Source organism: Sphingomonas sp. SP6 (assembly GCF_058313435.1).
This window is the reverse complement of record NZ_JBZFLG010000004.1, coordinates 500,022-549,811: the sequence shown is the minus strand read 5'-3', so window position 1 is coordinate 549,811 and position 49,790 is coordinate 500,022. Positions and strand designations below refer to the sequence as shown.

At 70.0% G+C, this 49,790-nt stretch carries 37 protein-coding genes (1 of these 37 only partly in view); 29 read left to right on the top strand and 8 right to left on the bottom strand.

All coding sequences use genetic code 11. The annotated features are described in order from the left end of the window. Window positions 1-307 precede the first annotated feature (307 nt). Window positions 308-2,386 carry a S9 family peptidase gene (locus AC4GYY_RS16065; protein ID WP_491122003.1) on the bottom strand — a complete coding sequence of 693 codons (2,079 nt, stop codon included), beginning with the start codon at window positions 2,384-2,386 and terminating at the stop codon, window positions 308-310. A gap of 65 nt (window positions 2,387-2,451) precedes the next feature. Then, the gene (gene alr, locus AC4GYY_RS16060) at window positions 2,452-3,477 is read right to left on the bottom strand and encodes an alanine racemase (RefSeq protein ID WP_491122002.1); all 1,026 of its coding nucleotides are present in this window, start codon (window positions 3,475-3,477) and stop codon (window positions 2,452-2,454) included. A 113-nt stretch (window positions 3,478-3,590) separates the two neighbouring features. Between alr and AC4GYY_RS16055 the strand changes: the two genes are divergently transcribed. After that, window positions 3,591-4,577 carry an NAD(P)H-dependent flavin oxidoreductase gene (locus tag AC4GYY_RS16055; protein WP_491122037.1) on the top strand — a complete coding sequence of 329 codons (987 nt, stop codon included), beginning with the start codon at window positions 3,591-3,593 and terminating at the stop codon, window positions 4,575-4,577. Between the two features lie 108 nt (window positions 4,578-4,685). Continuing rightward, window positions 4,686-5,354, top strand: coding sequence for a hypothetical protein (locus tag AC4GYY_RS16050; protein WP_491122000.1), 669 nt, complete (start codon window positions 4,686-4,688; stop codon window positions 5,352-5,354). A 3-nt stretch (window positions 5,355-5,357) separates the two neighbouring features. On the opposite strand, the gene AC4GYY_RS16045 is transcribed toward AC4GYY_RS16050, so the two are convergent. Together AC4GYY_RS16045 and AC4GYY_RS16040 are read right to left on the bottom strand one after the other, a co-directional pair. After that, window positions 5,358-7,802 (bottom strand): TonB-dependent receptor, encoded by a 2,445-nt coding sequence (locus AC4GYY_RS16045; RefSeq protein WP_491121998.1) that lies wholly within the window; start codon window positions 7,800-7,802, stop codon window positions 5,358-5,360. Between the two features lie 58 nt (window positions 7,803-7,860). Next, the gene (locus tag AC4GYY_RS16040; RefSeq protein ID WP_491122035.1) at window positions 7,861-8,937 is read right to left on the bottom strand and encodes a Gfo/Idh/MocA family protein; all 1,077 of its coding nucleotides are present in this window, start codon (window positions 8,935-8,937) and stop codon (window positions 7,861-7,863) included. A gap of 36 nt (window positions 8,938-8,973) precedes the next feature. On the opposite strand from AC4GYY_RS16040, the gene AC4GYY_RS16035 reads away from it, so the two are divergent. The 15 genes from AC4GYY_RS16035 to AC4GYY_RS15965 all read left to right on the top strand — a co-directional run bounded on the left by AC4GYY_RS16035 (window position 8,974) and on the right by AC4GYY_RS15965 (window position 27,873). Then, a complete protein-coding gene (locus AC4GYY_RS16035; protein WP_491121997.1) occupies window positions 8,974-9,882 on the top strand; it encodes an aldo/keto reductase in 909 nt (302 codons plus the stop codon). After that, window positions 9,879-10,943 carry an LLM class flavin-dependent oxidoreductase gene (locus AC4GYY_RS16030; RefSeq protein ID WP_491121995.1) on the top strand — a complete coding sequence of 355 codons (1,065 nt, stop codon included), beginning with the start codon at window positions 9,879-9,881 and terminating at the stop codon, window positions 10,941-10,943. Before AC4GYY_RS16035 ends, AC4GYY_RS16030 begins: the two co-directional genes overlap by 4 nt. Before the next feature lie 81 nt (window positions 10,944-11,024). Continuing rightward, complete coding sequence (locus tag AC4GYY_RS16025; protein WP_491121993.1) at window positions 11,025-11,612, top strand: NADPH-dependent FMN reductase; 588 nt, start codon at window positions 11,025-11,027, stop codon at window positions 11,610-11,612. Then, the gene (locus AC4GYY_RS16020) at window positions 11,605-12,990 is read left to right on the top strand and encodes an FAD/NAD(P)-binding protein (protein WP_491121991.1); all 1,386 of its coding nucleotides are present in this window, start codon (window positions 11,605-11,607) and stop codon (window positions 12,988-12,990) included. The genes AC4GYY_RS16025 and AC4GYY_RS16020 overlap by 8 nt, the downstream gene beginning before the upstream one ends. Before the next feature lie 172 nt (window positions 12,991-13,162). Then, a complete protein-coding gene (locus tag AC4GYY_RS16015; RefSeq protein ID WP_491121989.1) occupies window positions 13,163-14,923 on the top strand; it encodes an N-acyl-D-amino-acid deacylase family protein in 1,761 nt (586 codons plus the stop codon). Window positions 14,924-15,004: 81 nt separating this feature from the next. Continuing rightward, entirely contained in the window at window positions 15,005-16,333 is a 1,329-nt protein-coding gene (locus AC4GYY_RS16010) for a glycoside hydrolase family 130 protein (protein WP_491121987.1), read from the top strand. 85 nt (window positions 16,334-16,418) lie between these two features. Beyond that, window positions 16,419-17,531: an Rv3169 family protein gene (locus AC4GYY_RS16005; RefSeq protein ID WP_491121985.1), complete on the top strand. Its 1,113-nt coding sequence runs from the start codon at window positions 16,419-16,421 to the stop codon at window positions 17,529-17,531. After that, entirely contained in the window at window positions 17,528-18,538 is a 1,011-nt protein-coding gene (locus AC4GYY_RS16000; RefSeq protein ID WP_491121983.1) for a phosphotransferase family protein, read from the top strand. The genes AC4GYY_RS16005 and AC4GYY_RS16000 overlap by 4 nt, the downstream gene beginning before the upstream one ends. After that, on the top strand, window positions 18,535-18,921 hold the full coding sequence (locus tag AC4GYY_RS15995; RefSeq protein ID WP_491121982.1) for a hypothetical protein: 387 nt from the start codon (window positions 18,535-18,537) through the stop codon (window positions 18,919-18,921). Before AC4GYY_RS16000 ends, AC4GYY_RS15995 begins: the two co-directional genes overlap by 4 nt. Then, entirely contained in the window at window positions 18,909-21,257 is a 2,349-nt protein-coding gene (locus tag AC4GYY_RS15990; RefSeq protein WP_491121980.1) for a CoA transferase, read from the top strand. The genes AC4GYY_RS15995 and AC4GYY_RS15990 overlap by 13 nt, the downstream gene beginning before the upstream one ends. 11 nt (window positions 21,258-21,268) lie before the next feature. Beyond that, on the top strand, window positions 21,269-22,072 hold the full coding sequence (locus tag AC4GYY_RS15985) for a crotonase/enoyl-CoA hydratase family protein (RefSeq protein WP_491121978.1): 804 nt from the start codon (window positions 21,269-21,271) through the stop codon (window positions 22,070-22,072). Continuing rightward, complete coding sequence (locus AC4GYY_RS15980; protein WP_491121976.1) at window positions 22,072-23,565, top strand: acetyl-CoA acetyltransferase; 1,494 nt, start codon at window positions 22,072-22,074, stop codon at window positions 23,563-23,565. Before AC4GYY_RS15985 ends, AC4GYY_RS15980 begins: the two co-directional genes overlap by 1 nt. 206 nt (window positions 23,566-23,771) lie before the next feature. Beyond that, window positions 23,772-25,814 carry a malate synthase G gene (locus AC4GYY_RS15975; protein ID WP_491121975.1) on the top strand — a complete coding sequence of 681 codons (2,043 nt, stop codon included), beginning with the start codon at window positions 23,772-23,774 and terminating at the stop codon, window positions 25,812-25,814. A gap of 56 nt (window positions 25,815-25,870) precedes the next feature. Continuing rightward, window positions 25,871-27,457: an MFS transporter gene (locus AC4GYY_RS15970; protein WP_491121973.1), complete on the top strand. Its 1,587-nt coding sequence runs from the start codon at window positions 25,871-25,873 to the stop codon at window positions 27,455-27,457. Continuing rightward, window positions 27,457-27,873 (top strand): secondary thiamine-phosphate synthase enzyme YjbQ, encoded by a 417-nt coding sequence (locus AC4GYY_RS15965; RefSeq protein ID WP_491122033.1) that lies wholly within the window; start codon window positions 27,457-27,459, stop codon window positions 27,871-27,873. Before AC4GYY_RS15970 ends, AC4GYY_RS15965 begins: the two co-directional genes overlap by 1 nt. A 1-nt stretch (window position 27,874) precedes the next feature. Here AC4GYY_RS15965 and hpnJ read toward each other — a convergent pair whose 3' ends face one another. After that, window positions 27,875-29,317, bottom strand: a complete 1,443-nt coding sequence (gene hpnJ / locus AC4GYY_RS15960) for a hopanoid biosynthesis associated radical SAM protein HpnJ (protein WP_491121971.1) — start codon at window positions 29,315-29,317, stop codon at window positions 27,875-27,877. Between the two features lie 121 nt (window positions 29,318-29,438). On the opposite strand from hpnJ, the gene hpnI reads away from it, so the two are divergent. From hpnI to AC4GYY_RS15940, 4 genes are all read left to right on the top strand, one after another. Beyond that, a complete protein-coding gene (hpnI, locus tag AC4GYY_RS15955; protein ID WP_491121969.1) occupies window positions 29,439-30,584 on the top strand; it encodes a bacteriohopanetetrol glucosamine biosynthesis glycosyltransferase HpnI in 1,146 nt (381 codons plus the stop codon). Continuing rightward, window positions 30,581-31,387: a hopanoid biosynthesis-associated protein HpnK gene (gene hpnK, locus AC4GYY_RS15950; protein WP_491121967.1), complete on the top strand. Its 807-nt coding sequence runs from the start codon at window positions 30,581-30,583 to the stop codon at window positions 31,385-31,387. Before hpnI ends, hpnK begins: the two co-directional genes overlap by 4 nt. A gap of 106 nt (window positions 31,388-31,493) precedes the next feature. Beyond that, the gene (locus AC4GYY_RS15945; protein WP_491122031.1) at window positions 31,494-32,486 is read left to right on the top strand and encodes a lysylphosphatidylglycerol synthase domain-containing protein; all 993 of its coding nucleotides are present in this window, start codon (window positions 31,494-31,496) and stop codon (window positions 32,484-32,486) included. A 45-nt stretch (window positions 32,487-32,531) separates the two neighbouring features. After that, window positions 32,532-34,808 carry an FdhF/YdeP family oxidoreductase gene (locus AC4GYY_RS15940; protein WP_491121965.1) on the top strand — a complete coding sequence of 759 codons (2,277 nt, stop codon included), beginning with the start codon at window positions 32,532-32,534 and terminating at the stop codon, window positions 34,806-34,808. On the opposite strand, the gene AC4GYY_RS15935 is transcribed toward AC4GYY_RS15940, so the two are convergent. Both AC4GYY_RS15935 and AC4GYY_RS15930 read right to left on the bottom strand, forming a co-directional pair. Continuing rightward, on the bottom strand, window positions 34,805-35,581 hold the full coding sequence (locus AC4GYY_RS15935) for a DeoR/GlpR family DNA-binding transcription regulator (RefSeq protein WP_491121964.1): 777 nt from the start codon (window positions 35,579-35,581) through the stop codon (window positions 34,805-34,807). The genes AC4GYY_RS15940 and AC4GYY_RS15935 overlap by 4 nt on opposite strands. After that, on the bottom strand, window positions 35,578-37,056 hold the full coding sequence (locus AC4GYY_RS15930) for a glycerol-3-phosphate dehydrogenase (protein ID WP_491121962.1): 1,479 nt from the start codon (window positions 37,054-37,056) through the stop codon (window positions 35,578-35,580). The genes AC4GYY_RS15935 and AC4GYY_RS15930 overlap by 4 nt, the downstream gene beginning before the upstream one ends. A gap of 115 nt (window positions 37,057-37,171) precedes the next feature. Here AC4GYY_RS15930 and AC4GYY_RS15925 point away from each other — a divergent pair, with 115 nt between their 5' ends. Then, window positions 37,172-38,080, top strand: a complete 909-nt coding sequence (locus tag AC4GYY_RS15925; RefSeq protein WP_491121960.1) for a 2-dehydro-3-deoxygalactonokinase — start codon at window positions 37,172-37,174, stop codon at window positions 38,078-38,080. Further along, window positions 38,077-38,697 (top strand): 2-dehydro-3-deoxy-6-phosphogalactonate aldolase, encoded by a 621-nt coding sequence (locus AC4GYY_RS15920; protein ID WP_491121959.1) that lies wholly within the window; start codon window positions 38,077-38,079, stop codon window positions 38,695-38,697. The genes AC4GYY_RS15925 and AC4GYY_RS15920 overlap by 4 nt, the downstream gene beginning before the upstream one ends. 61 nt (window positions 38,698-38,758) lie before the next feature. Here AC4GYY_RS15920 and AC4GYY_RS15915 read toward each other — a convergent pair whose 3' ends face one another. Continuing rightward, window positions 38,759-40,300, bottom strand: a complete 1,542-nt coding sequence (locus AC4GYY_RS15915) for an alkaline phosphatase (RefSeq protein ID WP_491121957.1) — start codon at window positions 40,298-40,300, stop codon at window positions 38,759-38,761. 371 nt (window positions 40,301-40,671) lie between these two features. Here AC4GYY_RS15915 and AC4GYY_RS15910 point away from each other — a divergent pair, with 371 nt between their 5' ends. The 6 genes in view from AC4GYY_RS15910 to AC4GYY_RS15885 are tightly spaced (at most 36 nt apart) and all read left to right on the top strand, a layout consistent with a single transcriptional unit that may run on beyond the window. Next, window positions 40,672-42,240, top strand: a complete 1,569-nt coding sequence (locus AC4GYY_RS15910) for a ShlB/FhaC/HecB family hemolysin secretion/activation protein (protein ID WP_491122030.1) — start codon at window positions 40,672-40,674, stop codon at window positions 42,238-42,240. A 17-nt stretch (window positions 42,241-42,257) separates the two neighbouring features. After that, window positions 42,258-44,042 (top strand): DUF2341 domain-containing protein, encoded by a 1,785-nt coding sequence (locus AC4GYY_RS15905; protein ID WP_491121956.1) that lies wholly within the window; start codon window positions 42,258-42,260, stop codon window positions 44,040-44,042. Between the two features lie 12 nt (window positions 44,043-44,054). After that, a complete protein-coding gene (locus tag AC4GYY_RS15900) occupies window positions 44,055-44,462 on the top strand; it encodes an ExbD/TolR family protein (RefSeq protein WP_491121954.1) in 408 nt (135 codons plus the stop codon). A 9-nt stretch (window positions 44,463-44,471) separates the two neighbouring features. Next, window positions 44,472-45,194 carry a hypothetical protein gene (locus AC4GYY_RS15895; RefSeq protein WP_491121952.1) on the top strand — a complete coding sequence of 241 codons (723 nt, stop codon included), beginning with the start codon at window positions 44,472-44,474 and terminating at the stop codon, window positions 45,192-45,194. Between the two features lie 36 nt (window positions 45,195-45,230). Continuing rightward, the gene (locus tag AC4GYY_RS15890) at window positions 45,231-47,033 is read left to right on the top strand and encodes a putative porin (protein WP_491121950.1); all 1,803 of its coding nucleotides are present in this window, start codon (window positions 45,231-45,233) and stop codon (window positions 47,031-47,033) included. Window positions 47,034-47,067: 34 nt separating this feature from the next. Continuing rightward, on the top strand, window positions 47,068-49,790 hold the 5' portion of the coding sequence (locus AC4GYY_RS15885; RefSeq protein WP_491121949.1) for a filamentous hemagglutinin family protein. The gene runs 10,573 nt beyond the window's last position; the window shows 2,723 of its 13,296 coding nt (coding positions 1-2,723); the start codon lies at window positions 47,068-47,070; its stop codon lies beyond the right edge, outside the window.

Sequence of the window (49,790 nt, the reverse complement as noted above, 5' to 3'; positions counted from 1 at the left end):
CTGGCTTTAACCGATCCTCCAGCGCCCCAAGAACGCCAGAAACCGGAGCCGCCGCCCACATGTCCCTTCATCTCACCAACAATGTCAAAGAGCCGACAAAAATCGACGCTAAAGCCTCGCCCAACTTTCGATGGGAGACCCCAGTGCCGAATTTGCGTGTCCCAAAGAAGCGAACGATCTCGTCCGCCCCGCCGGTGGAGCGCATCTAGGGGGACCGGGCCGAGGCGTCAAACCCTTTTTTGCGATTTTCTTTCAGCCCGCGACGGTCGCGCCCGCGCACCGCGGTCCTCGGCCGGCGCCGGCCGGCTCACCGCCCGAGCTCCCGCTCGAAGAATCGCACCGTCGCGGCGTCCGCGCGAAGCCAGTCGGCATGACGCAGGAAGCCGTGGATCTCGTTCGGCAGCACCAGTTCCTCGTAGCGCACCCCGGCGGCGCTCAGCCGGTTGGCGAGATCGATCGTCTGGTTGAACCGCACGTTGCGGTCGTCATCGCCGTGGATCAGCAGCACGGGGGACCGCCAGTGGGCGACATCGGCGACCGGCGAACTCTCGAACGCGGTCTTGAGCGCCGCGTCCCAATCCCCTTTCTCGTGACGATCGGCGGGCTTCGCCTCCTCCGCCAGCGTGCGCGACCAGTCGTGGACGCCGTGAAGATCGACCCCTGCCCTGAACGTGGCGGAATCGCGAGCGAGCGCAAGCGCGGTCAGATAGCCGCCGTACGAGCCGCCCCAGATCCCGATCCGCGCCGGGTCCACCGTCGGCAGCGACTGCAGGTATTTCGCCCCCGCCTGCACGTCGCGGTACTCGGCCGCCCCCGCAAAGCCGGCTCCCGCCGGATGCTGGAAGGCGCGGCCATAACCGATGCCGAGCCGATAATTGACGGAGAGGACCGTGAAGCCGCGGGACGCCAGATATTGGTTCACCGCATAAGCGTGCGCGTAATAGTCCATGTACGGGAAGCCGAGCAGCATCTGCCGCATCGGTCCCCCGTGGACGAAGACGATCGCCGGGCCTCTCGCCGCGCCGGCCGGGGCGAAGAGCTGGCCGTGGACGATCAGTCCGTCCGCCGCCTTGAACGTGACCCGGCGCGGGGTGACGGTCGGCGCCGCATAAGCGGCGGGCGGCCCGACCACCCCTCCCCCGCTCAGCCGCACCTCCCCGGCCTCAGCGGCCCCCGCGCCGACGAAGGCGACGCGCCCGCCCCCGGCCTCGACCGGGGTCCATTCGAGCCCGTCTCCCCGGGTCAGCGCCACCGCCCCCGCACGGCCGACCGCCACGCGGAAGACGTGCCGGCGATCGTCGTCCTCGACCGCTGGGCCGCTGTTCGCGTCGAACATCACGCTCGCCCGGTCGCGAGACAGCGTCGCATGTTCGACCATGAAGTCGCCGGGCGTCAGCAGCGTCGGCTCGCCGCCTGCCGCCGCGATCGAATAGAGGTGAGGCCAGCCGTCGAGCTCGGCGCGGAACACCAGCCGATCGCCCGCCGCCCACATCAGCGCCGCGCCGTCCGCGATCGAACCGGGGAAGGAGCCCGCCAGAGTAAGCGGGCTGCGCCACACGGGCGCGCCCTCGCCGCTCGTGCCGTCGGCGACGACGATCGACCACGGCTGCGGCGTCTCGGTCAGGAACGGGATCGGGGCGCCCGCATCGCCGGGCCGCCGGACGAAGACGATCCTTCGGCCGTCCGGCGACCAGACCGGCGCGGTATCGAACCCGGTCGACGGGGCCAGCCACACGATCGGCCTGTCCGCGCCCGACCAGATCCCGACGAACGCATGGTCGCCGCGACCGGAAACGAAGGCGAGCCGCGTCCCGTCGGGCGACCAGGCGAGGTCGGAGGCCTTGCCGCGATCCGCGACGATCTGCACGGGCTTCGAACCCCGCGCCGGATCGACGCTCCAGACCTGGCCGTCGCGCAGATAGGCGATACGGCCGGTCGCGGAGATCACCGGCGCGTCGCCTTCCGCGACGAGCGTCGCCGCGCCGCCGGCGGTCAGCGCGGACCAGATCTCCAGCTTTGCCGACGCGGTCGCGCCCGCCGGATTGGGCTCGCCCTTGACGGGCCAGTTCGCGTCATGGTCGCCGCCGCGGACCCACACCGCCCGGCGGCCGTCAGGGCTGAGGCCGAGCCACGACAGCTCCTGCCCGTCGTCGACGCCGCTCCCGCCCAGCCGCGTCGCTCGGTAGGCGGGAGCCGCCGCCGTCCAGACCGTGCGAACGCCCTTCTCGACCGTGATCCATGCGATCCGATCCGCGCTCGCCGCTGCGACGAGCCCGGTCGGGAAGGAGTAAGCGAGCGCCTGCTCGAGCCCGGGCGGCGGCGCCTCGCCGGCGAGCGCGCCCGCAGGGGCGAGCGCCAGCAGCAGGATCGGCCAGAAAGCGCGCATCACGGTCCCCCCTCGTTTGCGGCCAGCCTAGCGCCATCCTCCGCGCTGGCAATCGGGGCCAACGCTCAGCGCCACACGCGCTCGAGCCGATCGCCCAATCCCGTCAGCAGCTCGTACTGCGACACCCCCGAAGCCGCCGCCTCGCGCTGAAGGTCGTAGTCGAGCGGCAGCCAGTCGCCCTCGCCCGCGTCCACACCGGTCACGTCGACCGCGACGAGGTCCATCGACACCCGTCCGAGCACCGGCAGCCGCACATCGCCCGAGCGTGCCGCCCCGACGTTCGAGAAGGCGCGCCGGTAGCCGTCGGCATAGCCGATGTTGAGGATCGCGACGTCGGTGTCGGCGGAAGCGGTCCATGTCGCATTGTAGCCCACGGTCTCGCCCGCCGGCACGCGCCGCCGCTGGAGCACCTGCGCCGCCGGCGTCGCGACCTGCCGGACCAGCTTCAGCTCGGCGCGCGGTACGCCGCCGTAGAGCGCGAGGCCGGGCCGCGTCAGATCGAAGGCGTAAGCCTCGCCGAGCCCAATCCCGGCCGAATTGGCGAGGCTCATCCGCCTGGCCGAGGTCCGGCCCGCCAGCGCGGCGAAGCGCGCACGCTGCGCCGCGTTCATCGGCGACTCCTCGTCGGCGCAGGCGAGATGGCTCATCAGCGTGTCGATCGCGAGGCCGTCGAGCAATCCGTCCGCGATCTCCGTCGCCGACACGCCAAGCCGGTTCATCCCGGTGTCCACCATGACATCGCAGGCGCCGACGCCGGCCTCACGCCACCGCGCGACCTGCGCCGCGGTCGAGAGCACCGGCCGGACGTGCGCGGGCAGCCCCGCGGCCATGTCCTCGGCGCGGACGCCGTGGAGGACCCTTACCGACGGCGTGAGATCGGCGATCGCCGCCGCCTCGCGCCACGTCGCGACGAACACGTCGCGGCACCCCGCCGCCGTCAGCCGCGCGACGACTTCGCGCGCACCAAGGCCATAAGCGTCGGCCTTCACCGCCGCGCCGCACGCCGCACGTGCGCTCATCCGCGCGAGCAGCCGCCAATTGTGGACCAGGGCGTCGGCGTCGAGCAGCAGGCGACAGGGAGACGGGATCATCGCGCTCCCATCCCGAAGCGCCGCGCCCTTGTCAAAGCCGGGAGCGCCGCTAACCGACAGGCATGATGACCCGATCGAACGAGACCATCGGCGCCGAGCGCCTCCGGCGGCGCATGGCCCGCGGTGCCGCCTTCCTCGGCAGCGAGGTCGCGATCCTCGGCGGCGCGATGTCCTGGGTGTCGGAACGCAACCTCGTCGCCGCCATCTCGAACGCGGGCGGGTTCGGGGTGATCGCCTGCGGAGCGATGACGCCGGCGCTGCTTCGCACCGAGATCGCGGGAACGCAGGCGCTGACCGCCAGGCCGTTCGGGGTCAATCTCATCACCATGCACCCCCAGCTGATGGAGCTAATCGCGGTCTGCGGCGAGGCGGGCGTCGGCCATGTCGTCCTCGCCGGTGGGCTTCCGCCCAAGGGCTCGCTCGAGGCGATCAAGGCGACGGGGGCGAAGGTGATCTGCTTCGCGCCGGCGCTGTCGCTCGCAAAGAAGCTGATCCGCTCCGGCGTCGATGCGCTCGTGGTCGAGGGCATGGAGGCGGGTGGGCATATCGGCCCGGTCTCGACCAGTGTGCTCGTCCAGGAGATCCTGCCCGAGGTGGCGGAGCAGGTGCCGGTATTCGTCGCCGGCGGGATCGGCCGGGGCGAGGCGATCGCGGGCTATCTCGATCAGGGCGCGGCGGGGGTCCAGCTCGGGACCCGCTTCGTCTGCGCGACCGAGTCGATCGCGCATCCCAACTTCAAGCGCGCGTTCCTCCGCGCCTCGGCACGCGACGCCGTGGCGAGCGTCCAGCTCGATCCGCGCCTCCCCGTCATCCCGGTCCGCGCGCTCAAGAATGCGGGCTCGGAGCTGTTCACCGCCAAGCAGCGCGAGGTCGCCGCATCGCTCGACGAGGGCGCGCTGGCGATGGCCGAGGCGCAGCTCCAGATCGAACATTATTGGGCCGGCGCGCTGCGCCGCGCGGTGATCGACGGCGACATCGAACATGGCAGCGTCATGGCGGGACAGTCGGTCGGCATGGTGACCAGGGAGGAGCCGGTCGCCGCGATCCTCGCCGAGCTGATCGGCGAGGCCGCGCACGCCCTGGAGCGTCGGTCCACATAGGCGCCTGACCGCGCGCCGTCCCCGGATCTCAGGCGGACGGACAAAGCTAACCCGATCTTCACCTTGTGCCGCGAGGATCGCCGAACCCGTTCGATCAGAGGTTCGCCGATGTTCCTGTTCCGCCCCCCGGTCCTCGCCGCCATGATCCTGATCCTCGCCGGGTGCGCGCGTCACCGCGAGCCGCTCGCGATCGAGCCGGCGCCCGCGCCCGTCGTCGCGCTCGCCCCGGTCGCCCCGCCGCCGGTCTCCGCGATCAACCGGGGGCTCTCGCCCGCGGCGACCGTGTGGCACCTGCGCGTCGCGCTCAACGTCGCCGCGCTCGCCTGTCGCGGCGGGCCGGAGATGCAGATCATCGCCGACTATAATGCGCTGCTGCGGTCGCAGAAGGCGCCGCTCGCGGCGGCACAGGCGGCGATGGCCGACGAGTTCAAGCGCCGCGGCGGCGACTGGCAGGACGCGCAGGACGACGCGATGACGCGGCTCTACAATTTCTTCTCGCAGGCGCAGGCGCGCGACGCCTTCTGCGCCGCCGCCGCCGACGTGCTCGCCCGCACCCGCACGCTCGCCGAGCCCGAACTCGGCGGCTTCGCGCAGGCGAGCCTGATGGTCCTCGACGCGCCGTTCGCCCAGATGGGCCAGCCGCGCGCCGTCCCCGCGACGATGCTGGTCGCCGCGGCGTCCGCGCCGGTCTATGCGGTCGCGAACGCCCCGGCGCCCGCCTCCGCTCCCGCCCAGGCGCCGCGACTGGGCGTCAACGTCGCGGCGCTCGGCGAGTAGCCGTCAGAAGTTCACCCGCCCGGTGACGCCGTAGTAACGGTCGGCGTCGCGCGGGATGATGTAGCGGAACGACCCGCCCGGCCCGCCGCTGGTGATCGCGGATGCGAAGCTCTCGTCGGTCAGGTTCTTGACCTGGAAGGTCAGGCGGTAGCGGTCGTTCGCGTCGACCACGCCGGCGGAGAGGTCGATCAGCCCGTACCCGTGGATCGTCGCGAAGTCGCGGATCACGGGGTTGGCGTCCAGCTGCGAGAGCTGCTTCGACTGGTACGAACCCTGCGCGCCGAGCGCGATGTCGATCGGGCCGTCGGTGCGCCAGCGATAATCGGCCGAGAGCGATCCCTTCCACTTGGGCGCATAGCCGAGCGGAGTGCCGGAGGCGATCACGCCCGTCGTCACGCCGTTGGTCGGCACCTTGAACTGGTCGATATGCGCGTCGGTGTAGGCGACCCCGCCCGAGAAGGTCAGGTCGCGCACCGGCTGGTAGAGCAGGTCCAGCTCGCCGCCGCGGGTCGACACGTCGCCCGCGTTGGTGAAGCGGGTCACGAGCACGCCGGCGACGATGTCGGGATTGTTCGCCTGGAAATTGTGGTATTTGGCGTAATAGCCGGCGAGGTTGATCACCAGCTTGCCGCCGAGCAGCGTGTTCTTGAGCCCGATCTCGTAGCTGTCGGCGGTCTCCGGCTCGATCACGTTGGTGCCGGTCGCGGTCAGGTTGTAGAAGATGTTGAACGCCGGCCCCTTATATCCGCGCGAATAGGTCGCATAGGCGGTCGACTGGCGGACGATGTCGTACTGAAGGCCCGCCTTGCCCGACCAATTGTCGTTGGTCGTCTTGCCCTGGAACGGCACGCCGTTGGAGGCGGCGATCGCCTGGGTCTGGGCGACGGTGGGCGACACGCCGCTCGCGACCAGCGCATTATACTGGTTGAACACGCCCTGGTCGAAGTTCGGGTTGATCCCCGGACCCGCAAGCAGCGTGGTCCGGCTGTGGTACACGTCCAGCTGATCAGAGGTGTACCGGAACCCGCCGATGGCGCGCAGCGTATCGGTGAAGTTCAGCGTCCCCTGCCCGAAGAAGGCGAGGTTCTTGAACACCGATCCGAACGCCGCGGTGCCGGTCGGCTGCGTCACCGTCAGTCCGGGCGTCGCGCACGGCGTCAGGACCGTCACCGCCGTCGCCGAGGTGCAGACGATGTCGTTGCGCGTGAAGACGCGGTCGGTCTGCGCGCGCGAGTAGAAGGCGCCGATCACGTAGGAGAAGAACTGCCGCGCCGGGCTGGTCAGCCGGATCTCCTGGGTAAAGGTGTTTGAGGTCTGCGGACCGAAGTCGTGGAGCTGGTTGAACCCGACATAGGCCTGCGGCAGGAAGTCGCCGTCGCGGATCTCGGTATTGTCGTACTCGCGGTAGCTGCCGATGTAGGTGACGGTCTGGGTGCCCAGCGTCCAGTCCGCCTGCCCCGACACGCCCCAGCTCTTCTCGAGGGTCGAGGTGACAAGGTCCTGCGCCAGCGCCCGCGTCTTGTCGCCGCGCGGGGTCGGCAGCGCTGCGAACGGCAGCGATGCGGCGGGGTTGGTCGGCGTCTTGCCCGTCGCCGTGTCGATCGGCCCCGTGCCGATCACCTCGCCGCAGCAATCGTCGTCCGACTTGCGATAGTCGGCGATGAAGGTCAGCGTCAGGTCGGGGGTCGGTTCGGCGACCAGCACGCCGCGCACGCCGTAATGCTCGTAGCCGTTGACGCGCGTGCCGTACACGGTGTTGCGGAGATTGCCGTCGTAATTGCCGTAGAAGCCGGTGACGCGCGCCGCCACCCCGGTCGCCAGCGGCAGGTCCAGCGCGCCGCGGACGCGGTATTCGTTGCCGTTGTCGAAGTAATAGGCACCCTCGACGAAGCCGCCGAACTCGGTTCCAGGGCGCTTGGTCACGATGTTGATCACGCCCGCCGACGTGTTCTTCCCGAACAGCGTGCCCTGCGGCCCGCGCAGCACTTCCAGCCGGTCGATGTCGATGAGATCGCTGAACGCCTCGCCCGCGCGGCTGTACACGACGCCGTCGACCACCGTCGAGATCGAGGGCTCGCCCGCGATCGAGAAGGTCGAGGTGCCGACCCCGCGCAGGAACAGCGACTGGTTGATCGCCGTGCCCGACTTGCGGAAGTTGAGCGTGGGGACGAGATATTGCGCCGCCTCCAGGTTGACGGCGCCCTTCGCCGCGATCGCGTCACCCGAGATCACCGACACCGCGACCGGCACGTCCTGGAGCCGCTCCGACCGCTTCTGCGCGGTCACCACGATTTCGCCGGGCGTCGCCTGCTCGTCGGTCTGGGTCGCGTCCGCGGGCGGGGTCGCGACACCCGCGTCCGCGTTCACGCCAGCAGTCGTCGTGTCCTGCGCAAAGGCGGGGGTCGTGAGCGCGAGCAGCGCCGCACCGGTCAGCAGAATCGTCTTCATCTCGTGTCCTCTCAATCCCCACCTTCCTAGTGGGTGATAATTGATCTGTCTATCGCTGTCAGAACCCCAGCTCGCGCATTTCGACGACCCGCTTCTCGCGCGCGCTGAGTTCCGCCGCCGCGCCGATCGCGACCGCCATCAGCCCGTCACGCGCGGTCACCTCGACCGGCGCCTCGCCGCGCACGGCGGCGTTGAATCGCTGGTGCTCGTAGAAGGTCGAGCCGTGATGGCTTCCAGCGGCGAGCGCGGTCGCGTCCGTCTCGACATGCCGCCGCTCGACCCGCTTCGGATTCATGAAGCCGACCCGCGGCGAAAGGACCAGCGATCCCTCCGGGATCAGCACGTCGAGCCGCGCTTCGCTGCCGACGGCGGTGATCTCCTCCTGGTTCTCCGCGCCGTCGGCGAACATCGACAGGTCGAGCATCGCCCGCGCCCCGTTGGCGAAGTCGACCGTGGTGAAGCTGTTGTCGATGATGTCGGGCGTCTCGCCCCCGTACGCCTCGTCCAGATGGTTCACGTCCATCGCGCCCGAGCAATAGACGCGCACCGCCTCCGCGCCGACGATCAGCCGCATGAGATCGAAGAAGTGGCAGCACTTCTCGACCATCGTGCCGCCGGTGTTGCGGCTGAACCGGTTCCAGTCGCCGACCTTTGCGAGGAACGGGAAGCGGTGCTCGCGGATCGACAGCATCTGCAAGCGGCCGACCGTGCCAGTGCGGACCTCGCGGATGAACTCGGCGGCGGGGGGCATGTAGCGGTATTCCATCGCCGTCCAGAACGGTCGTCCGCTCGCCTCCGCCTGCGCGACGATCCAGCGCGCGTCCGCGATCGTCGTCGCGAGCGGCTTCTCGCACAGGATGGCCAGCCCTTCGCCGAACAGCGGCATCAGCACGTCGCGGTGCGTATGATTGGGGCTGGCGACGATCACCGCGTCGACCAGCCCGCTCTTGGCGAGCGCCGCCGAGTCCGCGAAGGCCTCCACGCCTTCGGCGCGCTCGCCGAGCGCGGTCCGCGCCCAGCCCAGCGACGATTCGACGGGATCAGCGATCGCGGTGACGACCGCGCCGGGGGTGACGGCCAGGTTGTTGAGGTGCTCGACCCCCATCATTCCGGTGCCGACCAGCCCGTAACGCACTTGCTCAACCACGCGAGACGCCTCTATATGACAACGATGTCCTATCTCCCTGTATCGCGCGAATCGAGGCCGCTCGGCAAGAGCGGAATCATGGTGTCTCCCATTGCCTGGGGGATGTGGCGCTTCGCCGGCGTCGGCCGCGAGCATGGCCGCGCCCTGATCGAGGCGGCCTTCGACGCGGGCGTGTCGCTGTTCGACACCGCCGACATCTACGGCTTCGACGGCTCGGCCGGCTTCGGCGACGCCGAGTCGCTGCTCGGCGAGATCTTCGCCGCCGCGCCGGGCCTGCGCGAGCGGATGGTGCTCGCGACCAAGGGCGGGATCACGCCGCCGGTGCCCTACGACTCGGGTCGCGATTATCTGATGCAGGCGCTCGAGGACTCGCTGCGCCGCCTCAGCGTCGAAGCCGTGGACCTCTACCAGATCCACCGACCCGACATCCTGACCCACCCGCAAGAGGTGGCGCGGACGCTCGAAGACATGGTGTCGTCCGGCAAGGTCCGCGCGATCGGCGTCTCGAACTACACGATCGAGCAGACCGCCGCGCTGCGCGTGTTCCTGTCGACTCCGCTCGCCAGCACCCAGCCCGAGTTCTCGCCGCTCGAGACGACGCCGATGACGAATGGGCTGTTCGACCGCACGATGGCGCACGATGTCGCCGTGCTCGCCTGGTCTCCGCTCGGCGGCGGCCGGATCGCCCGGCCGGCCACCGCGCGCGAGCAGGCGGTCGCCGCCGCGCTCGACGCCGCCGCCGCCAAGGCGGGCGTGTCGCGCACCGCCGCCGCCTACAGCTGGATCATGGCCCACCCGGCGCAGGTCATCCCGATCGTCGGCACCCAGAAGATCGAGCGCGTCGCCGAATTGGCCGACGCCTTCAAGGTCCGATGGACGCGGGCGGACTGGTACGACGTCCTCGTCGCCTCGCGCGGGGAGAAGCTGCCGTGACCGGCTCCTGCGAGATCAGCTGGTTCTCGGCGCTCTGCGACGACGACTACGAGTTCCTCGGCGTCCCCGATCCGATGCTCAAGTCGTCGTGGGAACATTGCCGCGACATCGTGCTCCAGGCCGAGACCGGCGGCTTCGACAACATCCTGCTCCCCTCGGGCTATGCGCTTGGCATCGACACGACCGCCTTCGCCGCGGCGATCGCGCCGATGCTCCGGCGCATGGCGTTGCTGATGGCGGTTCGCGTCGGGGAGAGCTGGCCGCCCCAGCTCGCCCGCCAGATCGCGACCATCGACCGGCTGCTCGGCGGACGGCTTACCGTCAACATCATTTCTTCCGACCTGCCGGGCGAGACGCTGGCGAGCGCCCCACGCTACCGCCGCACCGTCGAGGCGATGGCGATCCTCAAGACGCTGCTGAACGGCGAGGCGCTCGACCACGACGGCGAGTTCTGGAAGCTCAAGGTCGATCCGCCGCGGGTCGGCACGGTCAGCGGCAAGGCCCCGCTCCTCTATTTCGGCGGCCTCTCCCCCGACGCGCGCGAGGCGGCGGCTAAAGGTTGCGACGTCTTCCTGATGTGGCCCGACACGAAGGAGAAGGTCGCGGAGATCATCGCCGACATGAAGGCGCGCGCGGGGAACCACGGCCGTACCCTTCGCTTCGGCTACCGCTCTCACGTCATCGTCCGCGATACCGAGGCCGAAGCGCGCGCCTATGCCGACCGGCTGCTGTCGAAGCTCGACGATGCCGAAGGCGCGGCGATCCGCGCGAAATCGCTCGATTCGCAGAGCGCCGGCGTCGCCGCGCAGGCGGCGCTGCGCGAGAACGCCTCGGACGACGGCTATGCCGAGGAGAACCTCTGGACCGGCGTCGGTCGCGCACGCTCGGGCTGCGGCGCGGCGATCGTCGGCGATCCCGACCAGGTGCTGGCGAAACTGCGCATGTATCAGGAGATGGGGATCAAGGCCTTCATCCTCTCCGGCTACCCCCATGCCGCCGAGGCCGACCTGTTCGCCCGCCACGTCCTGCCGCACATCGACCACGCGCCGCTGGCGCGGTGACACCGGTCGTCCCGAACGAAGTCGAGGGACGGTGTCTCGACTTCGCTCGACACGAACGGTGCAGGCTTTAGAGTCGTTGACATGCCACAACCGGACACCCAGCCCCTCGTCGTCGGCATCGGCGGCACGATCGGCAGCGTCTCGTCGACCGAGCGCGCGCTCCGCATCGCGCTCGACGCCGCGTGCCAGCAGGGCTTCCGCACCCGCATGTTCGGCGGCGCGGAGATGGCGCGGCTGCCGCTCTACGATCCGAAAGCCGCCGGCCGGACCCCCGAAGAACGCGAGTTCGTCGACGCGGTGCGCGAGGCGTCGGCCGTGATCATCGCCTCGCCCGGCTATCACGGCAGCATTTCGGGCGTGGTCAAGAACGCGCTCGACCTGCTGGAGGAGACCGCGCGCGACGAGGAGCGGCCGTATCTCGCCGACATGCCGGTCGGGCTGATCGCCACCGCCTACGGCTGGCAGGCGACCGGCTCGACGATCGCGGCCTTGCGCTCGATCGTCCACGCGCTGCGCGGCTGGCCGACGCCGTTCGCGGCGGCGATCAATACCCAGCTCACCAAATTCGACGAGACCGGCGGGGCGAGCGACCCCACGGTGGTCGAGCAGCTGCGGCTGGTCGGCAGACAGGTCGCGCGCTTCGCTCCTTTGGCGGGAAACAATGGCTGACGCAGGACTGCCGGGCTTCGGACCCGATCACACCGTCGTCATCGTCGGCGGCGGCTTCTCGGGCACGTTGCTCGCGATCAACCTCGCGCGTTTCGGCGGCCCGCGGACGATCATGGTCGAGCGCCGCGCCGACCAGATGGCGCGCGGCGTCGCCTATTCGACGCCGCATCCCAGCCAGCTGCTCAACGTCCGCGCCGGCGGGATGAGCGCCTTCCCCGACCAGCCCGACCATTTCGCCAAATGGGTCGCCGGCCGCGGCGGCACCGGCGCGACCGCCTTCGTGCCCCGCGCGCTCTACGGCGCGTATCTGCGCGAGATGCTGGTCGAGAGCGGCCTCACTGCCGGCGACCGGCTCGTGATGCGCGAGGGCGAGGCCTGCGATCTGATCGAGACCGAGAGCGGTGTAGCGGTCGTGCTGGACGACGGCAGCCAAGTCGAGGCCGACGCGGCCGTCCTCGCGGTCGGCAACCTCCCGCCGCACGACCCGCCCGGCATCGACGGCGACGCGCTCCCCGCCGATCTCTACGTCCGCGATCCGTGGCGGGACGATCCGACCGCCGGACTCAAGGACACCGACCGGGTCGTCCTGCTCGGCACCGGCCTCACCGCGGTCGACGTCGCGCTCGCGCTCGACGCCTCGGGCTTCGGCGGCGAGATCGTCGCGCTCTCCCGCCGCGGCCTCGCCCCGCGCCGCCACATGGACGGCCAGCCGCCCGTCAAGGGGCTGTGGGACCCACCCTCCGATCCGCTCTCGAAGATCACCGCCGACGTCCGCGCCAAGGCGAAGGCCGGCGAGTGGCGCAGCGCGATCGACGCGCTGCGCCCGATTACCCAGCGGCTCTGGGCGGGCGCGAGCGACGACGAGCGCGCGCGCTTCCTGCGCCATCTCCGCCCCTTCTGGGACGTCCACCGCCACCGCCTGGCCCCCGTGGTCGCCGAGCGGATCGAGGCGATGGTCGCGAGCGACAAGCTCTCGTTCCGCGCCGGCAAGACGATCGCGGTGACGCCCGAGGACGAGGGCTTGCGCCTCGACTGGCGTCCGCGCCACCGCGATCAGGCGGAGTCGACGCACGTCCGCCGCATCGTCAACTGCACCGGCCCGCAGGGCGACCTCACCCGCTCGACCGAGACGCTCCTGCGCACGCTCGCGTCCCGCGGGACGATCCGCGCCGACCGGCTACGGCTCGGCGTGGACGTCGACGTCCGTTCGCGCGTCGTCGCCGCGGACGGCGAACCCAACCCGCGCCTCTACTGCGTCGGCCCGATGACCCGCGGCAGCTCGTGGGAGATCGTCGCCGTCCCCGACCTGCGCCGCCAGAGCTGGGACGTCGCCCGCCGCCTCGCGAACGCCCACTGGGTCGGCGGCGAGGGGCTATAACTCCCCACGTCATCCCGCGAATGCGGGGATTCGGAAGCACTAAGGTCTCGGCTGAAATGGTGAGTTCAGCCAGGATGGATCCCCGCCTGCGCGGGATGACGAGCTAACACGTTTGACTTACCCGCCCCACCGGCCCACCCTCCCGCGCAAACAATACGGCAGGAGAGTCCCCATGCCCCAGGCAGCCTATGACCTCGTGATCCGCGGCGGCACGATCGTCGACGGCTCGGGCGGCGAGCCGTTCCAGGGCGACGTCGCTGTCTCACAAGGCGTCATCGTCGGCGTCGGCCGCGTCGCCGGGCACGGCCGGGAGGAGATCGACGCGCGCGGCCAGATCGTCACCCCCGGCTTCGTCGACGTCCACACCCATTACGACGGTCAGGCGACCTGGGACCAAAGGATGCAGCCGTCTTCATGGCACGGCGTCACCACCGTCGTGCAGGGCAATTGCGGGGTCGGCTTCGCCCCCTGCCGCCCCGAGGACCGCGACCGCCTCGTCTACCTCATGGAGGGCGTCGAGGACCTCCCCTACCCCGTCCTCACCGCCGGGCTGCCGTGGAATTGGCAGACCTTCCCCGACTATCTCGACGCGCTCCAGGACCGCCGCTTCGACGTCGACATCGGCACCCAGCTCCCGCACGCAGCGCTTCGGGTCCACGTCATGCGCGAACGCGGCGTCGCACGGGAGGCCGCCACCCCCGACGACATCGCCCGGATGGCCGCCATCGCCAAGGCAGCGGTCGAGGCCGGGGCGCTCGGCTTCTCGACCAGCCGCACGCTCAACCACAAGACCAAGGCCGGCGAGCCGACCCCGACGCTGACCGCTGAGGAGGACGAGCTCACCGGCATCGCCATGGCGCTGGCGGCGGCGAACAACGGCCGCGGCGCGGGCGTGCTCCAGCTCGTCAGCGACTTCTACCCGGACCCCGCCGCGGAGTTCGCGATGTTCCGCCGCATCGTCGAGAAGAGCGGCCGCCCGCTCTCCTTCAGCCTCGCGCAGAGCCACCAGGCTCCCGACTCGTTCCGCATGATCCTCGACGCGCTCACCGACGCGGCCGACGCCGGGCTGCCGATGAAGGCGCAGGTCTCCCCCCGCGCGGTCGGCGTCCTGTTCGGGCTCGACCTCACGCTCAACCCGTTCAGCGCGCACCAGACCTACAAGGAGATCGCGCACCTCCCGCTCGCCGAGCGGATCGCCGCGCTGCGCGATCCCGCGCTCCAGTCGCGGCTCTTCGCCGAACGGCCGAACCCGAGCGATCCCTTCGCCAGCGCCAGCCTCACCGCCTGGGCCGGCATGTACCCGCTCGGCGCCGAGAGCCCCGATTACGAGCCGACCCAGGACCGGACCGTCGCCGCCCTCGCCGCGGCGCAGGGCCGCGACCCCAAGGCGGTCGCGCTCGATCACCTGCTGTCGAACAACGGCGGCGGCATCCTCTACCTGCCGTTCCTCTCCTATGGCTACGGCTCGCTCGACGCTTCCTACGAGATGCTCCGCCACCGCGACACCGTGCCGGGCCTGTCAGACGGCGGCGCGCACGTCGGGATGATCTGCGACGGCAGCTTCCCGACCTCGCTCCTCACCCACTGGACCCGCGACCGCACCCGCGGGCCCAAGCTCTCGCTTCCCTTCGTGATCAGGCAGCAATGCGCCGACACCGCCGCGCTGGTGGGCCTCGGCGATCGCGGGCGGATCGCGGTGGGTCAGCGCGCCGACCTCAACGTCATCGACTACGACCGACTGACCCTTCTCGCCCCCGAGATCGTCCACGATCTCCCCGCCGACGGCCGCCGCCTGATGCAGCGGGCGACCGGCTATACCGCGACGATCGTGGCGGGCGAGATCACCTACCGCGACGGCGAGCCGACCGGGGCGCTGCCGGGGCGTCTGCTCCGCGGCGCGCGGGGCGCCGCGAGCATGAAGGCCGCAGCCTGATCACGCCCGCCGCGCACTTTGCCACGAACCTAAGTTAGCGCCGCCGCGTTCCTCGCCGCGACCTCTCATCAAGGATCGCGCATGGAAGCCGCCGACGTCTTCAGGAAATTGCCGATCGAGCTGAAGCCCGATCCCTCCCGCACCGTGATCCGCCCGTTCGGCTTCGGCTATCCCGACGCCTTCGCCGCCGGCAAGACGCCGCGGATGGAGCACGTCGCGCAGCGTCTGCTGGCGCTCTCGCCCGACCTGCGCGAGCGGATGCTGGCCTTGATCCGCAAGCCGATGGACGAGCGTCACCGCAACGCCGGCGCGATCTTCCGCCGCCGGTTCGCGGAGGTGAAAGGCGACCTTGGCGACCTCGGCGAGGTGAGCGAGACCGACCAGCTGCTGATCGGCGCCTATTTCAGCCAGGAATATGCGTTCGAATCCGCCGCGCTGTTCAATCCCAGCATCGTCCGGGTTCCGGACCGCGAGCCGGAGGACGGGCGCATCCCGTTCCTGCTCTCGCTGCGCGGGATCGGTGAAGGCCATATCTCGTCGGTGACGTTCCGCACCGGCTGGTGGGACGGCGGCGACGGACTCGAGGTCGATCCGGCGAGCGCCAGCGGCGTGCCGCCGCGCGTCGAGTGCGACCGCGACGGCTGGACCCGACTGGAATGCGACGACAGCCGGCATGTGTCCGAGACGGTGATCTACCCGGTCCTCCCCAGCCAGCGCCAGGGGGTCGAGGACGTCCGCCTCGTCAACTTCACCGACGACGACGGAACCGAGAGCGTCATCGGCACCTACACCGCGTTCGACGGCGCGAACGTCCGGCAGGAGCTGATGCGCGGCATCGACCTGCGCACGCTCGAGATGCGCCCGCTCGAAGGAAAGATGACCGCCTACAAGGGCATGGCGCTGTTCCCCCGCCGGATCGACGGCGACTTCGTGATGCTCGGGCGGCAGGACAGCGAGAACCTCTACCTGCTCCGCTCCAAGGACATGGTGGTGTGGGAGACGGGGGAGCTGCTGATGGGCCCGAAATACCCGTGGGAGTTCGTCCAGATCGGCAATTGCGGCTCGCCGATCGAGATCGACGAGGGCTGGTTGGTCTTCACCCACGGCGTCGGTATGGTCCGCGGCTATTGCATCGGCGCCTGTCTGCTCGACAAGGCGGACCCGTCGAAGGTCCTCAAGCGCGTGGCCTCGCCCCTCCTCTTCCCCAGCGCCGAGCAGCGCGGGGGCTACGTGCCGAACGTCACCTATTCGTGCGGCGCGCTGCTTCACGGCCGGCGCATCCTCCTGCCCTATGCGCTGGGCGACGAATATAGCGTCTTCGCCACCGCCAGCGTCGACGATCTGCTGTCCGTGATGGTCGAGGCCGGTGCGGCGGTCGAGGAGGCGCCGGTCCTGCCGAAGGCGGCATAACAAAACTTATCTCGGCGTTGACTCGAACGCCTCGGCTGGTCCACCGCTCTCCCCTGCGACGCAAGATCGCGAGGGAGAGCGGGCGATGGTGCTGACCAAGGGCGACGATTATCCGATCCACCAAACGGCCGAGCCGGTCGCCTATGCGGGCACCGACCGCAATTTCTACGACCGCTATTTCTTCAACGGCTATCCGCAGAGCCCGGAGGAAGACGGCTTCTTCGCCGCCGCGCTCGGCGTCTATCCCCACATCAACGTCATCGACGCCTCGTTCTGCTGGCTGTCCGGCGGCAGGCAGGTCAACCTCCACGCCAGCCGCGGGCTGAACATGGAGCGAATGGACACGCGCGTCGGCCCGATCCGGGTCGAGGTGATCGAGCCGCTCCAGGTCCTCAAACTCACCGTCGACGCGCCCGACCAGGGCGTGATGGCCGAGCTGACCTTCACCGGCCGCGCCTTCCCGATCGAGGAGCCGCGCTTCACCCGCCGCAACGGCCCGCGGGTACTGATGGACGTGACACGGCTGACCCAGAACGGGTCCTACGCCGGCTGGATCGAAGTCGACGGCGTCCGCACCGAAGTGGCGGGCTGGGTCGGCACCCGCGACCGCTCGTGGGGCGTCCGCCCGATCGGCGCGCCCGACGCGCAGCCGGCGTCGCCGCCGATCGCCCCGCAATTCTACTGGCTGTGGAGCCCGTGTGCGATGGAGGGCGGCGATCTCTACGCCCACACCAACGACGACGAGCACGGCCGCTTCTGGAACCGTCGCGCCACGTTCCGCCCGCTCGGCGGCGGGCCCGACGACGAGCATCATTTCGACGCCTCCGACTATCGGATCGAATGGGAGAAGGGCACCCGCCGGGCGCGGGCGGCCGGCCTCACGCTCGACGACGAGAACGGCGAGACCAGGGTCGCCTTCGACATCGGCGCGACCTTCATGATGCTCGGGCTCGGCTACGGCCATCCCACCTGGTCGCACGGCCGCAGCCATGGCGAGGCGCTGACGGTCGAGCGCGAGGACTTCGTCGTCGCTGAGCTTGATCCGATGCTGCCGCATCACCTCCACATCCAGGCCCTGGTCGGCGTGACGATGACCGGTCCCGACGGCCACATCCGTCGCGGCCGGGGCGTCCTCGAACAACTCGCGATGGGGCCGCACGCGCCGACCGGCCTTACCGGAGTGATCGACCCGGCATGACGCCCCCGCTCGAAGCCGCGCAGGTCGAGGCGTATCTGACGCGCCTCTGGAACACGCCGACGACCGTCGAGGCGCTCTCCCGCATCCCCGGCGGGGCGAGCCGCGAGACCTACCGCTTCGACGCGGTCGCGGACGGCAAGCGCCACGGCCTCATCCTCCGCCGCGAACCCACCGCCGGGCTGATCGACACCGAGACCGAAACCGAGTTCCGCGCCTATCAGAGCGCCGCCGGCGTCGTGCAGGTGCCGATCGCAATTGCGCTGGAGCAGGGCGGCGCGGAGCTCGGCCGCCCGTTCTTCATTACCGAGCGAGTCGAAGGGGGCGTCGTCGCCGGTTCGTTCGAGCGAGCGCCCTTCGGCGAGCACGCCGAAGCGATCGGCGCGGAGTTCTTCGCCGCGCTCGGCCGGCTCGCCGCCTTCGATCCGGCCGGCAGCCCGCTCGCCGAGCACGTCCCCACGCCCGCGCGCGACGCCTGCTGGCGGATCGCGCTGGACTATTGGGAGGGCGTCCTCGACGAGGACCAGCTCGCGCCGCTGCCGCTCGTCCGTGCCGCGATCCGCCGGCTGCGCACCAGTCCGCCCCCGCCGGCGCAGGCGGTGCGGATCGTCCACGGCGACTATCGCTCGGGCAATCTGATGCACGACGGCGCGGGACGGATGCTCGCGATGTTCGATTGGGAGATGGCGCACCTCGGCGACCCGCTCGAGGATCTCGGCTGGGCGCTCGACCCGATCTGGGACCATTTCGAGCCTGGCCTCGCCTGCGGCATGATCCCGCGCGAGGCGGCGCTTGCGGCATGGGAGGCGACGAGCGGCATGCGCGTCGACCCCGTCGCCATGCGCTGGTGGTCGCTGTTCAACTCGGTCAAGGGCCGCGCGATCTGGACCAGCGCGTACAAGGAGTATGTCGCCGGCGGATTGAGCGATCCCGTCCTCGGCATCTCGGGCTGGTACACCGCCACCCGGCAGGACGTGATTATCGCCGCGCAACTGGAGGCGTTCCCATGAGCCAGCTCGGCGAGATCCTGACCGGCGCGGGCATGGTCGGCATCGGCGCGGGAACCGCCGCCGCCGAGCACGACGCTTTCGCCGGCTCGACGATGACCGTCGGCGGCCTGCTCGCGATCCTCGGCGCGCAGGAAGCGGAGAAGGCCGCGGCGTGGCGGATCGCCGATCTCGAGGCGATGGCCGCGCTGCTCGGCGACGCCGCGCCGGATCGGGCCGGCGGCTGGACGCTGACCGAACTCGACGCCGATTGGGCGCGCTTCTCCGAGGCGCTGATCGCCGCCCACGCCGCGGCCGAAGCCGCAGGTGACGCCGAGCGCGACCGTGGCTTCCTCGCCTTCTATCGCGACAGCGCCGCCCGGCGCGCGCTCGTATGGCCGATCTGACCGACCTGCCGCTGGCCGGCGTCCGCATTCTCGACCTCGCCCCAGGGCCTCTCGCCCCGGTCGGCCGCTTCCTCGGCGAGCTTGGCGCGGAGGTGATCCGCGTCGAGCCGCGCGGGGGCGCGTCTGATCGAAGCGAGGGCCCGACGGTCGCAGGCGTCTCCCTGCCGTTCGTCGCCGGCAACCTGGGCAAGCGGGCCGTCGCGCTCGAGCCCGGCGCCGACCGGGCGGCGTTCGAGGCGCTGGTGCGCAAGGCGGACATCCTGCTGGAGGTCGGCGGCGGCCTCGACCGTCCCGCGCTCCACACCCTCAACCCCCGCCTCCTCATTGTCGCGATCTCCGATTTCGGCGCGGACGGCCCCTGGTCGCACTGGCGCGCCAGCGACGCCGTCCTTCACGCGCTCACCGGAGGCCTGTCCCGCTCCGGCCTGCCCGGTCGCGAGCCGCTCCTCCCGCCGGGCCAGCTCACCTACGAGACCGCTTGCGCCCAGATCGCCTACCTGACCCTCGCCGCCTACATTCGCGTCCTGCGCACCGGCGAAGGCGACCGGCTCGACGTGTCGCTGCTCGAAGCGGGGATGCAGGCGCTCGATCCGGGCTTCGGCCTCTCCGGCAGCGCCCAATCGGGCGTCCCCTTGTGGAAGCTCAGCCGCGGCCGCGTCGACGAGAGCTTCCGCTACCCGATCTACCCCTGCGCCGACGGCTTCGCCCGCGTCTGCGTGATGGCTCCGCGCCAGTGGCGCGGCATGTTCCGCTGGATGGGCGAGCCGCCCGAGTTCGCCGGCCCGCAGTGGGAGAATATCGTCCACCGCTTCCGCTCCCCCGATCTCGTCCCCGCCATCGCCCGCTTCCTCGCTCCGAAGACCCGCGACCAGATCGAGCGCGAGGCGCAGGCGCACGGCGTCCCTGCGGCCGCCCTGCTCGACCTCGCCGAGGCAGCTCGCACCCCTCAGATGCAGGCGCGCGGCGCGATCGCCGAGGTGGAGATCGCCCCCGGCGTCGTCCTGCCCTTCCCCAACGGCACGCTCGAGATCGACGGCGAGCGCGCCGGCATCCGTGGCCCCGCCCCAGCGCTGGCGACCCACGCCGCGTTCGAGACACCCCGGCCCGACTTGACGCCCCCACCCCCCGCCGACCGCCCGCTCGAGGGCATGAAGGTTCTCGACGTGGGCGTGATCGTCGTCGGCGGCGAAAGCGGCCGCCTCCTCGCCGATCTCGGCGCCGAGGTGGTGAAGGTCGAGAACGGCGCCTATCCCGACGGCCAGCGTCAGTCGCGCGACAACGCCCCCGTCTCGCTCACCTTCGCCGCCGGCCACCGCAACAAGCGCGGCCTCTCGATCGACCTTCGCTCGGACGAGGGCCGCGCGCTGTTCCTCGATCTGGTCCGCGAAGCCGACGTCCTGCTCTCGAACTTCAAGCCCGGCACGATGGCCTCGCTCGGCCTCGACCGCGAGACGCTCGCAGCCGCCAACCCGCGGCTCGTCACCGTCGACAGCTCCGCCTTCGGCCCGACCGGTCCCTGGTCCGCGCGCCTCGGCTACGGCCCGCTGGTCCGCGCCTCGGCCGGCATGACCGCGCGCTGGACCTATCCCGGCGAGCACGAAGGGTTCGCCGATTTCCTCACCGTCTACCCCGATCACGTTGCCGCCCGCATCGGCACCTGCGGCGCGCTCGCTTTGCTGATCCGGCGGATGCGCACCGGCGAAGGCGGCAGCATCAGCATCAGCCAGGCCGAGGTGATGATCGGCCACCTCGCCGCCGATGTCGCCGCGCTCGGCGCGGAAGCCGCCGGCCTCGCCGTCGAGCGCCCCGCCGCGCCCGAGGACTGGCTCCTCCCCGCCGCCGGCGACGACGAATGGTGCGTCCTGACGATCGCCACGGACGCCGACCGCGCCGCGCTGGCGGCCCTTTGCGGTAGCGCCGACCGAGAGACCGTCGCCGCCTGGGTCGCCGCCCGCGCACCCGAGGACGCGACCACCCAACTTCAGCAGGCCGGCATCGCCGCCGGCTGGATGGTCCGCGTCGTCGACATGCCAGACCTCCCCCAATACCGCGCGCGCGGCACCTTCCGCGAGGCGACGCACCCGCTCGTCGACCACCCCTTCCTCGTCGAGGGCGCGGCGACCCGCAGCGAGCGGATGCCCGATCCCGCGCAAGGCTCCGCCCCCCGCATCGGCGAGGACAGCGTCGCCGTGGTTCGCGACTGGCTCGCGCGCGACGCCGCCGATCTCCTCGCGAACAAGATCATCGAACAGGCAGACCCCCATCCGGTCGCGTCGAGCGAAGTCGAGAAGCCCGCCCAGGCGTCTCGACTTCACTCGACACGAACGGCTTTGTAGAAGGACCAATAATGACCCAGCTCGGCAATGACGCCGTCTCCGTCGAGACCCACGGCAACGTGATGCTCATCACGATCAACCGCCCCGAAGCCCGCAACGCCGTCAACCGCTTCGTCCACGAAGGCGTCGGCGACGCGCTCGAAGCGGCGAATCACGACCCCGAGATCCGCTGCGTCATCGTCACCGGAGCAGGCGACAAGTCCTTCTGCGCGGGGGCCGATCTCGTCGCTCTTTCTCGCGGTGAATCGCTCGCCCCCGATGACAAGGCCAAACAGGCCTGGGGCTTCGCCGGGATCGTCAGCCACGCCATCTCCAAGCCGGTGATCGCCGCGGTCAACGGCATGGCGCTCGGCGGCGGGCTGGAGATCACGCTCGCCTGCGACCTCGCCGTCTCGGTCGACACCGCCCAGTTCGGCCTGCCCGAGCCCAAGCGCGGGCTGTTCGCGGCGGCGGGCGGGGTCTTCCGCCTGCCCGAGCAGCTGCCCAAGAAGATCGCGATGGAGATGATCCTGACCGGCGATCCGATCCCCGCCGCTCGCGCGCTCGAACTCGGCCTGATCAACGCCGTCGCCCCGCGCGAGGGGCTGCTCGACGCCGCCTTCGCGCTCGCCGAGCGCATCGCGGTCAACGCGCCGCTGTCGGTCCAGGCGTCGAAGCGGATGGCGCAGGGCATCGTCGACGGCCAGGTCGCGCGCGAGGACGCCGCCTGGGCGCAGAACCGCGCCGAGACGCGCGTCGTCTTCACCAGCGAGGATTCGCGCGAGGGACCGAAGGCCTTCGCCGAGAAGCGCGCCCCGGTGTGGAAGGCCAAGTAATGGCGGACCCGGAACGCATCGCCGTTATCGTCGGCGTCGGGCAGGTCAACGACCGCCCCGCCGATCCGGCGCAGGGCCTCGATGCGATCGGGCTGATGCTCGTCGCGCTGGAGGAGGCCGAGAAGGACGCGGGCGGCGGGTGGCTGGCCGACCTCGACTCGCTCGGCATCGTCCAGCAGATCAGCTTCCGCCACGACAACCCCGTCGCCCCCAAGCTGGCGAACCGGCTCCGCCTAACCGAGGGCGTCGCCTACGAGTCGATCGGCCCCAATGGCGACAGCCCGATCCTCCTCCTCAATGAGGCGGCGAACAAGATTGCGCGCGGCGAGGCGAAGGTCGCCGCGGTCACCGGCGGCGAGGCGCTGCGCACCGCCAGCCAGCGCGCCGCGCTCGCCGCCAAGGGCTCGGTCGCCGACCAGAACCCCTTGCGCAAGCTCGTCGAAGGCCGCGCGCCCGGCTACCGCCAGCGCTACGGCCTCACCACTCCGGTCGACGTCTACCCGCTCTACGAGAACGCCGGCCGCGCCGCCTACGGCCAGACGCTCGCCGAGGGTCAGCGCGAGTCCGGCGAGATCTGGTCGCGCTTCTCGGAGGTCGCGAACCGCACCCCCGCCGCCTGGATCCACCAGGCGCGTACTCCGGAAGAGGTGATCGAACCCACCGCCGACAACCGCCCGATCGCATTCCCTTACACCAAGCTGATGGTCGCCAATTCCAGCGTCAACCAGGGCGCGGCGGTGATCGTGACCAGCCTCGCCGAGGCCCGCCGCCGCGGCGTGCCGGAGGCGCGGCTGATCTATGTCGGCCGCGGCGCGAGCGCGCACGAGCACGACGACTTCCTCATGCGCGACCGCTACGACGCCTCGCCCTCGATGCGCGCCTGCCTCGAAAAGACGCTGGAATTTAACGAGATGGAGGCCAATGATCTCGATCTGGTCGAGCTCTATTCCTGTTTCCCCTGCGTCCCCAAAATGGCGCGCCGCGTGATCGGCTGGCCGGTCGAGAAGCCCTCGACCGTCTTCGGCGGGCTCACCTTCGGCGGCGGGCCGATCGGCAATTACATGGGCCACGCGACTGCTGCTATGGTCGATGCGCTCCGGGCGGGCGAGGGCCAAACCGGCCTCCTCTTCGCCAACGGCGGCTTCGCGACGCACAACCACGCGATCGTCCTGTCGATCTCGCCCCTCCCCGGCACGGGCGAGGCGCATGAGTTCGACCTGCAGGCGGAAGCGGACGCCGCGCGCGGCCCGGTGCCGAAGCTGATCAAGGACTATGCCGGTCCCGCGACCATCGAAACCTACACCGTCTTCTACGCTCGCGACGGCGCGGCGAAGAGCGGTGTGGTGGTGGCCCGCACCCCGGAGGGCGGTCGCACGCTGGCGCGAGTGGATGATCCGGAAGCGTGGGCCTGGCTCACCAGCGGCGACGCCGAGCCGATCGGCACCAAGGGCGAGGTGATCCCCAACGGCGACATGCGGGTCTGGCGCGCCTGATGTCCCTCTCCCCTCCGGGGAGAGGGAGAGACGCCGAAGGCGGCGAGGGGAGAGGGGCAGTGCGACACGACGCCACTGCTGCACTGCCCCTCTCCCCGACCCTCTCCCCGCAAGCGGGGAGAGGGAGACTTGTGCGCTTCGCCGGCCTCCCCTAATCCATCCCCGCCCTCCCCAGGCGTCGGATCAAGCTTACGGAGGAGTTCCCCATGATCACCCGCGCCGGCCTCTCGGTCGACGTCGCCCTCGCGACCTTCCTCGAGGCCGAGGTGCTCGCCCCGCTAGCGATCGACGCGGACGCATGGTGGCAGGGCGTCGCCGTGATCTTCGGCAACTTCACCCCCGAGAACCGCGCGCTCCTCGCCCGCCGCGAAGACCTCCAGTCGCAGATCGACGCGCGCTACGCCGCGGGCGAACCAGTCCACGAGGCGTTCCTCCACGCGATCGGCTATCTCGTCCCCGAGCCCGCACCGTTCACGATCGGCACGACGGGCGTCGACCCCGAGATCGCGACGATGGCCGGGCCGCAGTTGGTCGTCCCCTCGCTCAACGCCCGCTTCGTCCTCAACGCCGCCAATGCGCGCTGGGGGAGCCTGTACGACGCGCTCTACGGTACCGACGCGCTCGACGCGCCGGCACCCCGGTCCGGAGGCTATGACGCCGAACGCGGCGCGGCGGTGATCGCCCGCGCCCGTGCCTTCCTCGACGCGACCTTTCCCGGCTGGGAAAAGGCGCTCACCGGCGAGGACTGCCCGCAGCGCTTCGCGCGCTCGGACCGCGGCATTGTCTTCATAAATTACGGCCTCCACGTCGAGGTGGTGGTCGATCGCAGCCATCCGATCGGCGCGACCGATCCGCTCGGCATCGCCGACGTGGTGCTGGAGTCTGCGCTAACGACGATCGTCGATCTCGAGGATTCGGTCGCCGCAGTCGACGCGGCGGACAAGACCGCCGCCTACCGCAACTGGCTCGGCCTGATGCGCGGCGACCTCGAAGAGACCTTCGAAAAGGGCGGCAAGTCGCTGACCCGCAAGCTAAACGCTGACCGTAGCTTCACAGCGCCGAGCGGCTTGGCCTTCACCATCCCCGGTCGCTCGCTGCTCTTCGTCCGCAACGTCGGCCACCTGATGACCACGCCGGCGATTAGGCTCCCGGACGGCTCGGAAGCGCCCGAAGGCGTTCTCGACGCGATCGTCACGTCGACGATCGCGCTGTTCGACCTCCGCCGCCTCGGCCGCTTCGTCAACAGCCGCGCTGGCAGCGTCTACATCGTCAAGCCGAAGATGCACGGCCCCGACGAATGCGCCTTCACCAACCGCCTGTTCGACGAGGTCGAGGACCTGCTCGGCCTCGCCCGCCACACGGTGAAGGTCGGAGTGATGGACGAGGAGCGCCGCACCTCCGCGAACCTCGCCGCCTGCATCCATGCGGTGAAGGACCGGATCGTGTTCATCAACACCGGCTTCCTCGATCGCACCGGCGACGAGATCCATACCGCGATGCGCGGCGGCCCCGTCATCCGCAAGGGCGAGATGAAGGCCGCGGGCTGGATCAAGGCCTATGAGGACCGCAACGTCCGCATCGGCCTCGCCTGCGGGCTTTCCGGCAAGGCGCAGATCGGCAAGGGCATGTGGGCCGCGCCGGACCGGATGGCCGACATGCTCGACCAGAAAATCGCGCATCCGCTGTCGGGGGCGAACACCGCCTGGGTACCATCCCCGACCGCGGCGACGCTCCACGCGATGCACTACCACCAGGTCGACGTCTTCGCCCGCCAGCGCGAGATCGCCGTCGAAGCGCCCCCGCCACTCGCCAAGCTGCTGGAGGTCCCCTTCGCCGGCGGCCGCAACTGGACGCCCGAGGAGGTCCGCGAGGAGCTCGACAACAACGCGCAAGGCATTCTCGGCTACGTCGTCCGCTGGATCGACCAGGGCGTCGGCTGCTCGAAGGTCCCCGACATTCACGATGTCGGACTGATGGAGGACCGCGCGACGTTGCGCATCTCGTCGCAGCACATCGCCAACTGGCTGCTCCACGGCGTCTGCACCGCGGAGGAGGTCGACGCCGCCTTCGCCCGCATGGCCGCCAAGGTCGACGCCCAGAACGCCGGCGACCCGCTCTATCGCAAGCTCGTGCCCGACGGCCTCGCCTGGCAGGCCGCCCGCGCGCTCGTATTCGAGGGGGTGGATCAGCCGAGCGGCTATACCGAGCCGCTCCTCCACCGCTTCCGCGCCGAGGCGAAGGCGCGCTGACTCGCGCTGGACCAAGGCCCCCGCGCGGGTAGAAGGGGCGGCGAGAAGGAGAGGGAATGACCGCAGCCATCGCCAGCCCGGACGCCGAACCCACCCACGCCGACATCCGCCTCGTCATCTCGGCGTCGGCGCTCGGCACCGTGTTCGAGTGGTACGACTTCTTCATCTACGGCACGCTTGCCGCCTCGGGGATCATCGGGCGGACCTTCTTCCCGGCGGGAAACGAGACCGTGCAGACGCTGCTCGCCTGGGCGGGGTTCGCGGTCGGGTTCGGCTTCCGGCCGCTCGGCGCCGTGCTGTTCGGCTACCTCGGCGACAAGCTCGGGCGCAAATACACCTTCCTCGTCACGATCACGCTGATGGGCGTGGCGACCGCAGGAGTCGGCCTCATCCCCTCCGCCGCGACGATCGGCTTCGCCGCGCCGATTCTGGTGCTGCTGCTGCGGATCGCGCAGGGTCTGGCGCTCGGCGGCGAATATGGCGGAGCGGCGGTCTATGTCGCCGAACATTCGCCCAAGGGCCGCGCAGGCTTCTACACTAGCTTCATCCAGGCCGGCGTCGCCGGCGGGTTCATCCTCAGCCTCGCGGTGGTCCTCGCGGTCAAGGCGGTGCTGCCCGCGGGCGCTTGGGACGCCTGGGGCTGGCGCGTCCCGTTCCTGATCTCGCTGGCGCTGCTCGCGATCTCGCTGTGGATGCGGCTGAAGCTCAGCGAAAGTCCCGTTTTCAAGAAGATGCGCGCCGAAGATGAGATCGCCAAGAACCCGCTCAAGGACAGCTTCACCTACCCCGGCAACCTCAAGCGGATGATCGTCGCGCTGTTCGGCATCGCCGCCGGGCTGACGGTGATCTGGTACACGTCGATGTTTTCGGTCTTGTCGTTCCTTCAGACGACGATGCGGGTCGAGGAGACGACCGCGCAGATGATCGCCGGCTTCGGCGCTCTGGTCGGGGTCGGCTGGTTCGTGCTGTTCGGGCACATCAGCGACCGGGTCGGGCGCAAACCGCCGATCGTCGTCGGCTATGTGCTGACCCTCGTCCTCCTGTTCCCGATCTTCTGGCTGATCGGCGGCGCGGCGAACCCGGGGCTCGCGGCGGCGGCGGCGCGCGCGCCGGTCGTGGTGTCGGGGCCGGCGTGCGCCTATTCCCCCTTCGCGACCAAGCAGATCGATGCCTGCGGCAAGCTGCTCGATCATCTCTCGAAGAAGGGCGTCGCCTACACCAAGCGCGAGGCGGCGGCGGTCCGCGTGACGATCGGCGGCACCCTGGTCCCGGACACCTCGCCCGAGGGGCTCGACGCCGCGCTGACCTCGGCCGGCTACGACCTCGCCAAGGTCCGCCCGGGGGCGGGGCAGATCGCGCTGATCCTGTTCGGCATCCTGGCGATCACAGGGCTGTCGGGGATCACCTACGGCCCGGTCGCGGCGCTCCTGTCGGAGATGTTCCCGCCCGCGATCCGCTATTCGTCGCTCTCGATCCCCTATCATCTCGGGACCGGCTATTTCGGCGGATTCCTGCCCTTCATCAGCCAGTATATCGTCGCCAAGACCGGCGATCCCTATTCCGGCCTTTGGTACACCTGGGGGGTGACGCTGATGGCCCTTGCGGTGACGATCTGGGGTCTGCGCGAGACGCGAGAGGCATGATGCGGCAAGCGGCGACCGAACTGGTGGTGGCAACGCCGGGCCAGGGCCTCCACGAGATCACCGGCGAGGTCATCCGCTGGGTGGCCGCGACCGGAATCGGCACCGGGCTGCTGACCCTGTTCCTCCGCCACACGTCTGCCTCGCTGCTGATCCAGGAGAACGCCGCCCCCGCCGCCCGGCGAGACCTCGAGCGCTATTTTGCGAAGGTCGCACCCGAGAGCCGCGACTACGACCACGATGACGAAGGGCCGGACGACATGCCCGCCCACCTGCGCGCCGCGCTCACCGCGACCAGCCTGTCGATCCCGGTCGCCGAAGGCGCGCCCATGCTGGGGACGTGGCAGGGCATCTACGTCTTCGAACACCGGTACGCCCCGCACCGGCGCCGGGTTGCGCTGCACCTGATCGGCGAGTGACTTACGCCGCCTTCTTGCGCTCGCGCAGGAACTCGAAGAACTCTACCCCCTCGCGCAGCCGGCGCTTCATCATGTCGAAATCGCGCAGCATCTCGCCCATGATCGCGCCGATCTTGCGCGGGCGGAAGTAGAAACGCCGGTAGAATTCCTCGACCTTGTCGAAGATCACGCTGGCGTGGAGATGCGGATAGCTGAGCTGCGCGATCTGGGTTCCGCCCTCGGTCAGCAACTCGTTGGTGTTGTCGAACCAGCCGTTTTCGATCGCCTGCTTGTACAGGAACGTCCCAGGATACGGCGCGGCGAGCGACACCTGGATCGTGTGCGGGTTGATCTCCTTGGCGTAATTGATCGTCTCCTCGATCGTCTCCAGCGTCTCGCCGGGCAGCCCCAGGATGAAGGTGCCGTGGATGACGATGCCGAGTTCGTGGCAGTCCTTGGTGAACTGCCGCGCGACGTCGACGCGCAGCCCCTTCTTGATGTTGTGGAGGATCTGCTGATTGCCGCTCTCGTAGCCGACCAGCAGCAGCCGCAGGCCGTTCGCCTTGAGCACCTCCAGCGTCTTCCGCGGGACGTTGGCCTTGGCGTTGCAGCTCCACGACACCTTGAACCCCGGCTTGCCGAAGCCGAGCGCGCCCAGCGCCCGCGCCAGCTCCTCGACGCGCGGCGCCAGATCGGTCAGCGTGTCGTCGTCGAAGAAGATCTCCTTCACCTGCGGCATCTCGCGCAGGATGTACTCGACCTCCTCGATCACCTTGGGGACCGAGCGGAAGCGGTAATTGTGCCCACCGATCGTCTGCGGCCACAGGCAGAAGGTGCAGCGGCTCTTGCACCCGCGCCCGGTGTAGAAGCTGACATAGGGATGGCGGAGATAGCCGCCGAAATACTTCTCGATGACGAGGTCGCGCTTGTAGACCGGCGAGACCATCGGCAGCGAGTCCATGTCCTCGATCATCGCGCGGTTGGCGTTGCGGACGAACGTCCCGTCGGGCGCGCGCCAGGTGATCCCGTCGACCTCGGCCAGCGGCCTGCCCGCGGCGATCTCCACTACGGTGAAATCGTATTCCTCGCGCGCGACGAAATCGATGTGCGGGCTGGCGGCGAGGCTCTGGTCGGGCTCGATCGCGACCTTGGCGCCGACGAAGCCGATCAGGATCGAAGGATTGCGCGCCTTGATCAGCGCGGCGGTGCGGATGTCCTGGTTGAAGCTGGGGGTCGAGGTGTGGAGGATCACGAGATCGCGCTCATCGAACTCGTGCGCGATCTCCTCCCACGACTGATCGTGCGCGGGGGCGTCGATCAGCTTGGAGCCCGGCACCATGGCGGCGGGCTGGGCGAGCCAGGTGGGATACCAGAACGACTTGACCTCGCGCTTCATCTGGTAGCGCGCGCCCGCGCCGCCGTCATAGCCGTCGAACGAGGGAGCCTGGAGGAAGAGGGTGCGCACGTTGCTGTGATTCCGGGTCTGTGATCTGGGGCGGCTTATCGGCCCGGCGCCGCGAAATGTCGAGCAGGCGTGCTCGGACGTCCCCTTACCCGCGTGGGTCGGAGCGCCTATGGCGGGGCCGATGCTCCTTTCCCTCCTCGCCTGGCTCCTTCTCGCGCTCTCGATCCTCGGTTGCGGTTACACGGTCGTCGCCGCGCTGGCGACGCGACGCTATTTCGTCGCCCCCGCACCGGCGCCCCGCTCCGGCGTCGGCGTCACCATCCTCAAGCCGCTCCACGGTGCGGAGCCGCGGCTCGTGGACAATCTCGCGACCTTCCTGGCGCAGGATCACGCCGGTCCGGTCCAGCTGCTCTGCGGGGTCGCCGACGCCCGCGACCCCGCGACGCTCGCGGTCGAGGTGCTGCGGCTCCGCTATCCGACCGCGCGGATCGACCTGGTGGTCGACCCGCGGCGGCACGGATCGAACGGGAAGGTCGCCAATCTCGTCAACATGGAACCCCGGATCGCGCACGACATCGTCGTGCTGAGCGACAGCGACATGGCCGCGCCGCGCGATTACCTGTCGACGCTGGTGGCGGCGCTCGATCGGCCCGGCGTCGGCGTGGTGACCTGCCTCTACCGCGGGCGCGGCGACGTCGGCTGGGCGTCGCGGCTGGCGGCGGCGGGGCTCTCCTACCGCTTCCTGCTCGACGCGACCTTCGCCAGCATGTCGGGTCAGATCGGCGACGCCTGCATGGGCTCCACCATCGCGCTCCGGCGAGCCACGCTCGGCCGCATCGGCGGGTTCGCGCGATTCGCCGACGTGCTCGCCGACGATCACGCGATCGGCCAGGCGGTGCGCGCGACCGGCCAGTCCATCGCGATCCCCTCCCTCCTCCTCACTCACGCCAGCGACGAGCCTGCGCTCGGGGCGGTATGGCGCCACGAACTGCGCTGGGCCGCGACCGTGCGGCAAGTGACGCCGCCGCTCGCCTATGCGGGCGCGGTGATCACCCATCCGGTGCCGCTGGCGCTGCTCGGGGCGTTGGCGCATCCGTGGATCGGCCTGGCGGTGGCGCTCGTCGCGTTCGGAGCGCGCGTCTTCGCGGCGACTGAAGTCGACCGGCTCGTCGGGGAGCCGACTGCGCCCAAGGCATGGCTGCCGCTGCGCGACCTGTTGTCGTTCGCGGTCTATCTCGCCAGCTACGCCGCCCGGCAGGTCGACTGGCGGGGCGAGCGGCTGCGGATGGCCGGCGGCGGCCGCATCGCGGCGGAGCCCGCGGAGTGAAGCGGCTGATCGTGACCGCCGACGACTTCGGCGCGTCGCCGCAGGTCAACGAAGCGGTAGAGCAGGCGCACCGCGACGGCATCCTGACCGCCGCCAGCCTGATGGTGACCGGAGCGGCCGCCGCAGACGCCGTGGCGCGAGCGACCTGGATGCCGAACCTCGGCGTCGGCCTCCATCTGGTCCTGGTCGACGGACGCCCCGCCCTGCCCGCGGACCGCATCCCGGCGCTGGTCGGCGGCGACGGCAGGTTCCGTCCGGACATGGTGCGCGCGGCGATCCGCATCTTCGCCGATCCGCGAGCGCGTGCGCAGCTCCATGCGGAGGTGGAGGCGCAGTTCGCGGCATTCGCGGCGACCGGTCTGCCGCTCGACCACGTCAACGCCCACAAGCACTTTCACCTCCATCCCACCATCGCCGCCGCCGTGCTGCGAATCGGGCCGCGGTTCGGAATGCGCGCCGTTCGCGCGCCGTTCGAGATCGGGACGGCGGGGATCGAGGCCTGGTGGGCGAAGCGACTTGCCGTAAGGCTGCGGCGCGCGGGAATGCTGGTCCCCGATCAGGTGATCGGGCTGCGCTGGACCGGCGCCTTCACCGTCGACCGGATGCGCGCGGCGCTGGCGGCGCTTCCGGACGGCCTTACCGAGCTCTACGCCCACCCGGCGACCGGCCCATATCCCGGCTCCGCTCCCGGCTACGATTATCCGGGCGAGCTGGCCGCCCTGGTCGACCCGCTTGCAGCCGCGGCGATCACGGAGCAGATGGCCGCGCATGGCGACTTCCGCACCTTCCTTTCCCCGGACTGAGGTCGCCGATGCGTAGGACCGCGCCGGACAAGGAAGTGCGCCGCGGGTTCGCCGGGCGCCGCCCGATCGGGGCGCCGCCCGCGCGGCGGTCGCGGATGGTGCTGGGCTGAGCAAGGCGCGGATCGGCTTCCTCGTCGCGACGATGGTCGGGCTGGCGGTGGCGGCTTGGGCGCTCCGCTCGGTCGATCCCGGCGCGGTCGCCGCCGTCGCGCGGCGACTCGGCTGGTCGGGGGCGGTGCTCTATGTCGCTTACTCGGTCGCGGTGTTCGGCCTGCTCGGCGGCGCTTGGCTCGCGGTCGCCAGGGACGAGCCGGCGCGCCGCCTGCCCCTGTTCGCCTGGGCGCGGATGGTGCGCGAGGCGGCTGCCGACCTGCTCCCCTTCTCCCAGATCGGGGGAATCGTCTACGGGACGCGTACGCTGACCGCCGCCGGGGTGCCGCGCGCTCGGGTCTATGCCGCATTCGCGGCGGACATGACGACCGAGATGGCCTCGCAGCTGCTGTTCACGCTGTTCGGCGTGGGCATGACCGCGTCGATCCTGATGGGCGAGGCCGGGGCGGCGCTGCGGCCGGCGATCGCCGGCGGCGCGGCTGGGCTGCTCGCCATCGTGGCGGTGTTCGTGCTGGGGCAACGCCCGCTGCTGGCGCTCGCGGCGCGGCTGTCGCGGCGCGTTCCGGGAGCGGAGGCGGCGGTCGTGGCGATCCAGGCGGAGCTGTCCGAGGTGTACCGGCGACGCCGGCGTCTGCTGGTGTCGTTCGTGCTGAATCTGGCGGGCTGGACGGCGTCGGCGGCGGGCAGCTGGCTGCTGCTGCGGCTGATCGGGGTGGACTTGCCGTTCCTGTGGGCGATCGCGATCGAGGCGCTGATCTTCACGGTCCGGTCGGTGGCGTTCGCGGTACCCGGCGCGCTGGGCTTTCAGGAGGCGGCCTATGTCGTGCTGGGGCCGCTGTTCGGTTTGCCGGCGGAAACGGCACTGGTCCTGTCGCTGGCCAAGCGCGCGCGCGAAGTCGCGATCGGCGTGCCGGCCTTGCTGATCTGGCATGCGCTCGACGCGCGCCCGGTCCGCCCGGCGGCCGTCTTCGAGAATCGGGTGAACTGATCCAAGTCCCAGCGGTTGGGGACAGGACAGGCCGGAGGGGCGAGCATGACCGAAGAGAAAGACACCGTTCATTATGACGGCCCCGAGGGTGGTTGGGGATCGCTCCGCGGGATGATCGAGACGGCGGGCCGGGAACGGCCGCGTCCGGCGGTGCTCGATACGCTCCGCCGGCAGAACAAGGTCGGCGGCTTCATGTGCGTGTCGTGCGCCTGGACCAAGCCCGCCCATCCGCACACGTTCGAGTTCTGCGAGAACGGCGCGAAGGCGACACTCTGGGAGAATACGACCAAGCGCTGCGGCCCCGAGTTCTTCGCCGCGCACACGATCACCGAGCTGAAGGGCTGGAAGGACTACGACCTCGAGCAGACCGGGCGGCTCACCCATCCCATGCGGTTCGACCCCGCGCTCGACAAATACGTGCCGTGCACCTGGGACGAGGCGTTCGCCGCGATCGGGGCGGAACTGAAGGCGATCGATCCCGGGGCGGCGATCTTCTACGCCTCGGGCCGGGCAAGCCTGGAGACGAGCTATCTCTACGCCCTGTTCGCCCGGATGTACGGGCACAACAATCTGCCCGACAGCTCGAACATGTGCCACGAGACCACCTCGGTCGGCCTCAAGAAGGTGATCGGATCCCCCGTCGGCACCTGCGTGCTGAGCGACTTCGACCTGTGCGACGCGATGTTCTTCTTCGGGCAGAATCCGGGAACCAACTCGCCGCGGCTGCTCCATCCGCTTCAGGAAGCTGTCAAGCGCGGGGTCGAGATCGTCACCTTCAACCCGATCCGCGAGACCGGGCTGGTCAAGTTCAAGAGCCCGCAGAACCCCGTCCAGATGCTCGGCGGGGCGGCGACGCCGATCTCGTCGCACTACCTCCAGGTCAAGACCGGAGGCGACATCGCGGCGATCACCGGCATGATCAAGCACGTCCTCGCCGCCGAGGAGACGCTGTGGCGCGAGGAACAGCGCCACGTCCTCGACGTCGATTTCATCGCGCAGCACACCAACGGGTTCGAACAGGCCAAGGCGTTCGCCAATTCGAAGAGCTGGGACGAGATCGAGCACGAGAGCGGTCTCGCGCGCGCCGACATCGAGGCGGCGGCAGACGTCTATATCCGCGCCAAGCGGACGATCTTCCTCTACGGCATGGGGATCACCCAGCACGTCCACGGCGCTGAGACGATCGGCGCGATCGTGAACCTGGCGCTGCTGAAGGGCAACATCGGGCGCGACGGCGCCGGCGTGTCCCCGGTCCGCGGACATTCGAACGTGCAGGGGCAGCGGACCGTCGGCATCTCGGAAAAGCCTGAACTGGTCCCGCTCGACACGCTTGCCAAACAGTTCGGTTTCGATCCGCCGCGGGACGAGGGGCTCAACACCGTCGAAGGCTGCAAGAAGATCATCTCGGGCGAGGTCAAGGCGTTCATCGGGCTCGGGGGCAATTTCGTCCGGGCGATTCCGGAGCGGGAGGCGATGGAACGGGCGTGGACCGGGATACGGCTGACCGTCCAGATCGCGACCAAGCTCAACCGCAGCCACCTGATCAACGGCGAGATCGCGTATCTGCTGCCGTGTCTCGGCCGGTCGGAAGAGGACGCCCAGGAATCGGGCGCGCAGGCGGTGACGATGGAGGACTCGCTGTCCTGCATCCACGGCTCGCTGGGCAATATCACGCCGGCGAGCCCGCATCTGCTGTCCGAGGTGGCGATCGTCGCGGGCATGGCGAAGGCGACGCTGGCGCCCAATCCGAAGGTCCCGTGGGACGCCTGGGTCGGCGACTACAGCCTGATCCGCGACGCGATCGAGCAGACCTATCCCGAGCAGTTCCACGACTTCAACGTCCGCGTGTTCACCCCCGGGGGCTTCTACCGCGGCAATTCGGCGCGTGAGCGCGTCTGGAAGACGGAGAGCAAAAAGGCCGAGTTCACCGTTCCGCCCAAGCTCAACGCCATGGGGGTGGACGACAAGGCCGGGCGGTGGCGGCTGATGACACTGCGGTCGAACGACCAGTTCAACACGACCATCTACGGCTATTCGGATCGGCTCCGCGGGATCGAGGGCACGCGCGACGTGCTGCTGATGAACCCGGAGGACATCGCCGCGGCGGGCCTCAGCGAGGGTCAGGTGGTCGGACTGGCGAGCGACGCCGACGACGGGGTCGACCGGCAGGTCGGCGGGCTGACGGTGACGCCGTTCCTGCTGCCGCGCGGGTGCCTGGGCGGCTATTATCCCGAACTCAACCCGCTGATCCCGCTCTGGTATCACGACCAGCAGTCGAAGACCCCGGCGGCAAAGGGAGTCCCCGTCAGGATCGTCGCCTAAGGAACCGCCTCAACGAGCTCGACTCCGGCCGCGCGGCAGAGGTCGGCCAGCCGCGGCTCGGCCCTGTCGGTGACGAGGTGATCCACCGCGTCGAGCCCCGCGATCCGGACCGGCGCGGCGCGGGCGAACTTGGTCGCGTCCGCGGCGAGGATGACGTGGCGCGCCTGCTGGATCACCGTCTGCGACACGCGGACCTCCTCGACGTCGAAGTCGAGGAGCGCGCCGTCCTGGTCGATCGCGGAACAGCCGATCAGCGCATAATCGACCTTGAACCCGCGGATGAAGTCGGTCGCGAGCGCGCCGACTACGGCCCGGTCCGCGGCGCGGACCCGACCCCCGGCGACCAGCACCTCGATCGTCGGCGCGCCGGCGAGGATCTCCGCGACGTTGAGGTTGTTGGTCACTACCAAGAGGTGGCGCCGGTCCGTCAGCGCTCTTGCGATCGCCTCGGCGGTCGTGCCGATGTTGATGATGACGCTCGCGCCGTCCGGCACCAGGTTCGCCGCCGCCACGCCGATCGCCGCCTTCGCCTCCGCCGCGATATGGCGACGCGCCTCGCGGTCCAGGTTGTCCACGCCCGAGGTGACGACCGCGCCGCCGTGGACCCGCGACAGCAGCGCGCGACCGGCGAGTTGGCTGAGGTCGCGCCGCACCGTCTGTGGCGTCACCTCCAGCGCGGCCGCCAAGGCCTCCACCGAGACGTGACCGGTCGCGCGCGCGAGATCGAGGATGCGCCGGTGGCGACGCGCGACGACGTCGGGCGCGTCGCTCATTCCAGATGCGCGGCGACGCGCTCGGCGGCGCCTGAGGGGACATGGAGGCCAAGCTTCGAACGGCGGTACAGCACGTCTTCGGCGGTCCGCGCCCATTCGTGATCGCGCAGATAGTCGACCTCGCGCGCAGTCAGCCCGCCGCCGAAATCCTCGCCGAGATCGCTCATTTTCGTCGCGTCGCCCAGCAGTGTCCGGATCCGAGTCCCATAGGCGCGCGCGAGACGGCGGAGCAGCGCTGCGGGCAGACCGGGACGCGAGCGGACGAGTTCGTCGACGAAGCCGTCGAAATTCCCGTCGATGTCGCCCCCGGGGAGCACCGCCCCCGCCGTCCAGGCACCGTTCGCCGCGGGGAAGAACGGCGCGAGCTTGGCCAACGCATGTTCGGCGAGCTTGCGGTAGGTGGTGATCTTCCCGCCGAACACGCTGAGCATCGGCGCGCCTCCCGGCCCCGCGTCGAGATCGAGCACATAGTCGCGGGTCACCGCCGAGGCGTTGCCGGCGTGATCGTCGTAGAGCGGGCGGATGCCCGAATAAGTCCAGGCGATGTCGGCTTCCGCAAGCTGCGCCGTGAAATAGCGGTTGGCCGTATCGAGCAGGTAGCGCCTCTCCTCGGCGTCGATCTCGGGCGGCGCGGGCTCGCCGCTCCACGGCTGGTCCGTCGTGCCGATCAGCGTATACCTACCCTCATAGGGGATCGCGAACACGATCCGCCGGTCCGGGTTCTGGAGCATGAAGGCGTGCGGCCCGTCGTACAGCCGCGGCACCACGATGTGGCTGCCCTTGACCAGCCGGACGCCGCGATCGGTGCGCGCGCCGGGGACCTTGGCGAGAATCTGCGCGACCCAGGGCCCGGCGGCGTTGACCAGCGCGCGGGCGCGGACCTCACGCTCTCCGTCCACATCGACGATCGTCACGCTCCACACGTCCCCCTCTCGCCGCGCCGCGATCAGCCGGGTGCGGGGACGGATGTCGGCGCCGCGATCGGCGGCGTCGCGGGCGTTGAGGACGACGAGCCGGCTGTCCTCGACCCAACAGTCCGAATAGACGAACGCCCGGCCGCGCCGGTCCTTCAAGCCCGCGGCGACCGGCGATCGATCGAGCCGGATCGTCTCGGTCGCAGGCAGGTTCTTTCGGCCGCCGAGATGATCGTAGAGGAACAGTCCGGCGCGCACCATCCAGGCGGGACGCGGCGACTGAGTCTGCGGCAGCACGAAACGCAGTGGCCAGATGATGTGGGGCGCCATCCGCCACAGACGCTCGCGTTCGATCAGCGCCTCGCGCACCAGCCGCACCTCGCCATATTCGAGATAGCGCAGGCCGCCGTGGATCAGCTTGGTCGACGCCGACGAGGTGTGGCTCGCCAGATCGTCCTGCTCGACGAGCAGCACGGCAAGCCCCCGCCCCGCCGCGTCGCGGGCGATCCCCGCACCGTTGACGCCACCGCCGACGATCAGGAGGTCGAATGGCTCGCTCATTCCCGACCCCTAGCATCGAAGGTCAGGACCGAAAATGGGAATGTTCGTTTGATCGTACCGTTCTGTTCGTTCTCCCGGGCTTTCGGCTCGGTCGAAAGCGCGTTAGTCCGGGGCCATGCCGAGCTCCTCGCCGATCGACGTCTCGGACGCTTGGTCCGCTCGGCGGCTCATCGCGGTCGATTGGGGCACGACCAACCGCCGCGCCTTCGTCCTCGACGGCGGCCGCGTGTCCTACCGGGAGCAGGAGCCGCGCGGCGTGACCGCGATCGCGCCCGGCGGGTTTCCCGCCGAGGTGGCGGCCCTCCGCGCGCGGCTGGGTGCGTTGCCGATGCTCCTCGCCGGCATGGTGGGCTCGACGCTGGGATGGCGCGCCGCTCCCTATGTCTCCGTCCCGGCCGGCGTGCGCGAACTCGGGGACGGGCTTCTCCGTATCGATGAGCGCACCGCGATCGTTCCCGGTGTGATGACGCTCGCGGACGGCCGCGGCGACGTGATGCGCGGTGAGGAGGTCCAGGCCTTGGGCGCGGCTGCCGCCGCGCTCGTTCCTGCGGACGCGCTGCTCTGCCATCCGGGCACCCATTGCAAGTGGGTGCGATTGAGCGAGGGACGGATCGACGGCTTCGTCAGCGCTATGACGGGTGAGCTCTTCGCGCTTCTGCGCAGCCACAGCGTGCTCGCACCCCAAATCCAGGATAAGGTCGCATCCGGTGGCGCGTTCCTCGAGGGCGTCGCCGAGGGCGGTCGCCGCGACCTCGCCGCCTCGCTGTTCGGCGTACGCGCCGCGTCTCTGCTGCGGACGCGCGACGACGCGGGCGCGGCCTCGTTCGTGAGCGGGTTGCTGATCGGCAGCGACGTCGCGGCGCGTCTCGCCACGACGGAGTTCGAGACCGTCCACGTTCTCGCCGAGCCGGCGCTCGCCGCGCTCTACGCAGTCGCCATCGAGTCGCAGGGGCGGCGCGCGGTGGTCGTCGACGCCGAGGCGGCGTTCGTCTCCGGCATGACCGTCCTCGGAGACCGGATATGACAGCTTTCGATCGCGCGTTCGCGACCTGCCCGCTCGTTGCGATCCTGCGCGGGGTGCGCCCCGATGACGTCGAGCCGATCGGCGACGCGCTGGTCGGCGCCGGCTTCACGCTGATCGAGGTGCCGCTCAATTCGCCGGACCCGCTCGACAGCATCGCACGCCTCTCGCGGCGGTTGGCGGGCAAGGCGGTGGTCGGCGCGGGAACGGTGCTCGACATCGAGGCCGTGACGGCGGTGATGGCCGCGGGCGGCGAGATGATCGTCTCGCCCAACGCCGATCCGGCGGTGATCGCGGCGAGCGTCGCGTCGGGAATGGTCTCGCTTCCCGGCATCGCCACGCCGAGCGAGGCGTTCGCGGCGCTCCGGGCCGGCGCGACCGCGCTCAAGCTGTTCCCGGCGGAGGCCGCAAGCCCGGCGGCGCTCAAGGCGATGCTGGCGGTGTTGCCGCGCGGCGTTCGCGTGCTCCCGGTCGGCGGCGTGACCCCTGATTCGATGGCCCCGTGGCGCGCGGCCGGCGCGGCAGGCTTCGGCCTCGGCTCGGCCCTCTATCGGCCGGGCATGGGCGTGCCTGAAGTGGCGGCGCGCGCGTCGGCCTTCGTCCGGCAGTTCGCCTCCTGACACGAAGAAGGGCGGCACCGGCTCGCGCCGGCACCGCCCCGATCGTCGTTGCGAGCTTGGCTCAGTCGGCCTTCGACAGCGCCGCCTTCAGGAACGCACCGACCTCGGTCTGGTCGATGTAGTTGCCATGACCGCGGCGGTCACCGTTGGCGTCGATGTACGTGTCGACGTGGGTCGCCGCGGCGATCAGATCCTTCGAACCCGCGCCATAGGCATAGAGCGGGACTAGCCCGGTGCCGTGGTTCGGACCGAAGAACTTCGCGCCCGGCATCTTCCCGGGGCCGTTGTCCTGAAGCTTCTGGAACGGAACGGTCGCGCCGTCCGGGCCATAGAGCAGGTGGTCGTGATCGGCCGAGACGATCAACAGGGTGTTGTCCCAGTTGGCGTCGGTGTCGGCGCGATTCACCCAGTCGATGATCGCCTGGACCGTGTCGTTCGAGGCGATCTGCTCCTCGATCATCCGGCCTTCGTTGTTGGCATGCTCGGCGCGGTCGACCGCGCCCGCCTCGGTCATCAGATAGAAGCCGCGCGGCTTGCCGCGGGGGGTGATCTGGCGGCCCAGCGCATTGAGCGCCGCGACGGTCAGTTCGGCCTGGGTGGGCGTATCGGTGCGGAGCGGATCGGTGAACGGCTCCTTGGTGTGCGGGTCCGCCGGGTTGGTGGTCTCGCCCGCGCGGTTGAACTGGGTCGAGGTGTAGCTCTTGACGATCATCGCGAGCTTCTCGGGAGCCGGTGCCGTGCCGTTCGCCAGCGCCTGGATGGCGCTGCGGTCGCGGACCAGGTTGAAGTTGTACGCATTGTGGCCCGAGACGTTGGTGCCGTTGACCAGATCGGTCCAGGTCGCCTCCGAAACCCAGTTGTAGACGGGGGTCGTGCGCAGCACGCCGTTGTCGTCATAGTCGGGGCTGCCGGCGCCGCCGATCACGTCGAGCATGCCGTTGCCGAACATCTCGTCCGCGATCGCGAAGTGGTTGGCGCGCGCGATGTTGTGCGCGCCGCCGAGCGCCGCCGGAGTGGCGTCGCTGAACTCGACCGTGGTGACGACGCCGGTGCGCTTGCCGCCCTTGCGGGCCGCCTGGAGCAGATCGACGATCGTGACCTGCGGATCGCCCGAGCCATCCACGTTGATCGCGTTGTTGTAGGTCTTGTGACCGTTCGACAGCGCCGACGCGGTGTTGCCCGAATCGGGATGCGCGAAGCGGCTGAACTCATAGCCCGCAAACGCGGCCGGATAGGCGCTGTAGCCGCTCACGGTCGACGGACCCGCGACCGGGGTGGCATCCCAGAACTTCGCCGAATCGTACACCGATGCCGGGTCCTGCTCGTCGGTGCCCGGGGTGTTGTTGGTGGGGCTGTCGGGGCGCAGCGGATAGGTCGAGGCGAAGGTCCGGCGGAACGGCTTGCCGTCGGTCACGAGATTGCCGCCGAGGTACAGTCGCGTGGCGTCGTACACGGTCGGCCCGCCGCCGTCGTTGATCACGACGATGACGTTCTGGATCTTCGAGGCGGGCTTGGACGCGGCCACCGAGGCCGACGGCGCGGTCTGCGCGACGGCGGGAACGGCGACGAGCGCCGCTCCCAGAAGGAGTGCGGACTTGATCATGATTGTTTAGCCCCTGTTAAGGTGTTGGCGGTGCCGCTCTAGGAGCCGCTCGTGACAACGCGGCGTCCCTTCCGCGTCAGTCCCGCGACGGAGCGAAGACGGTTTCGTGACCATCAACGATCGGCGACCCATCCGCGTCGATCCGGCCGCTCGCGGCGGGAGTCGCAATAGTTTCACAAAAGTTTCGCAAAGGACCTCTCGTCGCCGAACGCCCGAGGCGCGGCAGGGATTACAAATGCCCTGCTTCTTGGTAGGATTAAGACGGCGTCGAGTCAGGGGTTCGGGGGTTGATGCTCGGTTCACAGATCCACGGCGCCGTCTGGCGCGGGCTGGCATGCGTTGCGGCATGCGGCGGATCGGTGTCCGTGGCGATGGCCCAGGACGGCGGGCAGCCGCAGCCGGCTGCGCAGGCGTTCACCATCGAGGCGTTCGACGTCTCCGGCGTGACCCGGTTCGACGCGGATCAGCTCGCGGAGATCGTCTATCCCTACTCCGGCCCCGACAAAAGCTCCGCCGACGTCGAGGCCGCACGCAAGGCGCTGCAGGACGCCTACGCCAAGCGGGGCTTCGAGGCCGTGGTGGTCGAGATCCCGGTCCAGCCGCCCGAGACGTTCTCGCGTGGGATCGTCCAGCTGACCGTCAACGAGGCGCCGCTCGGCCAGGTGATCGTCTCCGGCGGGAAATATCATTCGGACGAGCGGGTCCGCAGCCAGGTGCCGTCGCTGGTGCCCGGCCAGCCGATCGACCTCGCCGCGCTCCAGCGCGACGTCGCCGCCGCCAACCGCTTCCCCGACCGCACGATCACGCCGACGTTCAAGCCGAGCCCGAGTTCCGGCGCGGTCGACGTCGAGCTCAAGGTCAAGGACGAGCTGCCGTTCCACGCCAGCGTCGAGGTGAACGACGACAACAGCCCGTCGACGACCCGCACCCGCGTCGCCAGCTCCTTTCGTTATACGAACCTGGGCGGCACCGGGCAGACGCTGTCGGGCACGTACATCTACGCCCCCGAGCGCAAGAAGGACAGCGAGGTCATCTCGGGATCGTACAGCGTGCCGCTGATCGGCACGCCGTGGACCTTCCTCGCCTACGGCTACAAGTCGAACAGCGACATCGCCGCGCTCGGCGGCAGCAACGTGCTGGGCAACGGCGCCCAGATCGGCGTTCGCGCGGTCTACAAGCTGCCCGCCGACAAGACCTACCAATCGGTCAGCGTCGGCCCCGACTTCAAGGACTTCAAGCAGGACATCACCGTCGGCGGCAAGCCCGCCGGCTCGGCGCCGATCCGATATGTCCCGATCGTCGCCGAATACAGCCTGTCGGGCGCGACCGAGGCGTCGAGTTACGACTTCACGCTCGGGATGACCGCGGGTCTGCGCGCCATCAAGCGGACCACCTGCGTGATCGTCGTCACCGGCCAGCCCTGCGTCCCCGTCGACCAGTTCCGCAACCGCGAGATCGACTCGAACGAGAACTTCTTCCACCTGAACTTCCAGGGAAATTACGCGCGCACGTTCCTGGGCGATTTCGTCGCCGCCTACCGGGTCAATGCCCAGATCGCCGACTCGCACCTGATCACGAACGAGCAATATGCGATCGGCGGGCTCACCAACGTGCGCGGCTATTATCAATCCGAAGCGGTCGGGGACGACGGCTTCAACCAGTCGTTCGAGCTGCGCTCGCCGTCGGCGGCATCGCTGTTCGGCAGCGTCGTCGACGAGCTGCGCATCTATGCCTTCGTCGACATGGGCTACGCCCATGTGCGCAGCGCGTTGCTCGAACAGAAGACCGATTTCCGGCTGATCGGGCTCGGCGGCGGCGCGAAGCTGCGCGTGTTCCAGATGTGGAGCGGCGAGATGTCGATCGGCGTGCCGCTGCGCGACGGTCCGGTGAGCGACGCGGGCGATCCGCGCGCGGTCTTCGTGGTGAGGGGCGAATTCTGATGCAGGGGGAACGCACGATGACCAGGTGGCTGATGCGGCTCGCATTGCCGCTGCTAATGTTGCTGGGGGCGTTCCCCGCGGCGGCGCAGGAGGGGGCGAAGGGCGCCGGCTGGTGGAACAAGGACTGGCAGTATCGCAAGGCGGTGACGGTCGACACCTCGCCCTCGGGGGTGAACTCCTCCGGTCCGATCGGCCGCACGGTGGTGCTGATCCGCCTCCACAACGGCGATTTCACCTTCAGCGACACGCTGGAGAACGGTGCGGACCTCCGCTTCGTCGACAGCGACGACAAGACGCCCCTCGCCTTCCACATCGAACGCTTCGACAAGACCAACGGCCTGGCCGCGGCGTGGGTCTCGGTGCCGAACCTCAACGGCGGCGAGAAGCGCCAGATCTGGCTTTATTTCGGCAACGCCAACGCGCCCGTCGGGCAGGACGCGAAGGGGACGTTCGATCCCGATTACATGGCCGCCTATCACTTCGGCGAGAAGCTCGGGACGGCCGCCGCGGACTCGACCGCGAACGGCAACGCCGCGCAGAACGCGCCGGCGGGGATCGACCCGAACGGGATCGTCGGCCAATCGGCGCGCTTCCCCGGCCAGGGCGCGCTCCAGATCGCGCCGACGCCTTCGCTGGCGATGCCCGCCGGGGCGCCGTTCACGTTCAGCGCCTGGGTCCGCCCCGATCAGCTCGGCGGACAGTCGGCGATCCTGTCCCGCGGCGCGATGGTCTTCGGCTTGAACGCCGGCGTCCCGTTCGCGCAGGTTGGCGCCGCCGCGCTCCAGGCGCAGGCGGCCGTCAAGCAGGGCGAATGGACGCATCTGGCGCTGGTCGCCGACGGGACGACGATCAAGATCTACGTGAACGGCGTCGAGGCCGCCGCCGCCACCGCGGCGCTCCCCGCGCTCGACGGGCCGATCGCAATCGGCGGGGCCGATGGCCGCCCGTTCACCGGCGAGATCGACGAGCCGCGGCTGTCGAAAACCGCGCGCCCGGCGGCGATGCTGCTCGCCATGGCGCAGTCCGAAGGGCCGCAGGGCAAGCTCGTCTCGGTCGCGGAGACCGCGGAGAAGCAGTCGTCCGGCAGCGGCGTGCTGGGCTTCATCATCTCGAAGCTCGAGCCGATCGACGCGGGGGTCGTCGGGATCTGCATGCTGCTGCTGGTCGGGGCGCTGTTCGTGATGTGGCGCAAGTTCCAGTATCTGAACGACGCCGCCCGCGGCAACGACCTGTTCATGAAGCGCTTTCGTCAGATGCACGAGAATCTCGTGCCGGTCGACGCGGTCGAGGGGATCGGCCCGGGCGAGGTCAAGCGCATCAACGCCTCGCCGCTCGGTAGGATCTACGAAGTGGGGATCGACGAGTTCGACATCCGCCGCCGCGTGCTCGGCACCCGCCCGCTCTCGGGCGAGGCGGTCGAGGCAATGCGCGCCGCGATCGACGCGCAGGTCGTCGCCGAGAACCAGAAGCTCGACGCGGCGATGGTGCTGCTGACGATCGCGATCTCGGGCGGGCCGTTCATCGGACTGCTCGGCACCGTCATCGGTGTGATGACCGTGTTCGGCGGCGTGGCGATGGCGGGCGACGTCAACGTCAACGCGATCGCGCCGGGGATCGCGGCGGCGCTGCTGGCGACGATCGCCGGCCTCGCCGCGGCGATCCCCTCCTTGTTCGGGTACAATTACCTCAACGGGCGGATCAGCAAGCTCGCCGACGACATGCGCGTGTTCGTCGACCGGCTGATCACGCGCCTCGCCGAGATGCAGCACGACCGCTCGGCCTATGCCGAAGCGGCGGAATAAGGAGAGCGAGCGATGCAGGTAGGCGGCGGCCGCAAGGCCTATGACGACATCAACATCACGCCGATGCTCGATCTGGCGTACGTGCTGCTCGTCATCTTCATCCTGATGGCGACGGCCAGCGTCCAGGGCATCAAGGTCGATCTGCCCAAGGCCTCTTCGGCGAAGAGCCTGGTCGAACCCAAGACGATCGCGATCACGGTCAACCAGGAAGGGCAGATCTTCATGGACGCCTTCCCGGTGACGATCGCCGATCTCGAGACGCGGCTGCGCACCGCCAAGGCGACCAATCCCGACGTGCCGATCGTGCTGAAGGGCGATGCGACGGCGCAATACGGCAAGATCACCGAGGTGCTCGACCTGTGCCGCCAGCTCGATCTCTCCAAGGTCGGCCTGGTCACCGGCAAGCAGGCGGGGGCCTGAGGCGGAGCGATGGCGAGCGCGTTCGACGACTTCGACGAAGGCCGGGACGGCGGCGTACGCCGCTGGCTGCCGCTCGCCGTCATCGCGCTCGTCCTCGCCGCGCTCGGCTATTGGCTCTATCTGCAAGTGTCGGGCAAGCACGGGGTCAAGGTGGAGGCGCCGCCGCCGGTCGCGGTGAACATGCTGCCGCCGCCTCCCCCGCCGCCGCCGCCGCCGCCCAAGCCCGTGGTTGAGCCCCCCAAGCCCGCCGACGCGCCCAACCCCGTGCCGAACCCGGAGCCGCCCAAGGCGCCGTCCGCGCCTGCGCCGATGACGATCAACGGTCCGGCGCAGGCTGGCGCCGACAGCTTCGGACTGTCGGCGGGCAGCGGCACGGGCACGGGCGCGCCGTCGAGCGGGGGCACCTGCCTCGGCACGAACTGCGGCACGGGGACCGGCGGGGGCGGCGGCGGGCTCAGCGACGCCTTCTACACCCGCTATCTCTCGGGCGCGCTCCAGGAGCGGGTGCAGGACAACGGCAAGGTCAACCGGCTGGTCTTCAACGCCGGCTTCGCGATCACGATCGAGGGCGGCCGGGTGGTCGGCGCGCGGCTGACGCGCTCGACCGGCAAGCCCGATCTCGACGCGCAGCTGCGCGCCATCCTCGAAGGAACGACGGGGCTCACCGCCCCGCCCGCCGGCTGGAACGGCCGCGCACGTGAGATCACCGTCCGCGGCCGCCGCGGGGTCTGAGGGAAACGACGGCTCCGGCCGACAAGGGGAAGAGTTGTGACCAAGAGAATGCTCCTCGCGACAGCCCTCGGCGCCTCGGCGCTGACCGCAGCGCCGTCGCTCGCGCAGACCCAGGCCACGCCCGCGGCCTCCGCCGGTCAGCGCGCGCCCGGGCCGGTCTCGGCCCCCGCGCCGGAGCTGCCGACTTCGCCGACCGACAATGCGATGGTCAATCTCGTCCGGCTGCTCGCCGAGCGCGGCGTCATCACCAAGGATGCGGGCGCGGCGCTGATCCAGCAGGCGCAGGCGGAGGCGTCGACCGCCAGGCTCCAGGGCCAGCAGGCCGCGGGCGACCTGCCCCCCGCCCCCGCCGGCACGATCCGCGTTCCCTACATCCCCGCGACGGTGCGCGACCAGATCAAGGAGGAGTTGCGGACCGAGGTGCTGGCGAAGGCCAAGGACGAGGGCTGGGCCGCGCCCGAGCAGGCGGCGTCGGAGTGGACGCGCAAGATGAACCTCTACGGCGACGTCCGCGTCCGCTCGCAGTCGACCTTCTTCGCCGCGACCAACTCCAACCAGATCTTCAACTTCGCCGCGATCAACAACAACGGCCCGACCGACGTGCTCAACACGCCGGCCATCCCCTATCTCAACACCCGGGTCGACCGGCCGAACGACCTGCGCCTGCGCCTGCGCCTCGGCCTCGACGCCAAGATCAGCGACGCGGTGACCGCCGGGATCATGCTCATGACCGGCGACGACCCGAACCCGGTCGCGTCGAACGTCTCGCTCGGCGCCGGCTTCGCCAAGCGCCAGCTCTACGTCCAGCGCGCGTTCGTGAAGGTCCAGCCGGAGGAGTGGGCGTCGGTGACGCTCGGCCGCTTCGACAACCCGTTCGTATCGACGCCGATCGTGTTCGACGAGGATCTGGAGTTCGACGGCGTCGCCGCCGACCTGGAGTTCGGCCAGCTGATCGGCTCGGGCGTGACGCTCGGCCTTCGGGGCGGCGCCTTCCCGCTCGATTTCGGCGACCTGAACTACGTCTCGACCAGCCCGGACAAGACGAAGTTCCCGCGCAAATATCTGTTCTCGGGCCAGGTGGAGGCGGGAGCCGACGTCGACGGGGGCATCACTTTCCGGGCGGCCGCGGCCTATCACTATTTCCAGAACCTGCAGGGCGAATTGTCCGATCCGTGCCTGATCTACGCCGGCGCGACCGAATGCTCGACCGACGGGCGGCGACCGTTCTTCCTGCGCCAGGGCAACACGCTGTCGCCGCTGCGCCAGATCGCGGTCGATCCGAACCTGCCGGCGGGCCAGATCCAGCCGCAACCGCAGTTCTTCGGCCTCACCTTCAACTACCAGCTCGCCGACTTCAACGCGGTCCTGACGGTGCCCGTCAGCGAGCATACGAACGCGGTGCTGGGCGGCGACTATGTCCGCAATCTGGGCTTCAAGCGCCGCGACATCTGCCGCAACGGGCTCCTCGGCCAGCCGTTCAACAACGGCGGCAGCGACGGCGACGGCAACATCTGCTCGGCGACCAATCCGACCAGCTTCGCCGGCGGTGACACCGCTTATACGATCTACGGCCAGGTCGGCGTCGCCCGACCGAAGCGCTGGGGCGAGTGGAACGTCCAGGCGGGCTATCGCTACATCGAGAGCGACGCGACGCTCGACGCCTTCAGCGACGACAATTTCCACAACGGCGGCACCAACGCGAAGGGCTATTACCTCGCCGGGACGCTCGGGCTCTACGACGGGCTTTCGCTCGGCGCGCGCTGGATCAGCGCCAACGAGATTTCGGGCGAACCCTATGCGGTCGACCTGCTGCAAGTCGACCTGATCGCATCATTCTAGTCAATCGAGCGTCGCCCCGAGGAGTATCATCGCGATGACCAGCCCCGCCTATCGCCGTCCGCCGAGCCGCCTGCTGCTCGGCGTCAGCGTCGCCGCCGTGGCGAGCGGGCTGGCGATGCCCGCGCACGCCCAGCTCGCACGGTTGCGATCGGCGGCGGGAACGCCCGTCGCGCCGGTCGCGAGCGCGCCGGTGGTCCCGCTGCGTCCGGTCACGATGCGCGAGGCGCAGGCGCGCGCGCAGGCGCTGCAGTCGCGCGCCGACCAGATCCGCGGCTATGTCACCGCGGTGCGCGATGCGGTCTATTCGTCGACCAAACTGACGAACCCGGAGACCAAGGAAGAGGTCAACGGCCTGGACAAGTTCGGGCTGGACCCGATCGCGGCGGTGCGCGACGCGGCGACGCTGACGGCGGCGGGCGGCGCGGAGAATATCGCCAAGGCCCAGGCGCTGCTCGCCAGCGTCTCGGCGGTGAACGACCAGACCGGGCTGAACACCTGGCAGGGCGCGGGCGCGCCGGTCCAGACGAGCGCCGACGGGCGCACCCACGTCGCGATCACCCAGACGCAGGACCGCGCGCTCCTGACCTGGAACCGGTTCGACGTCGGCGCGAATACCACGCTCCAGTTCGTGCAGACGTCGGGCGGGACCGCGCAGCCCGGCTGGACCGTCGTCAACCGTGTCGCGAACTCGGTCGCACCCTCGACGATCCTCGGCCAGGTCAAGGCCGACGGGACCGTGCTGGTGCTGAACCGGGCGGGCGTCATCTTTGGCCAGGGATCGCAACTCAACCTCGGCTCGCTGCTCGCCTCCACGCTCGAGATCGGCAATTTCGGGCGCAACTTCCGCACGATCCAGAACGAGGAAGGGCAGAGCGCCGACGTCTTCGACGCGATCACGCTGAAGGAGCGCAACACCGAATATCTGCAGAACGGGCTGTTCGCCGGCACCCGCACCAGCGGCACCCTGCCCTCGCTGCTGTTCTCGCCGCTCTACCCCGACGGCGTGAACCGCACCGACTCGGCGCCGGTGATCGAGGGCGCGGTCGAGGTCGATTCGGGCGCTTCGATCACCGCGGCGTCCGGCGGGTTCGTGATCCTGGCGGGACCGACGGTGGTCAATGCCGGCGCGATCGCCGCGAGCAACGGGCAGGTCAGCCTCCAGGGCGGGCGGATCATCGCCGCGACCCAGTCGACCGGCGCCGCGACCAGCGTCGATCCGGCGGTCCGCGGCCTGATCCTGCGCACGATCGGGACGGTGGATCCGGTGTTCGGCTCGCGCAGCAACGCCAGCGCCGCGCTTGCCGCGACGCCGGACGACGGGGTGGTGATCAATCGCGGTTTGATCGAATCGCCGCGCGGCTATCTGTCGCTCGGGGCCGGGCTGTTCGGGAGCGTCGCCAACGACGGGCTGCTCACCTCGACCACCAGCGTCTCGCGCAACGGGAAGATCTCGCTGACCGCCGGAACGGTGACGCTCGGCGGCTCGACGAGCCAGGCCATGGCGAGCGGCATCGTCATCCTGCCCGATGCCGGCATCGAGACGATCCCGCAGGGCACCGCCGACGATCCGGCTCCCTTCAAGACCTCCGCCGTCGAGATCGGCGCGCGCGCCGACGATCCCAACGCCATCGGCGACGGCCTCGGCCGCTTCATCCCGAACGTGTTCTCGATGGAGCAGAACGCGATCCTGTGGGCGCCCAGCGCCGACGTGGTGATCGGCCGCGGCGGCTCGACCGCGTTCAACCCCGCGGCGGGCGTCAACACGCTCAGCAGCATCGACGTCGCGAACGGCGCGGTGATCGACGTCAGCGGGATGAAGGACGTCCAGGTCTCCTCGGCACGCAACAGCCTCGAGATCACCCCCGTCAAGCGCAACGAACTGCGCGACACGCCGAACTACCGCGAGGTCTCGCTGACCGGCGACTTCACCCTCAACGGCCAGACGCTGTTCGTCGACCCGCGTCGCTCGGGCGTGCGCGCGGACGGCGTCCGCTGGGTCGGCTCGCCGCTCATCGAAGCGGGCAGCCTCGCCAGCCAGATCGGCGTCACCGCCGCCGAACTGATGACCACGGGCGGCAACGTGGCCATGGGGGTCAATCCGGTCACCGCGCCGACCGGGGCGGCGACCGCGCCGCACATCGCGATCGCCAGTGGCGCGACGGTCGATTTCGGCGGCGGCTGGGTCCATTACGACGCGGGCACCGTCCGCACGAGCAACCTGCTCACCGCCGACGGGCGCATCGTCAACATCGGCGACGCCGATCCCAACGACGTCTTCGTCGGCGTCGCCGACGGCTACACCGCCTATCAGCCGCGCTTCGGTCAGGCGGAGACGTTCATCGACCCGCTGCTCCTGGGCGGTCGGCTGGAGGCGGCGTACGACGAGGGGCGCGACGCGGGGACGCTGGTGATCTCCGGCTCCGCGATCACGGTGAACGGGACCTTCTACGGCGACGCCTTCGCCGGCGCGCGCCAGCTCGCCGGCGCGACCCGCGGCTCGGTCGCGGCGAGCGTCGCGCAGGATCCGCGGCTGCTCCAGCGCACCGCGCAGGACCTGCCGACCGGCGGATATCTTCGGATCGGCTCGCTGACGGGCGCATCCGGCGTCGCGCTCGGCGGCGACATCGGCGTCTATGCCGGGACGACGAGCTCGGTCGCCCAGGACGGATCGGTCGCCCTGCTGAGCGATGCGATGCTCAGCCGCGCCGGGCTGTCGGCGCTGACGCTCCAGACCACCGGCGCGGTCGGCTTCGCGCA

What these genes read in the sequence shown, in the direction of transcription:
- AC4GYY_RS16045 (WP_491121998.1), bottom strand. Translation starts at nt 7,802, where the DNA reads ATGAAGACGATTCTGCTGACCGGTGCGGCGCTGCTCGCGCTCACGACC.
- AC4GYY_RS15910 (WP_491122030.1), top strand. Translation starts at nt 40,672, where the DNA reads ATGGCCCAGGACGGCGGGCAGCCGCAGCCGGCTGCGCAGGCGTTCACC.
- AC4GYY_RS16005 (WP_491121985.1), top strand. Translation starts at nt 16,419, where the DNA reads ATGGTGCTGACCAAGGGCGACGATTATCCGATCCACCAAACGGCCGAG.
- AC4GYY_RS16035 (WP_491121997.1), top strand. Translation starts at nt 8,974, where the DNA reads ATGTCCTATCTCCCTGTATCGCGCGAATCGAGGCCGCTCGGCAAGAGC.
- hpnI (WP_491121969.1), top strand. Translation starts at nt 29,439, where the DNA reads ATGCTCCTTTCCCTCCTCGCCTGGCTCCTTCTCGCGCTCTCGATCCTC.
- AC4GYY_RS15895 (WP_491121952.1), top strand. Translation starts at nt 44,472, where the DNA reads ATGGCGAGCGCGTTCGACGACTTCGACGAAGGCCGGGACGGCGGCGTA.
- AC4GYY_RS15935 (WP_491121964.1), bottom strand. Translation starts at nt 35,581, where the DNA reads ATGAGCGACGCGCCCGACGTCGTCGCGCGTCGCCACCGGCGCATCCTC.
- AC4GYY_RS16015 (WP_491121989.1), top strand. Translation starts at nt 13,163, where the DNA reads ATGCCCCAGGCAGCCTATGACCTCGTGATCCGCGGCGGCACGATCGTC.
- alr (WP_491122002.1), bottom strand. Translation starts at nt 3,477, where the DNA reads ATGATCCCGTCTCCCTGTCGCCTGCTGCTCGACGCCGACGCCCTGGTC.
- AC4GYY_RS16065 (WP_491122003.1), bottom strand. Translation starts at nt 2,386, where the DNA reads ATGCGCGCTTTCTGGCCGATCCTGCTGCTGGCGCTCGCCCCTGCGGGC.
- AC4GYY_RS15985 (WP_491121978.1), top strand. Translation starts at nt 21,269, where the DNA reads ATGACCCAGCTCGGCAATGACGCCGTCTCCGTCGAGACCCACGGCAAC.
- AC4GYY_RS15930 (WP_491121962.1), bottom strand. Translation starts at nt 37,056, where the DNA reads ATGAGCGAGCCATTCGACCTCCTGATCGTCGGCGGTGGCGTCAACGGT.
- AC4GYY_RS15965 (WP_491122033.1), top strand. Translation starts at nt 27,457, where the DNA reads ATGCGGCAAGCGGCGACCGAACTGGTGGTGGCAACGCCGGGCCAGGGC.
- AC4GYY_RS15970 (WP_491121973.1), top strand. Translation starts at nt 25,871, where the DNA reads ATGACCGCAGCCATCGCCAGCCCGGACGCCGAACCCACCCACGCCGAC.
- AC4GYY_RS15920 (WP_491121959.1), top strand. Translation starts at nt 38,077, where the DNA reads ATGACAGCTTTCGATCGCGCGTTCGCGACCTGCCCGCTCGTTGCGATC.
- AC4GYY_RS16055 (WP_491122037.1), top strand. Translation starts at nt 3,591, where the DNA reads ATGGCCCGCGGTGCCGCCTTCCTCGGCAGCGAGGTCGCGATCCTCGGC.
- AC4GYY_RS15915 (WP_491121957.1), bottom strand. Translation starts at nt 40,300, where the DNA reads ATGATCAAGTCCGCACTCCTTCTGGGAGCGGCGCTCGTCGCCGTTCCC.
- AC4GYY_RS15905 (WP_491121956.1), top strand. Translation starts at nt 42,258, where the DNA reads ATGACCAGGTGGCTGATGCGGCTCGCATTGCCGCTGCTAATGTTGCTG.
- AC4GYY_RS15940 (WP_491121965.1), top strand. Translation starts at nt 32,532, where the DNA reads ATGACCGAAGAGAAAGACACCGTTCATTATGACGGCCCCGAGGGTGGT.
- AC4GYY_RS15975 (WP_491121975.1), top strand. Translation starts at nt 23,772, where the DNA reads ATGATCACCCGCGCCGGCCTCTCGGTCGACGTCGCCCTCGCGACCTTC.
- AC4GYY_RS15900 (WP_491121954.1), top strand. Translation starts at nt 44,055, where the DNA reads ATGCAGGTAGGCGGCGGCCGCAAGGCCTATGACGACATCAACATCACG.
- AC4GYY_RS16025 (WP_491121993.1), top strand. Translation starts at nt 11,025, where the DNA reads ATGCCACAACCGGACACCCAGCCCCTCGTCGTCGGCATCGGCGGCACG.
- AC4GYY_RS16020 (WP_491121991.1), top strand. Translation starts at nt 11,605, where the DNA reads ATGGCTGACGCAGGACTGCCGGGCTTCGGACCCGATCACACCGTCGTC.
- AC4GYY_RS16000 (WP_491121983.1), top strand. Translation starts at nt 17,528, where the DNA reads ATGACGCCCCCGCTCGAAGCCGCGCAGGTCGAGGCGTATCTGACGCGC.
- AC4GYY_RS16050 (WP_491122000.1), top strand. Translation starts at nt 4,686, where the DNA reads ATGTTCCTGTTCCGCCCCCCGGTCCTCGCCGCCATGATCCTGATCCTC.
- AC4GYY_RS15980 (WP_491121976.1), top strand. Translation starts at nt 22,072, where the DNA reads ATGGCGGACCCGGAACGCATCGCCGTTATCGTCGGCGTCGGGCAGGTC.
- AC4GYY_RS15995 (WP_491121982.1), top strand. Translation starts at nt 18,535, where the DNA reads ATGAGCCAGCTCGGCGAGATCCTGACCGGCGCGGGCATGGTCGGCATC.
- AC4GYY_RS16010 (WP_491121987.1), top strand. Translation starts at nt 15,005, where the DNA reads ATGGAAGCCGCCGACGTCTTCAGGAAATTGCCGATCGAGCTGAAGCCC.
- AC4GYY_RS15990 (WP_491121980.1), top strand. Translation starts at nt 18,909, where the DNA reads ATGGCCGATCTGACCGACCTGCCGCTGGCCGGCGTCCGCATTCTCGAC.
- AC4GYY_RS15925 (WP_491121960.1), top strand. Translation starts at nt 37,172, where the DNA reads ATGCCGAGCTCCTCGCCGATCGACGTCTCGGACGCTTGGTCCGCTCGG.